Origin of the sequence: Massilia sp. IC2-476 (genome assembly GCF_020707295.1) — a bacterium.
In the GTDB taxonomy this organism is placed as follows: Bacteria; Pseudomonadota; Gammaproteobacteria; order Burkholderiales; family Burkholderiaceae_D; genus Telluria.
The window spans coordinates 1-55,220 of the sequence record NZ_JAJFER010000014.1 but is presented as its reverse complement, the minus strand read 5'-3'; the positions used below and the strand labels follow the sequence as shown (position 1 = coordinate 55,220).

The 55,220-nt window shown below is 67.0% G+C and carries 52 protein-coding genes; 22 read left to right on the top strand and 30 right to left on the bottom strand.

What is annotated here, in order from left to right; translation table 11 throughout:
- Positions 1-569 precede the first annotated feature (569 nt).
- The gene (locus LK539_RS23835) at positions 570-1,778 is read right to left on the bottom strand and encodes a hypothetical protein (protein ID WP_227803560.1); all 1,209 of its coding nucleotides are present in this window, start codon (positions 1,776-1,778) and stop codon (positions 570-572) included.
- Between the two features lie 108 nt (positions 1,779-1,886).
- On the opposite strand from LK539_RS23835, the gene LK539_RS23830 reads away from it, so the two are divergent.
- Positions 1,887-3,179 (top strand): NCS2 family permease, encoded by a 1,293-nt coding sequence (locus tag LK539_RS23830; protein WP_227803559.1) that lies wholly within the window; start codon positions 1,887-1,889, stop codon positions 3,177-3,179.
- 151 nt (positions 3,180-3,330) lie between these two features.
- Positions 3,331-4,137, top strand: a complete 807-nt coding sequence (locus LK539_RS23825; protein ID WP_227803558.1) for a YdiY family protein — start codon at positions 3,331-3,333, stop codon at positions 4,135-4,137.
- Positions 4,138-4,150: 13 nt separating this feature from the next.
- Here LK539_RS23825 and LK539_RS23820 read toward each other — a convergent pair whose 3' ends face one another.
- The 3 genes from LK539_RS23820 to LK539_RS23810 all read right to left on the bottom strand — a co-directional run bounded on the left by LK539_RS23820 (position 4,151) and on the right by LK539_RS23810 (position 7,127).
- Complete coding sequence (locus tag LK539_RS23820) at positions 4,151-5,452, bottom strand: aspartyl/asparaginyl beta-hydroxylase domain-containing protein (RefSeq protein ID WP_227803557.1); 1,302 nt, start codon at positions 5,450-5,452, stop codon at positions 4,151-4,153.
- 65 nt (positions 5,453-5,517) lie between these two features.
- The gene (locus LK539_RS23815) at positions 5,518-6,807 is read right to left on the bottom strand and encodes an MFS transporter (protein WP_227803556.1); all 1,290 of its coding nucleotides are present in this window, start codon (positions 6,805-6,807) and stop codon (positions 5,518-5,520) included.
- On the bottom strand, positions 6,804-7,127 hold the full coding sequence (locus LK539_RS23810; RefSeq protein ID WP_227803555.1) for a thioredoxin family protein: 324 nt from the start codon (positions 7,125-7,127) through the stop codon (positions 6,804-6,806). Before LK539_RS23810 ends, LK539_RS23815 begins: the two co-directional genes overlap by 4 nt.
- Before the next feature lie 186 nt (positions 7,128-7,313).
- Between LK539_RS23810 and LK539_RS23805 the strand changes: the two genes are divergently transcribed.
- From LK539_RS23805 to LK539_RS23785, 5 genes are all read left to right on the top strand, one after another.
- The gene (locus tag LK539_RS23805; RefSeq protein WP_227803554.1) at positions 7,314-7,493 is read left to right on the top strand and encodes a DUF3606 domain-containing protein; all 180 of its coding nucleotides are present in this window, start codon (positions 7,314-7,316) and stop codon (positions 7,491-7,493) included.
- A 212-nt stretch (positions 7,494-7,705) separates the two neighbouring features.
- Positions 7,706-8,872, top strand: coding sequence for a mechanosensitive ion channel family protein (locus tag LK539_RS23800; RefSeq protein ID WP_227803553.1), 1,167 nt, complete (start codon positions 7,706-7,708; stop codon positions 8,870-8,872).
- Between the two features lie 16 nt (positions 8,873-8,888).
- Entirely contained in the window at positions 8,889-9,728 is an 840-nt protein-coding gene (locus LK539_RS23795) for an SDR family oxidoreductase (protein ID WP_227803552.1), read from the top strand.
- Positions 9,729-9,839: 111 nt separating this feature from the next.
- Entirely contained in the window at positions 9,840-11,687 is a 1,848-nt protein-coding gene (locus LK539_RS23790) for a sensor histidine kinase (protein ID WP_227803551.1), read from the top strand.
- An 82-nt stretch (positions 11,688-11,769) separates the two neighbouring features.
- Positions 11,770-12,300 (top strand): M23 family metallopeptidase, encoded by a 531-nt coding sequence (locus tag LK539_RS23785; protein ID WP_227803550.1) that lies wholly within the window; start codon positions 11,770-11,772, stop codon positions 12,298-12,300.
- Positions 12,301-12,357: 57 nt separating this feature from the next.
- On the opposite strand, the gene LK539_RS23780 is transcribed toward LK539_RS23785, so the two are convergent.
- Entirely contained in the window at positions 12,358-14,847 is a 2,490-nt protein-coding gene (locus LK539_RS23780; protein WP_227803549.1) for a PBP1A family penicillin-binding protein, read from the bottom strand.
- A 112-nt stretch (positions 14,848-14,959) separates the two neighbouring features.
- The gene (locus LK539_RS23775; RefSeq protein WP_227803548.1) at positions 14,960-17,773 is read right to left on the bottom strand and encodes an EAL domain-containing protein; all 2,814 of its coding nucleotides are present in this window, start codon (positions 17,771-17,773) and stop codon (positions 14,960-14,962) included.
- Positions 17,774-17,885: 112 nt separating this feature from the next.
- Between LK539_RS23775 and LK539_RS23770 the strand changes: the two genes are divergently transcribed.
- Positions 17,886-18,395, top strand: coding sequence for a MarR family winged helix-turn-helix transcriptional regulator (locus LK539_RS23770; protein WP_227803547.1), 510 nt, complete (start codon positions 17,886-17,888; stop codon positions 18,393-18,395).
- Positions 18,396-18,398: 3 nt separating this feature from the next.
- Here the strand turns inward: LK539_RS23770 and LK539_RS23765 are convergent, their stop codons facing one another.
- From LK539_RS23765 to LK539_RS23750, 4 genes are all read right to left on the bottom strand, one after another.
- Positions 18,399-19,577 carry a YbdK family carboxylate-amine ligase gene (locus LK539_RS23765; RefSeq protein WP_227803546.1) on the bottom strand — a complete coding sequence of 393 codons (1,179 nt, stop codon included), beginning with the start codon at positions 19,575-19,577 and terminating at the stop codon, positions 18,399-18,401.
- On the bottom strand, positions 19,574-20,797 hold the full coding sequence (locus LK539_RS23760) for a cation:proton antiporter (RefSeq protein WP_227803545.1): 1,224 nt from the start codon (positions 20,795-20,797) through the stop codon (positions 19,574-19,576). The genes LK539_RS23765 and LK539_RS23760 overlap by 4 nt, the downstream gene beginning before the upstream one ends.
- The gene (locus LK539_RS23755; RefSeq protein WP_227803544.1) at positions 20,790-21,851 is read right to left on the bottom strand and encodes a hypothetical protein; all 1,062 of its coding nucleotides are present in this window, start codon (positions 21,849-21,851) and stop codon (positions 20,790-20,792) included. The genes LK539_RS23760 and LK539_RS23755 overlap by 8 nt, the downstream gene beginning before the upstream one ends.
- A gap of 196 nt (positions 21,852-22,047) precedes the next feature.
- Complete coding sequence (locus tag LK539_RS23750) at positions 22,048-22,485, bottom strand: acetyltransferase (RefSeq protein WP_227803543.1); 438 nt, start codon at positions 22,483-22,485, stop codon at positions 22,048-22,050.
- Between the two features lie 88 nt (positions 22,486-22,573).
- Here LK539_RS23750 and LK539_RS23745 point away from each other — a divergent pair, with 88 nt between their 5' ends.
- The gene (locus LK539_RS23745; protein ID WP_227803542.1) at positions 22,574-23,335 is read left to right on the top strand and encodes a ZIP family metal transporter; all 762 of its coding nucleotides are present in this window, start codon (positions 22,574-22,576) and stop codon (positions 23,333-23,335) included.
- A 1-nt stretch (position 23,336) separates the two neighbouring features.
- On the opposite strand, the gene LK539_RS23740 is transcribed toward LK539_RS23745, so the two are convergent.
- From LK539_RS23740 to cyoA, 9 genes are read right to left on the bottom strand one after another with little or no spacing between them, the layout of a single operon-like run.
- On the bottom strand, positions 23,337-23,990 hold the full coding sequence (locus LK539_RS23740) for an MOSC domain-containing protein (RefSeq protein ID WP_227803541.1): 654 nt from the start codon (positions 23,988-23,990) through the stop codon (positions 23,337-23,339).
- 8 nt (positions 23,991-23,998) lie between these two features.
- Positions 23,999-24,388: a cytochrome c family protein gene (locus tag LK539_RS23735; protein ID WP_227803540.1), complete on the bottom strand. Its 390-nt coding sequence runs from the start codon at positions 24,386-24,388 to the stop codon at positions 23,999-24,001.
- A 6-nt stretch (positions 24,389-24,394) separates the two neighbouring features.
- The gene (locus LK539_RS23730) at positions 24,395-24,937 is read right to left on the bottom strand and encodes a response regulator transcription factor (protein WP_227803539.1); all 543 of its coding nucleotides are present in this window, start codon (positions 24,935-24,937) and stop codon (positions 24,395-24,397) included.
- Complete coding sequence (locus LK539_RS23725; RefSeq protein ID WP_229520951.1) at positions 24,921-26,273, bottom strand: ATP-binding protein; 1,353 nt, start codon at positions 26,271-26,273, stop codon at positions 24,921-24,923. The genes LK539_RS23730 and LK539_RS23725 overlap by 17 nt, the downstream gene beginning before the upstream one ends.
- Positions 26,274-26,287: 14 nt before the next feature.
- Positions 26,288-27,088: an SURF1 family protein gene (locus LK539_RS23720; RefSeq protein WP_227803538.1), complete on the bottom strand. Its 801-nt coding sequence runs from the start codon at positions 27,086-27,088 to the stop codon at positions 26,288-26,290.
- Complete coding sequence (gene cyoD, locus LK539_RS23715) at positions 27,089-27,490, bottom strand: cytochrome o ubiquinol oxidase subunit IV (RefSeq protein WP_227803537.1); 402 nt, start codon at positions 27,488-27,490, stop codon at positions 27,089-27,091.
- Positions 27,487-28,125, bottom strand: coding sequence for a cytochrome o ubiquinol oxidase subunit III (gene cyoC, locus LK539_RS23710; RefSeq protein WP_227803536.1), 639 nt, complete (start codon positions 28,123-28,125; stop codon positions 27,487-27,489). Before cyoC ends, cyoD begins: the two co-directional genes overlap by 4 nt.
- Positions 28,118-30,121: a cytochrome o ubiquinol oxidase subunit I gene (cyoB, locus tag LK539_RS23705; protein WP_227803535.1), complete on the bottom strand. Its 2,004-nt coding sequence runs from the start codon at positions 30,119-30,121 to the stop codon at positions 28,118-28,120. Before cyoB ends, cyoC begins: the two co-directional genes overlap by 8 nt.
- Positions 30,122-30,123: 2 nt before the next feature.
- Positions 30,124-31,164 carry a ubiquinol oxidase subunit II gene (gene cyoA / locus LK539_RS23700; protein WP_227803534.1) on the bottom strand — a complete coding sequence of 347 codons (1,041 nt, stop codon included), beginning with the start codon at positions 31,162-31,164 and terminating at the stop codon, positions 30,124-30,126.
- A 180-nt stretch (positions 31,165-31,344) separates the two neighbouring features.
- Here cyoA and LK539_RS23695 point away from each other — a divergent pair, with 180 nt between their 5' ends.
- Positions 31,345-32,688, top strand: a complete 1,344-nt coding sequence (locus LK539_RS23695; RefSeq protein ID WP_227803533.1) for an MFS transporter — start codon at positions 31,345-31,347, stop codon at positions 32,686-32,688.
- A gap of 61 nt (positions 32,689-32,749) precedes the next feature.
- On the opposite strand, the gene LK539_RS23690 is transcribed toward LK539_RS23695, so the two are convergent.
- The 4 genes from LK539_RS23690 to LK539_RS23675 all read right to left on the bottom strand — a co-directional run bounded on the left by LK539_RS23690 (position 32,750) and on the right by LK539_RS23675 (position 36,224).
- A complete protein-coding gene (locus tag LK539_RS23690) occupies positions 32,750-33,451 on the bottom strand; it encodes an SDR family oxidoreductase (RefSeq protein ID WP_227803532.1) in 702 nt (233 codons plus the stop codon).
- Positions 33,452-33,552: 101 nt separating this feature from the next.
- Positions 33,553-34,143 carry a TetR/AcrR family transcriptional regulator gene (locus tag LK539_RS23685; RefSeq protein WP_227803531.1) on the bottom strand — a complete coding sequence of 197 codons (591 nt, stop codon included), beginning with the start codon at positions 34,141-34,143 and terminating at the stop codon, positions 33,553-33,555.
- A 71-nt stretch (positions 34,144-34,214) separates the two neighbouring features.
- Entirely contained in the window at positions 34,215-35,138 is a 924-nt protein-coding gene (locus tag LK539_RS23680; protein ID WP_227803530.1) for a ZIP family metal transporter, read from the bottom strand.
- A gap of 54 nt (positions 35,139-35,192) precedes the next feature.
- Positions 35,193-36,224, bottom strand: coding sequence for a manganese catalase family protein (locus LK539_RS23675; protein ID WP_227803529.1), 1,032 nt, complete (start codon positions 36,222-36,224; stop codon positions 35,193-35,195).
- Between the two features lie 352 nt (positions 36,225-36,576).
- On the opposite strand from LK539_RS23675, the gene LK539_RS23670 reads away from it, so the two are divergent.
- Positions 36,577-37,173 carry a hemerythrin domain-containing protein gene (locus LK539_RS23670; protein WP_227803528.1) on the top strand — a complete coding sequence of 199 codons (597 nt, stop codon included), beginning with the start codon at positions 36,577-36,579 and terminating at the stop codon, positions 37,171-37,173.
- 50 nt (positions 37,174-37,223) lie between these two features.
- Here LK539_RS23670 and LK539_RS23665 read toward each other — a convergent pair whose 3' ends face one another.
- From LK539_RS23665 to LK539_RS23645, 5 genes are all read right to left on the bottom strand, one after another.
- Positions 37,224-38,252: a patatin-like phospholipase family protein gene (locus LK539_RS23665; RefSeq protein WP_227803527.1), complete on the bottom strand. Its 1,029-nt coding sequence runs from the start codon at positions 38,250-38,252 to the stop codon at positions 37,224-37,226.
- A gap of 77 nt (positions 38,253-38,329) precedes the next feature.
- Complete coding sequence (locus LK539_RS23660) at positions 38,330-39,067, bottom strand: LrgB family protein (protein WP_227803526.1); 738 nt, start codon at positions 39,065-39,067, stop codon at positions 38,330-38,332.
- The gene (locus LK539_RS23655; RefSeq protein ID WP_227803525.1) at positions 39,060-39,407 is read right to left on the bottom strand and encodes a CidA/LrgA family protein; all 348 of its coding nucleotides are present in this window, start codon (positions 39,405-39,407) and stop codon (positions 39,060-39,062) included. Before LK539_RS23655 ends, LK539_RS23660 begins: the two co-directional genes overlap by 8 nt.
- 218 nt (positions 39,408-39,625) lie before the next feature.
- Positions 39,626-40,708 (bottom strand): 4-hydroxyphenylpyruvate dioxygenase, encoded by a 1,083-nt coding sequence (gene hppD, locus LK539_RS23650; RefSeq protein ID WP_227803524.1) that lies wholly within the window; start codon positions 40,706-40,708, stop codon positions 39,626-39,628.
- A gap of 69 nt (positions 40,709-40,777) precedes the next feature.
- Entirely contained in the window at positions 40,778-41,683 is a 906-nt protein-coding gene (locus LK539_RS23645; protein WP_227803523.1) for a LysR family transcriptional regulator, read from the bottom strand.
- A gap of 155 nt (positions 41,684-41,838) precedes the next feature.
- Here LK539_RS23645 and hmgA point away from each other — a divergent pair, with 155 nt between their 5' ends.
- From hmgA to LK539_RS23615, 6 genes are all read left to right on the top strand, one after another.
- Positions 41,839-43,146, top strand: a complete 1,308-nt coding sequence (gene hmgA, locus LK539_RS23640) for a homogentisate 1,2-dioxygenase (RefSeq protein WP_227803522.1) — start codon at positions 41,839-41,841, stop codon at positions 43,144-43,146.
- Between the two features lie 129 nt (positions 43,147-43,275).
- Entirely contained in the window at positions 43,276-44,604 is a 1,329-nt protein-coding gene (locus tag LK539_RS23635) for a hemolysin family protein (protein WP_373889592.1), read from the top strand.
- 13 nt (positions 44,605-44,617) lie between these two features.
- Entirely contained in the window at positions 44,618-45,424 is an 807-nt protein-coding gene (locus LK539_RS23630) for a TlpA disulfide reductase family protein (protein WP_227803521.1), read from the top strand.
- A 74-nt stretch (positions 45,425-45,498) separates the two neighbouring features.
- Positions 45,499-46,200, top strand: a complete 702-nt coding sequence (locus LK539_RS23625) for an MBL fold metallo-hydrolase (protein WP_227803520.1) — start codon at positions 45,499-45,501, stop codon at positions 46,198-46,200.
- A gap of 111 nt (positions 46,201-46,311) precedes the next feature.
- A complete protein-coding gene (locus tag LK539_RS23620; protein WP_227803519.1) occupies positions 46,312-48,615 on the top strand; it encodes a bifunctional diguanylate cyclase/phosphodiesterase in 2,304 nt (767 codons plus the stop codon).
- A 13-nt stretch (positions 48,616-48,628) separates the two neighbouring features.
- Positions 48,629-49,039, top strand: coding sequence for a secondary thiamine-phosphate synthase enzyme YjbQ (locus LK539_RS23615; RefSeq protein WP_227803518.1), 411 nt, complete (start codon positions 48,629-48,631; stop codon positions 49,037-49,039).
- On the opposite strand, the gene LK539_RS23610 is transcribed toward LK539_RS23615, so the two are convergent.
- A complete protein-coding gene (locus LK539_RS23610) occupies positions 49,036-49,683 on the bottom strand; it encodes a glutathione S-transferase family protein (RefSeq protein ID WP_227803517.1) in 648 nt (215 codons plus the stop codon). The genes LK539_RS23615 and LK539_RS23610 overlap by 4 nt on opposite strands.
- Positions 49,684-49,794: 111 nt before the next feature.
- Here LK539_RS23610 and LK539_RS23605 point away from each other — a divergent pair, with 111 nt between their 5' ends.
- On the top strand, positions 49,795-50,757 hold the full coding sequence (locus LK539_RS23605; RefSeq protein WP_227803516.1) for a YafY family protein: 963 nt from the start codon (positions 49,795-49,797) through the stop codon (positions 50,755-50,757).
- Between the two features lie 152 nt (positions 50,758-50,909).
- Complete coding sequence (locus LK539_RS23600) at positions 50,910-51,614, top strand: hypothetical protein (protein WP_227803515.1); 705 nt, start codon at positions 50,910-50,912, stop codon at positions 51,612-51,614.
- Here LK539_RS23600 and LK539_RS23595 read toward each other — a convergent pair whose 3' ends face one another.
- On the bottom strand, positions 51,615-52,613 hold the full coding sequence (locus LK539_RS23595; protein WP_227803514.1) for an amidohydrolase family protein: 999 nt from the start codon (positions 52,611-52,613) through the stop codon (positions 51,615-51,617).
- 37 nt (positions 52,614-52,650) lie between these two features.
- Between LK539_RS23595 and LK539_RS23590 the strand changes: the two genes are divergently transcribed.
- The 3 genes from LK539_RS23590 (at position 52,651) to LK539_RS23580 (ending at position 55,097) form a co-directional block, all read left to right on the top strand.
- Positions 52,651-53,247: a hypothetical protein gene (locus tag LK539_RS23590; protein WP_227803513.1), complete on the top strand. Its 597-nt coding sequence runs from the start codon at positions 52,651-52,653 to the stop codon at positions 53,245-53,247.
- A gap of 94 nt (positions 53,248-53,341) precedes the next feature.
- Positions 53,342-53,665 (top strand): hypothetical protein, encoded by a 324-nt coding sequence (locus tag LK539_RS23585; protein ID WP_227803512.1) that lies wholly within the window; start codon positions 53,342-53,344, stop codon positions 53,663-53,665.
- A 10-nt stretch (positions 53,666-53,675) separates the two neighbouring features.
- The gene (locus LK539_RS23580) at positions 53,676-55,097 is read left to right on the top strand and encodes a TolC family protein (protein WP_373889591.1); all 1,422 of its coding nucleotides are present in this window, start codon (positions 53,676-53,678) and stop codon (positions 55,095-55,097) included.
- The last annotated feature ends 123 nt before the right edge of the window (positions 55,098-55,220 follow it).

The following is a 55,220-nucleotide window of genomic DNA, read 5'->3' as shown; positions in this document are numbered from 1 at the left end:
ACACCGGTTCCTCGACAAACAGGATATCGTAGTGTTCCGCCAGACGGGTCATCAGGTGCTGTGGGCGCTGGAAAACGAAGTCCCAACGGAGGTGGCAAAACACGATCAAGGTCGGCATATTCAATTCATTTCGCCTTCGGGGCGCTATAGTTGTTGGCAAAGCCTGGCAGGTTTTTCTCTCAGTGCCAGTCCCCGGAAACGCGTATCAGCGCACCGGACCCCCGAATCGTAACATGCAAATTTCCCAATATTTTCATTTATGCATTGCAATATTTTTAATGGGAAATATTGCAACCAGATGTTACACGGCGCTCTCATAGAGGAGCGCTGACGGTCGGGTGAACTTGTGTAGGGCGCTTCCTACATCCATACAAGAAGAACCACTACGAAAAGTCAACGCGTTTTTTACCGTCCTCGAGCATGAAAATGCCCCGGAAACGACCCGAGGCAATCCACGCAATGCGCGGTTTTCATTCTGGGAAGCGTGCGCCGGACAGGGCAGCCCGCGGCCCTGCGGCTACTGTCGAGGTAGTAGGAAAGCGGCCCATACCCAACCCATCCGCCCCGCCCTACTCCGGCTGGTAGGGTTCGGCGCCTTCCGGGTGGCCGTCCTCGCTGAAGCCCTCGGCGATGGATACGCCTTCCAGGCCGAGCGAGAGCAGCGCGTCGCACAGGTTGTCGATCTCGGCCCCGAGGTCGGCGGCGAGGTCGACCGGACTGTCGACACTGCCCCAGGGGCTGCCGCCGTCGAGCGCGTAGAGGTTGATGCGCAGGGTGATGTGTTCGCCGCCGTCGAGCGGCGCCACCGCGGCGTGCACGCGGTCGGGCGCCAGGTCCTTCTCGCTCAGGGTGCGCGCCACGTCCGACAGGATGCCCAGCGTCGTCAGCTCGCTCACCCCCTGCTCCTTGGCGCCGTAGAACAGGTCCTGGTACAGGAAGTCGACGTGGATCGCGTCCGGGTCGGCAGCCAGCAGGCGGCGCACCAGGGGCGCCGCGCCCCGGGTCCAGGCACGGTAGCGCTCCTCGCGTGCGGCGTACCAGGCATCGGCGCCGGCTTCGTCGCCCGGCACCGCATAGAAGGGGTCGTCCGTGCGCTTGAGCGAGAAGCCCAGCAGGAAGCGCAGTTCCAGCGCCGACTCGTCGGGCGCGAAGCGTTCGCCGGTCCAGCCGCGGATGCTGGCTTCGATGGTCGGCGCCGGCTGCAGTTTCTTCTCTAACAGCGAAGCCGCCGCTTCGCGCAGCATCTCCTGCAGGGTCGAGTACGAGATGTGGTCGATCTCGGCCAGGTCGTAGGCGTGCTGCAGCAGCACCAGCTTGCCGCCGGCGCTCTCCAGCCCGGCCGGATGGAAGCTGTTGGCGAGCAGCTCGAAGGCCTCGGCGTCCTGGAAGCCCTGCCCCTCCTGCAGGCCGCCCGGGCTGCGCACGAACAGCGGGATCAGGAAGGCGTCGATCTCGTATTCGCTGCCGTCGTCGCGGCGCAGGCGCAGGTTGGCGGCTTCTTCCTCGATGCGCCCGCGCAGCAGGCGGCAGGCTTCCGGATCGGTGTAGCGCGCCAGCTCGATCGCCTCGTACAGCGCTTCGTCGCGCTTCTTGCGCAGCAGCTTGCGCACGGAGACCAGCAGTTCTTCCTCGCGTTCGTCGGCACTGCCAAAGCCGGGCGCTTCCTCGCGCTCGGCAATGGCCAGGGCCAGGTCGGCCAGTTCCTGGGCCAGGTGTGCAGTGTCCGGCTCGCGCGGGTTGTTCGAGGTACGGGGCAGCGGGCGCTTATTCTTGGGCATGAACGTGTTTCTGTAATGTTGGAGATGCCATGTTAGCGCATTGTCATGGGGGCGCGCGCACCCTGTTCCCAGTGTTATGCTTCAGCCAAGACAACCTGGGAGCCCCCGATGCTCGACCGATTCTTCAAGCTCACCCAAAGCGGCACGGACGTGCGCACCGAACTGCTGGCCGGCCTGACCACCTTCCTGACGATGGTGTACATCATCTTCGTCAATCCCTCGATCCTGGGGGATGCGGGCATGCCCAAGGAGTCGGTGTTCGTCGCCACCTGCCTGGTGGCCGCCCTCGGCACCGCGGTGATGGGCCTGTACGCCAACTACCCGATCGCGATGGCGCCCGGGATGGGCCTGAACGCCTACTTCGCCTATGCGGTGGTGCTGGGCATGGGCGTGGCCTGGCCGGCGGCGCTGGGCGCGGTGTTCATCTCGGGCTGCCTGTTCATCCTGGTCTCCCTGCTCGGCCTGCGCGGCATGATCGTCAACGGCATCCCGAAATCGATGCGGGTCGCGATCACGGTCGGCCTGGGCATGTTCCTGGCCCTGATCGCGCTGAAGAACGCCGGCATCGTGGTGGCCAGCGAACCGACCCTGGTCAAGGCCGGCGACCTGCACAAGCCGGAAGCGGTCATGGCCATCGTCGGCTTCTTCGCCATCGTCGCGCTCGACCGCCTGCGGGTAAAGGGCGCGATCCTGATCGGGATCGTGCTGGTGACAGTGCTGTCCTTCTTCTTCGGCGGGAATACCTACAAGGGCGTGTTCTCGGCCCCGCCCTCGATCTCCCCCACCCTGCTGCAGCTCGACATCCAGGGTGCGTTATCAGTCGGCATCCTGAACGTGGTGCTGGTGTTCTTCCTGGTCGAGCTGTTCGACGCCACCGGCACCCTGATGGGCGTGGCGCGCCGCGCCGGCCTGCTGGTCGAGGGCAAGATGGATCGCCTCAACAAGGCCCTGCTGGCCGACAGCGGCGCCATCGTGGCCGGCAGCGTGCTGGGCACCTCGAGCACCACCGCCTACCTGGAGAGCGCTTCCGGGGTGCAGGCGGGCGGGCGCACCGGCCTCACCGCGCTGACGGTGGCGGTGCTGTTCCTGGCCTGCCTGTTCATCGCGCCGCTGGCCGGCGTGGTCCCGGCCTATGCCACCGCGCCAGCGCTACTGTTCGTGGCCTGCCTGATGCTGTCCGACCTGGGCGAAGTCGAATGGGGCGATTCGACGGAGAGCATCCCGGCCGCCGTGACGGCCCTGGTGATGCCCTTCACCTTCTCGATCGCGGAAGGCATCGCTTTCGGCTTCATCAGCTACGCCGTGCTCAAGCTGCTCACCGGCCGCGCGCGCGAGGTGGCGCCGGTGGTGTGGGTGATTGCCGCGCTGTTCACATTCAAGATCGTCTATATCGGCACGTAGGGTGGGCGGGTTCCCCGCCCACGCCGTGACAGGCAGCAGCTCGCCGCGTGGGTGGCAAAGCCGCCCACCCTACGATAAATGTGTCGGAAAGCATCGTTTCCTGCCGTCTTTGCGTTACAATGTCGCGCATCTTGTCGGCAACACGATGCTTATGAAACCTCTCCGCTTCCTGGCACTCTGCGCGCCCCTCAGTCTGAGCTTCCCCGGCCTGGCCCTGGCCGAGATCGACATGCCGCCCGTCGGCGACGTGCATGCACCACTTTCCGTGAGCCGGCCCCAGCTTGCCGAAGGCGCCTGGTTCACCTCGGCGGAACTGGGCGCCATCACGACCTCGGGCAACACCACCGGCACCTCGGTCACGGGCAAGATCGACGCCCGCCATGAGACGGCGCACTGGAGCCACGAATTCATCGTGAGCGGCTTCTTCAAGGAAGACGAATACGAGGACGACGAGGGCAACATCGAGCGCAGTAAATCAGCCGAGCGCTTCGCCGCCTCGGCCAAGGCCTCGCTCAAGCTGCTGGGCGAAGGCCGACGCGCCTTCGTGATCGGCTCGCACGTCATCGACCGCTTCGGCGCCTACACCCGCTATTCCTCCTTCGCGGTCGGTCATGGATCGCAGTGGCTCAACAACGGCACCCAGACCCTCGACGTCGAGATCGGCCCGGGCTATTTCGCGGGCGAGCGCGCCACCGGTGAAGAAGAAAGCGGCCTGACGGTGCGCGGCGCGGCCCAGTTCCGCTGGCGCGTCAGCCCTTCGGCATTCTTTGCTCAGACCGTCAGCGTCGAGAAAGGCACCTCGAATACCCGCTCGGTCGCCGAGGCCTCGCTCAGCACCAAGATCAATTCGACGATGCAGATGAAGGCCGGCTTCAGCGCCCGCAACGACACCAGCGTCACGCCCGGCAAGAAGAACACGGATACCCAGACCTCGCTGACGATGGTCTATTCGTTCTGAGCCCGCGCCGCGCTCACAGGCCGTAGCCGCCGCCGGTCTTCGTGAAGGCATTGATCCCGGCCGCCATGGCCGTGATCATCGCCCGCTCGGCGGCGGACAAGTGCGGGTGCCAGATATCGAAGATCAGCACCGCGCGCAGTTCCCCGCTGTCGTTCCAGGCTTCGTGTTCGATCGTGTCGTCGAACACCCAGGCCTTCCCCACTTCCCATTCGCGAACTTCGTTCCCGACCCGGAACCCGCATCCCGGCGGCACCACCAGCGGCAGGTGCGTCACCAGGCGCACGTTGCTCACGCCCGTATGCGGCGGAATCCGGGTGCGCGGCTTCAGGATCGAGAACATCGCGCTCGGGGTGCGGCCGGGCTGGTCGGGCTGGGGCGCGCGCGCCAAGAGATCCATCGTGCGCGGGCAGCGCGCTGCGTTCTCCTCCACCGGCCCACCGTTGTCGATCAGGCGGAAGGCGCTCCAGTCCAGGTTGCGGTTCAGCTGGGCCCATTGGGCCAGCGGCTGGTCGTCCGAATAGTTGATATAGGGCGTGAAGCCATCCTGCCCGGTCATCACGCCCAGCAGCTCGTCGCGGATCGCGCCGGTCGCCGCCTCGAACTCGTCGAGCCAGGGAAAGTCTTCGCGCTCGAAGAAGGCCGTGGGCGCCAGGCCCAGGTAATGGAACAGCTGCGGCTGGGGATCGTAGCGGCGCTTGCGGCCGGTCATCACGTCCACCGATTCGCGGAAACGGCGCAGTTCGCGGCTGCCGTGCTCGCCACCGAGTTCGCGGTAGAACGGTGTCAGGTAATCGTCGAGGAAGGCGCCGAACTCGCGCTGGTAGGCCTCATGCCAGTCGAGCGCTTCGCGCACCGCCGGCTGCAGGTCGGGCGCAATCGTGTGCAGCGGCGGCGCCACCGCCGCCACCGCGGCGCAGGCGCCGGCCGCCTCCTGGCGCCGCCCCTGGCGGATGCACAGGCGGCTGCGCAGCACCAGGGCCACCAAGTCATACGGGTCGATCGTCAGGGCGCCGCGAATCGCCGCTTCTTCCGAAGCTTCGTCGCCCATCGCCAGGCAGACCACGGACAGGTTCAGCCACTGCTGCACCTCGCGTCCGTCGACCGTGACCAGACGATCGAGCAGCTTGCGGGCCTGCGCCAGGTCGCCACCCTGGAAAGCCAGGTGCGAAAGCGAGCGCAGTGCGCGCGGGTGGTCGGGGGCGCGCCCCAGGATGCTTTGCCATAACTGGCCGGCGCGGCGCGCGTCGCCCCGGGAGGAAGCCTGCTGCGCTTCGCGTTCGAGCGCTGCGATCTGCTGGAGGTCTGCCTGCTGCATGATTTCCCAAATGCATATGTATCGAAGCATTTTGGTACAAGCATATGCATTCCCGCAAGCAGTATTTACACCTCCGCGCGCGTTGGTTTGCCGCCGACCGCCAGCAAGGCCAGCAGACTGAGCAGCGCAGCCGCCGTCAGGTAGTAGCCGACCCAGGCGAGGCCATGGTTGGTGGCCAACCACATCGCGATATACGGGGCCAGCGACGCGCCCAGGATCCCGGCGAAATTGAAGGTCAGCGACGCCCCCGTATAGCGGACCTCGGCCGGGAACAGCTCGGCCAGCAGGGTGCCCAGCGGGCCATAGGTGAAGCCGACCAGGCACATGCCGAGCACCATGAAGCTGCCCACCGCCACCAGGGTGCCGGCGCCGAAGAGCGGCCCGAACAGCAGCCCGAACAGGGCGATCGCGCCGCTGACCAGGATCATCGCCGTGCGCCGCCCGTGGCGGTCGGCCAGCAGGGCCGAGGGCGGGATGGTCAGGCCGAAGAACACCACGGCGACCAGCTGCAGGGTCAGGAACTGCTGGCGCGAGAAACCGAGCTTGGTCGTGCCCCAGCTCAGCGCGAACACCGTCATCAGGTAGAACACCACGAAGGTGGCCAGCGCAATGATGGTGCCGAGCACCAGGGCGCGCCGGTGCTCGCGCAGCACCGCCAGCACCGGCACCTTGACCCGGTGGCCGCGGTCCAGCACCTTCTGGAAGTCCGGCGTTTCGGTGATTTTCAGGCGCACATACAGGCCCACCAGCACCAGCAGTGCGCTGGCAAGGAAGGGAATGCGCCAGCCGTAGCTGAAGAAATCCTCGTCCGGCATCAGCTGGCCCAGCAGCAGGAATGTGCCGCCCGACAGGAAGAAGCCGATCGGGGCGCCCAGCTGCGGGAACATGCCGTACCAGGCGCGCTTGCCCGGCGGCGCGTTCTCGGTCGCCAGCAGCACCGCCCCGCCCCACTCGCCGCCCAGGCCCAGGCCCTGGCCGAAGCGGCACAGGGCCAGCAGCAGCGGCGCCAAGGTGCCGATCGAGGCGTAGGTCGGCAGCAGGCCGATCAGGACGGTGGAGATGCCCATCGTGAGCAGGGCTGCCACCAGGGTGGCTTTGCGGCCGATGCGGTCGCCGAAGTGGCCGAACACGGCCGAGCCCACCGGGCGCGCGAAGAAGGCGATGGCAAAGGTGGCCAGCGACTGCAGCGTGGCGGCGGCCGGGTCGGCGGCCGGGAAGAACAGCCGCGGAAACACCAGCACCGCGGCGGTGGCATAGATATAAAAGTCGTAGAACTCGATGGTGGTGCCGATCAGGCTCGCGAACAGGACGGTGCGCGGCTTGTTGGCGGGTACGTGGCTTGCTGGACCGGTCATGCTGCACCGGCCTGGGCCAGCGCCACGCGCACTTCGTCGCTCGACACCGGGCGCACCACGCGCGCCACTTCCTGGCCGTCCTTCAGTACGACCACGGTCGGCCACAGCTTGATGCGGAAGGAGCGTCCGAGCGGCCGGCCCGGGCCGTCTTCCACCTTCAGGTGGCGCACAGCCCCGTTGCCGGATACGGCCTCGTCGATCAGGGGCTCGGCGGCGCGGCAGTAGCCGCACCAGTTGGCGCCGAAATCGAGCATCACGGTGCCCGGCATGGCGTCGACGGCGCTGCGCTCGGGCTGGGCGGTTTCATAGGGTGCGGACATGCGGGTCTCCTCCTCTTGTTGCCGGTATGGTGTTGATATTGCAAGCGTACCTCAAAAAGTTGCCACTGGCACGGCCCTGCGGGTCGATTCCTGGTCGATAAGCGCCTCTTACGTGAAACACCGTACGGAACACTTCGGTCGGGGCTGGCACTCTGGCCTCAGGTAAATGTGAACAAGGAGACAATCATGTCTGACAACCTGCAAAACCGTGGCTCGCAAGACCGTGCCCGCATCAATGTCAACGAGGAATGGGAAGTGCGCCACTGGACCGAAGCCCTGGGCGTGAGCAAGGAAGAGCTGGAACGCGCCGTCAAGCAGGTCGGCCCGAGCGCTGAAGCCGTGCGCGAGCACCTGAAGCGTCACTGATCCACGGGCCGCATGGCCCGCGCCGGGGCCTGCACTGCAGGTCCCGGTCCGCAGCACCCGCTTCGCCCGTCTTTCCGCGAACCTGCTCAACCCAGGTCCGCGTCATTGCAGCACCGCCACCGGTGCGGCTGCACCCGTGCGCCGCCTGCCGCATGCCCCACCCGTCTTTTCCGGCACGCGCGGCCGGCGCCGGCCCGTTACAGGAGTCCGGTTTGAATAATTTCTACGCAAACATCCACAATTTCTTCGCCTCGCTCGACATCACGCTGGCGAACGCCTTGTTCGCGCTCGGCGCGGCCCTGGCCAGCTATACGCTCATGCACGGCGGCCTGATCCTGTTCCGGCGCCGCCTGGGACGCCTGAGCGAAGACCGCCGGCACGGCACCCTGGCCCAGATCCTGAGCAAGACCCTGGCGCGCACCGGCACCCTGGCCATCATCGCCACTGCCATCCTGATCGGCCTGTCGGTGCTGGACCTGCCCGAACCCTGGAATACGCGCCTGAGCCACTTGTGGTTCTTCACGCTCGGCATCCAGATCGCCATGTTCCTGCACCGCGCCGTGAAAATCGGCTCGCGCCGCTATTTCCTCACCCACGGCCGCAAGCCGGGTGGCGTCGACCAGCAGGTCACCGTCGCGCATACGGTCGTGATCTGGCTGCTGCAGACCACGGTCTGGGTGGTGTTCGTGCTGGCCATGCTGTCCAACCTCGGCATCAATGTCACCACCTTCATCGCCAGCCTCGGCATCGGCGGCGTGGCGATCGCGCTGGCGGTGCAAAACATCCTGGGCGACCTGTTCGCCTCGATGTCGATCGCGGTCGACAAGCCCTTCGAGGTGGGCGACTCGATCACGGTCGACGACTTTTCAGGCACGGTCGAGCACGTGGGCCTGAAGACGACTCGCGTGCGCGCCTTGGGCGGCGAACAGATCATCATCGCGAATGCGGAACTGCTGCGCCAAACCGTCTACAACTACCGCCGCATGACGACGCGTCGGATCCAGTTCACACTGCGCGCCAGCCCGACCACCCCGCGCGAGCTGGCCGCGCGCGTGCCGCAATTGCTGGGCGAGATCATCGGCAAGCGTGACAAGGTGCGCTTCGACCGCGCCCACCTCAAGACGGTGGACCAGAACTGGATCGAGTACGAGATTGTCTACACCATGCTCGACGTCGACTACAACCTGTACATGGACACCCAGCAGGCAATCAACCTCGACGCCATGCAGATGTTCGAGGAGCTCGGCATCTCGACGGCGCCGCGCGCCCAGCACGTGCTGCTGCAGGAAGCGCCGGACGGGCGCGGGGTGCGCAGCACCGAGTCGGCCGCGAACGAAGACGCGCGCGGCGACACCCAGCCACGCTACGTGAAACACTGACACGGAAGGAAACACGATGAACCAGCCGAAGCAGCAACAGCAACCGCCGGGTCTTGAATCGCAGCTGAACCCGAAGGCCGACCATGGCGAAACCAGCTATGTCGGCTCGGGCAAGCTGAAGGACAAGGCAACGGTCATCACGGGCGGCGACAGCGGCATCGGTCGCGCCGTCGCCCTCGCCTTTGCACGCGAAGGCGCGGACGTCCTGATCGCCTACCTCAACGAGCACGAGGATGCAAAGGAGACCGCGCGCCTGGTCGAGGAAGCGGGACGCAAGGCGGTGCTGGTGCCGGGCGACCTGGCCGACGCCGCCCACTGCCGCGCCATCGTGGAACGCGCGGTGCAGGAATTCGGCCGCATCGACGTGCTGGTCAACAATGCCGCGTTCCAGATGACCCACGACTCGATCGAGGAAATCCCGGACGAGGAATGGGACTACACCTTCAAGGTGAACATCACAGCCATGTTCCACATCTGCAAGGCGGCGGTGCGGCACATGCCGCCGGGTTCGTCGATCATCAACACCACCTCGATCAATTCGGACAACCCGAGGCCGACCCTGCTGGCCTACGCCACCACCAAGGGCGCGATCGCCAACTTCACCGCCGGCCTGGCCCAGCTGCTGGCGGAGAAAGGTATCCGCGTCAATTCCGTGGCGCCAGGGCCGATCTGGACGCCCCTGATTCCGGCCACCATGCCGCCCGACCAGGTGGAAAGCTTCGGCCAGCAGGTGCCGATGAAGCGGCCCGGCCAGCCAGCGGAAGTGGCCCCGGTCTACGTGCTGCTGGCCTCGAACCAGGCCAGCTACATCTCGGGTGCGCGCATCGCCGTTACCGGAGGCACGCCGATCCTGTAGTTCCACGGGCGTGGATGAAGAAAGCCAAGCGCAGGGGTGGCGCTTCTGATAAGCTTGCCCCCATTGCCATTTCACAATGGCGGCCCTTGAGTTTGCCGATCCAATGCCCGCATGAAAACCCGCACCTACCTGTTTCTGATGGCGGCCGCCATCCTGGTTCCGGTGGCGCTCGCGTTCTGGATCGGCGTGTCCATGCTGCTCGACTGGGAGCGCGAGTCGCGCATCCACCGGGTGCAGGAAACGGCCCGAGCCACCGCCCTGCTCGTTGACCGCGAGATCGCCGTCAAGGAAGCGCTGCTGCGCGTCATCGCCAATTCCGAAGCGCTGTCTGAACAAAATTATCCGCGCGTGTACCGGCTGGCGACCCGCCTGAACGAAGGCGAAGCGCTGTCCTGGACCACGCTGGTCGACGAAAACAAACAGGTCATCTTCAATACCTTGCGCCCCTTCGGCACGCCGCTGAAAGGCTCCAACCTCGGCTTCGTGGACCAGGTGCTCGGCGACGGGAAGCCCCGCGTCACCAACTACTTCGTCGGCTCCACTTCGCAGCGCGGCGTGGTGTCGGTCGACATGCCGTCCGCCCCCGGCGCAGGTACGCGCCACGTGGTAAGCCAGATCTTCGACGCCCGCTACTTCGAGCGCGTGTTCGCCAGCAGCGCGCTCGACCCGAGCTGGCTGGTCGGGGTCTTCGACGCCAAGGGCATTGCCATCGCACGCAACCATGGCGCCCAGGCGGCCGGCAAGCCCATGCATCCTGACATGCGCACCGCGGCCCTGCATGCCGGCAGCGGCGTGCTGCGCCACACCACCCACGAAGGTACCGAGGTCTACGGCGTGTACACGCGCGCGGCGGTGAGCGGCTGGACCGTCGTGATCGGCGTGCCGGTGGCCGACATCGAAGCGGCCGCTCGTACCGCCGCCACCTATGCCACCGTGGCCCTGGTCCTCCTGATGGGCATGGCGGTCCTGATCGCCACCTTCTTCGGCAACAAGCTCTCGGCCGCCCTGCAGCAGGCCGGCAGCGTCGCCAATTCGCTGGCGCGCGGCGCCATCGCGCGGCCGCGTCCGACCAAGGTTGACGAAGTCGACGCCCTGCTCGACGGCCTGCACTTCACCAGCGAAGCCCTGGTGCGCGAGAGCACGGCTCGGCAGGCCCTGCAGCACGAGCGCGAACAGCTCCTGCTGAGCGAGCAGCGCGCCCGGCGCAGCGCCGAGGCCCAGAGCCGCGCCAAGGACAATTTTCTGGCCATGCTGGGCCACGAGCTGCGCAATCCGCTGGCCGCAATCTCCGGCGCCATGAGCGTGCTCGAGATGCCGAACGTCAAGCCGGAACTGGCCGCCAATGCGCGCGAGATCAGCCGGCGCCAGATGCGCCACCTGACCCGCATCGTGGACGACCTGCTCGACGTCCAGCGCATCCTGTCCGGCAAGATCGTGCTGCAGCGCGCCCCGGTCGACCTGGCCGAGGTCCTGCGCGCCTGCGTCGAAGCCAAGCGCCTGGTCGACGCCGGCAACCACCAGTGGGAAGTCGCGCTGGCCCCAAGCTGGGTCGACGGCGACCGGACCCGCCTCGAACAGATCGTCGACAACCTGCTGCACAACGCCATCAAGTACACCCCGGTCGGCGGCAGCATCGCGGTCCGCTGCAGCGTCGTGGACGGCAGGCAGGTCATGGTGGAAGTCAGCGACACCGGCGTCGGCCTCGCGCCCGAACTGCTGCCGGTGATCTTCGACGTGCTGGTGCAGGGCCCGACCAGCATCGACCGCGCCCAGGGCGGTCTCGGCCTCGGCCTGGCTCTCGTCAAGGAACTCAGCGCGCTGCACGGCGGCAAGGTCGCCGTCCACAGCGCCGGCCATGGCAAGGGCTGTACCTTCACCGTGGTGTTTCCGCTGCGCGAGGCAGCGGGCGCCGGCGGCCCCCATCCCGTTACTGCCCAGCCGACGCTCGACCCGGCCTGAAGCGCGCGCCAAGCGCGCGGGCTGGGAATCCGTGTACCCGCCCATATCTGTACGGTATTCGGGCACATAGGGACCAGGCACCATGCGAAGCCTTCTGCGCAGTCTATTGCTGGCCGTCATACTCCTCGCCGCCTGGGGCCTGCTCGGCCCCTGGCTGCGTCACGCCGTGTATGCGATGCGTCTCACCGCGATGCCGGCGCCCAGCGTGCTGGCCATGCCGGTCTCCGGCGTGCGTCCCAGGCAGCTGCGCGACACCTGGCATGCGAGTCGCAGCGAGGGGCGCCGTCACGAAGGGATCGACATCTTTGCGAAGCGCGGCACCGCGGTGCAGGCCGCCACCGAAGGCATTGTGCTGCGGGTGGGATCGAACCGCCTCGGCGGCCAGGTGGTATGGGTGCTGGGACCGGGCGGGCAACGCCACTACTACGCCCACCTCGACCGCTACTCCGACGTGGCGCCCGGCATGCGGGTGGAGAAGGGTCGGGTGCTGGGCTATGTCGGCAATACCGGCAACGCCAGGACCACGCCGCCGCACCTGCACTATGGCGTCTACGGCATGGATGGCGCGGTCAATCCCTACCCCTTGCTCAAGGACGGACCGGCGCAACACTGATAGACGCGAGAACTCGGCTTTCAGCGATCACCGCGTGGGCGGGAAAACCCGCCCACCCTACAACACTTCCTCGCCATTGGTCGGCGGAGGCGGCGGCACCTCAGGCAATGAAGGAGGCGGCGCGGTCTGGACCGGCGCCGGCGGCGGCTCGCTCGGGGCCGGCTCGTCCTCGATCGGGGCCGGGTCGGGCACTTCGGACTCGGGCGACATGCCTTCGATCTCGAGTTCGCCCGGGCCTTCCTCGATATACTCTTCCGGCTCCTCGACGCGGCGCGGCGGCGGCGGACGGCCGCCCGGCAGCAGCGCGTTCGGGTCCAGCCTGCCCGTTTCGAAGGCCGACTTCATGAAGTCGCCCACCAGCAGCAGCGCATTATGGCCGCCCTGCCCCCAGTAGCTGCTGCGCATGCTGACGCGGTTGTCGTTGAAGCCGACCCAGGCGCCCGCCACCAGGTTCGGGTGCATCAGGATGAACCAGCCGTCGGTATTGTTCTGGGTGGTGCCGGTCTTGCCGGCCACGTCGCCGTAGATGCCGAAGCGGTAGCGCACCCCGCCGCCGGTGCCGCGGTTGACCACCCCGCGCAGCATGTCGATCAGGGTGGTCGCGGCATCCTGCGACAGCGCGCGCTGCGGCGCCTCCGGCGCGAAACCGGCGATGGTCTTGCCCTCGCGGTCGGTGATCCGGCGCACGAATACCGGCTTGCGGTAGTCGCCCTGGGCCGCGATGGTGCTATAGGTGCTGACCATTTCCAGCAGGGTCACCGGGCTGGTGCCCAGGGCAAGCGAAGGCACGGCCGACAGCTTGCTCTGGCGGATGCCCATGCCCTGGGCCAGGCGCACGATCGGGTCCACGCCGACCTGCTGCATCACCTGGGCGGTGATGGTGTTCTTGGAATACACCAGGCCGTCGCGCATGCTCATCATGCCGCCGCTCGAGCCCGACATGTCGGTCGGACGCCAGACGGTGCCGCCGACCCGGATGTCCTGCACCACGTCGCGGTAGGTCTGTTCGGGCGGGATGCCCGCTTCCAGCGCGGCGGCGTAGACGATCGGCTTGAAGGTCGAGCCGGGCTGGCGCAGGGCCTGGGCCACGTGGTCGAACTGGTCGCGCTCGAAGCTGCGGCTGCCGACCCAGGCGCGTACCTCGCCGGTGTGCGGATCCATCGCCACGAAGCCCGCTTCCAGGCGCGACTTGGCCGCCTTCAGCTCACGCATGAAGCTGCGGTCGCCCTTGAAGCGCTTGAGGGCCTCGGCCGGGGCTTCGCCGTCTTCCACCGCGCGCCGGTATTCGGCGCTTTCGCGCACAAAGGCGTCCAGTTCGCGCGCGTGCGAGCTCCAGTAATACGCAAAGGGATCGACCTCGTCGCGCATCGAGGTGTACATGCCGCTCGATGTCGAGCGCGGCATGCCCTGGTAGGCCCATTCGACGTCGGCGATCGCCTGCAGCGTGTTGGACTGGCGTTCCACCGCCTTCACCGCCGCCGCCTGCAGTTCCATGTCGAGCGTGGTGTGCACCACCAGGCCGTCGAGCTGCAGGTCGTAGTCGTTTTCTTCGGCCCAGTCGAGCAGCCACTTGCGCACGTAGGCGGTGAAGTGGTCGTCCTTCCCGCTCCGGTCGTTCAGGCGCGCAAAACGCACCCGCAGCGGGCGCTTGGCCAGCTGGCGGAAGCGCTCTTCGCTGAAGGCGCCGTGTCTGGCCATCTGGGACAGCACCACGTTGCGGCGCGCCTTCGAGCGCTCGGGATTGGCGACCGGGTTGTAGTAGTGGGTGCCCTTGAGCATGCCCACCAGGGTGGCCGCTTCCAGCACGTCCAGGCGCGCGGCCGGCTTGCCGAAATAGGTGCGCGCCGCCATCTCGATGCCGTAGGCGTTGTAGAGGAAAGGCACCGTGTTCAGGTAGGCTTCCAGGATCTCGGTCTTGCTGTAGGTGTTCTCGATCTTGATCGCGGTGATCAGTTCCTTCATCTTGCGGTTCAGGCTGCGCGCGCGGCCGATCTCTTCCGGGAACATATTGCGCGCCAGCTGCTGGGTGATGGTCGAGCCGCCCTGGGCGTCGCCCTTCAGCGTCGCCACCAGCGCGCCGGCCACGCGCCGGAAGTCGACCCCGTGGTGGTCATAGAAGCGGTGGTCTTCGGTCGAGATCAGGGCCTTGATCACGTGCGGCGAGATCTGCGACAGCTTGACCCGCTCCTGCAGGCCTTTTTCGAAGGTGCCGAGCTCCTTGCCGTCGGCGGACAGGATGACGCTGGGGCGCGCCGTGCTGGCCTGGCGCAGGTCGTCGATGCCAGGGGTGAGCGGAACCAGGAGCACCAGGTAGAGAAAGAACGCCATCAGGCCGGCCGCCGCCGTCCACAGGCCGATGAGCAGCACCTGTTCGGCGCGCGACCGGTCGCGCAGGCGCGCCTGCGCCATCGAATACCCGGCCTGGGCGCGGCCGCGGGCGCCTTCGAACAGGCGCCGGCCGTGCTGTCCGAGCGCGGCGCGGCGCGAAGCATCCTGGGCGCTTCCCTCCGGGCGCGGCTGGGTATCGGTCTTTTCTTCCTGGTCCACTATAGAAATCCTTGCTGCGAATGCGGGTGCGGCGCCCTTGCGTGTGCGCCTTGACTTTGGAGCAAGTATAGCTGACCGGCGCCGCCACCACGGTCCGGCTTGCGCGGCGTGCTCAAGCCTGGACCGGGCTGGGCTCCACCCTGCCCTGGCGCAACAGCGGCTCGACCATCTGCACCGGCTCCGGGCGCGCGTAGATGTGGCCCTGGACCTCGTCGCAGCCGCAGCCGCGCAGGTAGTCGAGCTGTTCCAGGGTTTCGACGCCCTCGGCGATCACCTGCATGCGCAGCCCGTGCGCCAGCGAAATGATGGCGTCCACCATGGCCGCCCCGTCGCGGCTGAGCACGCTGTCGTGCACGAAGGAGCGGTCGATCTTCAGCACGTCGACCGGGAAGCGCTTCAGGTAGGCCAGGCTCGAGTAGCCGGTGCCGAAATCGTCGATCGAGAGCTTGACCCCCATCGCCTTCAGGCAGTGCATGGTCTCGATGGCCGATTCGACGTCGGCCATCATCATGCTCTCGGTGAGCTCGATTTCGAGTGAATCGGCCTGCAGGCCGGTCTCGTCGAGTACGCTGCGCACGGTCTGCACCAGGTCGGGCTCGGCGAACTGGCGCGCCGACAGGTTGACGCCGATGCGCAGCGGCCCGAGGCCCGCGCGCTGCCAGCGAACGTTCTGGCGGCAGGCGGTGTGCAGCACCCAGGCGCCGATCGGCACGATCAGCCCGGTCTCCTCGGCCAGCGCGATGAAGCGCTCGGGCCGGACGGTGCCGAAGTGCGGATGGCGCCAGCGGATCAGGGCCTCGGTGCCCACCACCCTGCCGCTGCCGAGGTCCACCTGGGGCTGGAAATACAGCTCGAACTGGTCCTCGCGCAAGGCCCCGCGCAGGGCGCCTTCCAGGGCCAGGCGGTCGCTGGCATGCGCATTCATGTGCGGCGCGTAGAAGTGCACGGCATTGCGGCCGAGCTGCTTGGTGCGGTACATTGCCAGCTCGGCGTGCTTGACCAAAGTTTCCGGATCGCGGCCGTCGGCCGGATAGCCGGCCACCCCGGCGCTGGAACCGAACACCAGGGTGTGCTCCTCGATCTGCAAGGCTTCGCCGATGGCGTCGCGCACCGCCTGCACCCGCGCCGCCGCCTGGCGTTCGTCGGCATAGCCGACCAGGACCAGCATGAAGTTGTCGCCGCCGGTGCGCGCCGCCGTGTCGGCCTGGCGGATCGACGCGGCCACGCGGGCCGCGATCGCGCGCAGCGCCTCGTCGCCGATGCGGCGGCCGAGCGTGTCGTTGACCAGCTTGAAGTGGTCGATGTCGAGTGCGACCAGCCACACGGGGGCGTTGCCCGCGGTCGCGAGAGCGCGCTCGATGCGGTCGAGCAGCAGCGCCCCGTTGGCCAGGCCGGTCAGGCTGTCGTAGCGCGCCCGGTGCGCCAGTTCGGCTTCGTAGCGCTTGGCGACAGTGACGTCGTAGGTGGTCACCACGAAATGCTCGGTCGCCCCCTGGGCGTTGTTGACCGGCGCGATATACACCTCGCTGACCAGTTCGCGGCCGTCGCGGGTAGCCTGGCGCACCAGCGCATGGGCCTTGCGGCATTCGTAGAGCGCCTGGCGCAGCTCTTCCAGTCCGGGCTCTTCGCTGTCGGCGCGCGCCAGGGCCGCGAGCGGCCTGCCGGCCAGTTCGCCCGGGCCATAGCCGAGAATGCGCTCGCAGGCCGGGTTGGCGTACTCGATCGGGTAGCCCGGGCGGGTCGCGCTGATCAGGAGGATCGGATTGGCGGCCGATTCGATGGCGCGCTGGTGCAGGCGCAGCGCCCCGGCGGTCAGGGCCAGGTCGGCCGTGCGGCGCTCGACCAGCGACTCGATGCGCCGCGTGCGCGCGCTGCGCTGCTGCACCAGGAAGGCGACTGCCAGGCTTAACACGCTGCCGTAGCCGAGGATCGACAGCGAGCCGACCTGGCTGTCGAGTCCACGCGCCAGGCGGACCGCGCGCATTTCCCACTGCGATCCGGCGACGTCGAAGCGGGTCGTGATGGCGTCCGGCCCTTCGCCGAGCCAGCGCTCGAGGCCGGACTGCGCGGGCGGCGCCCCAGGATGGTGGAACACCGCGACGCGCTCGCCGGCGCTGCTCCGACCGTACAGCGTCAGCGCAAAGTCGTCGACCGCCAGCAGGTGCGCGGCATGCAGGCTGCCGCCCACCAGCAGCCCGGTGTCGATGACGACGGCGGCCTGGCCGAGCACGGCCGCGCGACGCGCCGCCACGCTCGACAGGTCGGCACCGGGCCGGTACACCGGCATCACCACCAGCATGCCGCGCAGCGCGCCGTCGCCCTGTACCAGGCGCAGCAGCGGGCTGGCGGTCGGCGTCCCGGCATCGATGGCGCGCTGGCTGTAGGCGCGTTCCTCAAGGCTGGACCAGAGGTCGTAGCCGAACACGCTGGCATTGGACGCGATCGGAACCACGTAATCGTTGACGAGATAGCGCTGGCGCGGCGGGGCCACCACCAGGCGCCCGTCGGCAGTGCGCTCGCGGATGGCGAAACCAGGCCAGAAGCGTGCACGTTCGGCCTCGAAGGCAGCGCGTGCGGCGCCGTCGACAAAGCGCTGGTACTCGAGCGCGACCAGGTAGCCGTTACCGGCGGCGAGCGGTTGGGCAAACGCATCGAAGGCGTCGCGCGAGACCTCGCCCTTGCCGGCCACGAACAGCAGGTTCAGCGCGCGCAGATCGTGGACGGCTTCGCCGAAGGCGCGCGTGACGGCCGCCGTGCGCACCGCGGCGCGGCGCTCGAAATCGACGCGCGCACTCTCCGCCTCCAGCTCGCGCGCCACGCCGAACAGCGCAGCCGTCAGCGTGAAGCCGGCCAGGGAGGTCGCCAGGGCGGCGCGCGACACGATGCGCCGCCGCCGGAACAGCGGATGGGCGAACAGCCGTTTCATTTCCCTATCCTAGCCCAAGGCGCTTGGGGCCGCGCCACGTTACGGGTGCGCAAAGGCCGGGCCCGGCAGTACCCCGGCTGCCGGCAAAGCGGATTTCCGCTATGATCGCGGCATGCCCGAAAATCCCGTCCCCGCATCGCCAGCCCAGCCGCCATCCGCGCTGGATGCCCAGCCAATGCGCGTCCTGCGCCAGTTCCGTATCGTGTTCAACGCCGTCAAGACCCACTTCCGCCAGGTCGAGCGCGAAGCGGGCGTCGGCGGCGCGCAATTATGGGCGCTGTCGGTGATCCAGCAGTACCCGGGCATCGGCGCCACCGGCCTCGCGCGCGAACTCGACATCCACCAGTCGACCGCCAGCAACCTGGTGCGCGGCCTGGTCGAGCGCGGCTACGTCAGCGGCAGCCGCGAAGGCGCCGACCGCCGCACGGTCGCGCTGCACGTGCTCCCGCCCGGACAGGAAGTGCTGCAGCGCGCCCCCATGCCCTTCGCCGGCGTGCTGCCGGACGCCCTCGCCAGCCTGGATGGCGCGACCCTGTGCCAGCTGGAACGCAACCTCGATCTCCTGATCGCCGAGCTCGGCGCTGACGACGAGGCCGGCAAGGTCCCTCTGTCCCAGCTTTAAACGTCAGGGCGCCTCGAAAATTTCGCTGGCAAAGCGCGCCAGGTCGTTCATGCCGCCGCCGGACGCGAGGTGGCGCCGCAGCAGCCCGGCCTGGCCGCCGTCGCGCATCAGGTCTTCGATCAGTTCCTTCGCCTTGGCGAAACCCGGGTCGCGCGAGCGCCGGCCAAGGCGTTCCAGGTCGCTACGGATGACCTCCGCCACCGGCCGCGCTATGCCCGTTTCGGGGTCGATCCAGCCCGCGTCGACGCCGTCGCGCGCGGCGTTGAAGCGATTCCAGGTGTACAGCTCGCGGCTGCCGTTCGCGGGCCAGGCGCCGGGCTGGTCGGCGAACTCGAGGCACAGCTCGCGTGCATAGCAGGCCAGCGCGGCCGCATGGACGGGCTTGAGCGGGGTGTCCAGCACGCGCAGCTCGATGGTGCCGTACTCGGGCTTGGGCCGCACGTCCCAATAGAAGTCCTTGATGCTGTTGACGATCCCGAAACCGGCCAGGCGCGCGAAATAGTCGCGGAAATCCTGCCAGCAGCGGAAATCGTGCGGCTGGATGCCGCTCATCGGGAAGGCGCCGACGACGTTGCTGCGTGAGCTGCAAAAGCCTGACACTTCACCCTGCCAGCAGACCGAGTTGCTTGAGAGCGCGATGAACAGCGGCGCGCGCTGGGTCAGCCAGGCGCACAGGCGCACCGCTTCGTCGGCGCTGCCGGCGCCGATGTGCACGTGCATGCCGAACACCGTGAACAGCTTGGCCAGGTAGCCGTACTTGCGCTCGGACTCGAAGTAGCGCTCCTTGGGGTAGATGCGCTGCTCGTTCCAGCGCTGGAACGGGTGCGCCCCGCCGCCGGAGACGGACGCTCCGACCTCGAAGGCGGCGCGCTGGACCGTGGCGCGGATGTGCTCGAGCTGCTCGGCGGCCTCGCCATAGGAGCTCAGGATCGAGGTCGCCACCTCCAGCATCGAGGTCGTGATCTCGGGCGTGTGCACCCAGGGCTTGTCGTGCTTGTCGAGCACGCGCAGGATGTCCGGCGCGGCCGGGAACAGGTCGAAGCTCAGGCGGTCGAGCACCATCAGTTCCAGCTCGATGCCCATGGTGCCCACGGTCGAGGGCTTGAAGTCGGGCAGGAAGGCCGGCCCCTTGCCGGACACCGCCAGCGCCTGCGCCGCATCGTTCATCAGGTTCGTGCTCATTCTCGTCCTCCTTCCGGGTTCACGCGCTGGTAGGTTTCGCCGGCCATGCGCAGCCCGAGCCAGGTCAGGCCCGGGGCCAGCAGCACGTTCAGCGCCAGCAGCGCGCCCATCAGCTCCGTCGACGTGGTGTCCAGGCCCGTGTAGGCGTTGAGCGTGGTGTCGACCACCAGGCCGCCATAGCTCACCAGCGAGCACATGCTCAGGGCCATCGCATGCTTCTTGTTCCGGTCCCAGGCCGTGGCCGGGACCAGGGCCGCGCGGGTCGCAAGGATGCGCACGGCGAACACCGCCAGGGCTGCCAGCAGCGTCGTGCCGCTGGCCAGCTGCTGCAGGTCGACCAGCGCCGCCGACATCAGGAACAGCAGCACGTAGCCGATGTCCTGGGCGGTTGCGAGCTGGGCCTGGAACACGTTGTCGCGCTGCTCGGCGTTGCGCAGCAGGAGGCCCATCAGCAGCAGCGACAGCAGCGCGCTGGCGGCCGAGATCGAGCACAGGCCCAGGTCGATGAGCAGGGCCGCCAGCAGCATGCCGGGGCGCATCCGCGCCGGCACCTTGCACAGCCGGGTGGCCAGCGCATACAGGCCATAGGACAGCAGCGCGATCGCCGCGCCCAGCACCAGCTTGCCGCCCTGGCGCAACAGCTCCTCCCCGAAACCGCCGACCGCGTCGACGCCATGGCTGCGGGTCCAGGCCAGCGTCACCGCCAGCATCAGGAGGGCGACCAGGCTGCTCAGGCCCACCATGTTGGCGGTGGCGAAGGTGCTGGTGCCGCTGGCGTTCTCATCGGCCACCATGGAGTTGACGATCACCGGGTTCACCGCGATCAGGATCGAAGCGATGAAGATGGCCGCGCCCCACGGCAGGCCGAGCAGGCCGAGGGTAAGGGCCACCGCTAACAGCCGCGCCAGCGTCGCCAGCAGCAGGCTGGCGCCCTGGCGTCCGCTGCGCAGCAGCCAGGCCAGGTCCATCTTGCGGCCGACCTCGAACAGCACCAGGGCCGAGGCGGCATTCAGCAGTTCCTGGAACTGCGCCAGCAGTGCACGGTCGATCAGGTTGCCGCCGGTGGCGCCCAGCAGCAGCCCGGCGATCACGGCGCCGTACAGCTTGGGCACCTTGAAGCGCTGCAGCAGCATGCCGAGCACCAGGGCCAGCATCAGGCCGGCCCCTAGCACCGCGAGCGGCGACAGCAGCCACAGGGGCGTACTCAAGTCTTCATTCATGGCGTGCCTCCCAGGCGTGGGCCAGCCGGCCGAGCTCGCGCTCGATCAGGCTGGCACGCGATCTGGCCAGTTCCTGGGTTCTAGCGGCCTCAAGCGGCGGCAAGTCACTGGCCACGCGGGCGCGCACGATGCCGCCCTCTCCCTTCAGCGGAATCCACAGCTGCCCCTGCATCAGGCTGCCCTCCTTCCACACGGCGAGGAACTTGGCGCCGGTGCGGTCGCCCGAGATGGCCGGCTCGACCAGGGTAAAGGGACGCAGCCACTCGGCGGCCGGGAAACGCCGCGCCAGCAGCACCTGCATCGCGCTGCGCTGCTCCAGGCGCGCATCGTCGCGCGAATACGGCAGGTGCAGCTGGGCCTGTCCGAGGCCCGCGCTGCGCAGGCCCAGGCAGGCGCCCTCGCTGACCCAGCGCCAGCTGTCGCCGTCGAAGGCGCGCGGCTTGCCGTTGGTGGCGTCCATCCAGACCGTCATCAAAGGGGTACGGGCGGGCGCCGGGTTAGCGGCGTCGATCGCGCGCACGGCGGCAAGCACCTCCTTCCAGTGCCCGAGTTGCCACTGGCGGGTGGGCAACCGGTCCGAGGGACGCCAGCGCCACAGCACGGCCGACCACCGGCCATCCGCCTGGCGCCACACCATGCCGGCCTGCTCCACGCCGTTGTACTGGACCTGCAGCGACTGCCCGCTCCAGCCGCCGCTCCAGGGCCGCAGCACGGCGTGGGCGCCGGCACCGAGGCGGTGCCAGGCGATGGCGGCGGTGCTCAGGCAGGTGTTCGGGGCGTCCGGGATGTCCTCCCAGTACACCATGTCGACGCGCTGGCTCCAGGCGCACTGGCGCAGGGCCGGGGCGCCGAGCGCGGCGAGCGGGGCATCAAGCGGTGCCTGGCAAGCACCCGCGCGTGAGCCGCTGAGCCGTTCGAAGTCGGCCACGGCGGGAAGCGCTGGCGTTGCCGGCTTGCCGGCGGCGCGGGCTGGTTGCGCGGTCGCGGCAAGCGCGATGGCAGCGCCCAGGACGATACGGGACACGGTAATTGTTGGCGGGAAGAGCTGGTTCAAGGTTCCTCCGGTGGGCCGGCAGGCTAGACCGCGGCGCCGAAAAAAGTCCCCCGGCAGGCTGCGGGGGACAAAAAGAAACGGATTCAACCGCCTCATCGCTGATCGGGTGCCGACTGTCGAGCTCGACACCACGCGGCTATGATGGACTAAAAATGTATTGAATGCAACCCTATTTGTCCGAATGTATTTATCGGTTTCACTCCTGGCGCATGTGCAGCAGCGGATACGGACGGCCCGCATCGTCCGTCGGCGAGCGGCCCGTGACGGTGAATCCCAGGTGCCGGTAGAAGCCGACTGCCTGCGCGTTCTGCTCGTTGACGTCCACCGTCAGCCGCCCGTGCAGCGCCATCGCATGCGCGAGCAGCCGGCGGCCGACGCCCTGCCCTCGACAGGCCGGATCGATGAAGAGCGCGTCCACGTGGGCGCCGGTCAGGCCCATGAATCCGCTGGGTTGGCCCTGGGCGTCGAGCGCGACCCAGACCGGGGTGGCAGGCAGGTAGTGTTCGGAGACCAGGGTGTCAATCTCCCGGAAATCGCTGTCGGAGAGAAAATCGTGGGTGGCGCGCACGCTGGCGCGCCAGATCGCGGCAAGTGCGACGCTATCGTCAGGAGTGGAAAGGCGAATGGTGTCCATATGCGCTCGGATGTACAAAAGCGCAATTGTGCCTCATCGCATCACTTCTGACCCTATCATGAAGGCAATAGACGATAAAGGAGAACGCATGGACGGCTTGCCCCTGTGGCTGCAGGCGGGCCTGTGGGGCTTGCTGGCAGGCGGCGCCCTGCTGCTCGGCGCGGCGGTCGGCTACGCGGTGAAGGTGCCGCAAAGACTGATTGCGGCCATCATGGCATTCGGCAGCGGCGTCCTGATTTCCGCCCTGTCCTTCGAACTGATGGAGCACGCCTTCCATACCGGTGGCTTCGCCTCCACCGCGACAGGCTTCCTGGGCGGCGCCGCCGTCTACACGGCCGCGAACTGGTGGCTGTCGCACCGCGGGGCGCGCCACCGCAAGCGCTCGGCGAAGCAGCCGACGGCCGCCGACAATGGCGGCAGCGGCATGGCGATCGCGGTTGGCGCGCTGCTCGACGGCATCCCGGAGTCGATCGTGATCGGCCTGTCGATGCTGGGCGGGCGCGGCGTCAGCGTGGTGGCGGTGGCGGCCATCTTCCTGTCGAACATTCCGGAAGGCCTGTCGAGTGCCGCCGGCATGAAGCAGGCCGGCCGTTCGCGCGGCTACATTTTCGGTATCTGGGGCGGGATCGCGCTCGCTTCCGGTGTCGCGGCCCTGGTCGGCTATGCCGTGTTTCGCGATTTTTCGCCGCAGATCGTGGCCGCCACCACGGCGGTGGCAGCCGGCGCCGTGCTGGCCATGCTGGTCGATACCATGATTCCCGAAGCCTTCGAACAAACCCATGATTTTGCCGGCCTGATCACGGTGGCCGGCTTCCTGGCCGCTTTTGCGCTGAGCAAGCTGGGCGGCTGAGCTAGTCGAACAGCCCGGCGCCGTCCCAGCGCGGCGCGGCCGAATTCGAGCGCGCCGGCACCGCCCTGCCCTGCAGGCCGCGGCTGGCGAGCAGGCGCGGAAAGGCGCGGCAGTAGCTCGACTGGATGCCGGCGAAGCGCGCCAGCTCGGCATACTCGACCACCATGCCGGGCGGCAGGCTGGCCAGCACCTGCACAACCCGCTCGCGCCAGTCCTCCGGCAGCGCCGGCAAGCGCCGGTCCAGCACCACGACGGGGTCGCCGACCCGGATCGCGCCGCCCTGCACAACTCGCGCCAGCACGCCACGCCGTCCAAGGATCGCGCGCGCCAGGCCCGGCCGCTGCAGGTCGAGGGCGCCGCAGGCCTCGCACTGGAAGCTCAGGCACAGGACGGCATCGGCGCCGATGCGCAGCAGCATGCCTGATTCGAGTTCCTGCGTGTCCAGCGCGAGCAGCAGGTTTTCGCGCAGCGCGAACGGGGGCAATCCCAGCTCTTCATAGGCGGCGGCGCTGGCAATCAGCACCTGGCGCGGCGAGCGCGGGTCGGCGTGGCGGTCGCCCGCCAAACCTTCTCCCGCCAGGGCCTGCAGTGCATCTTGCGGGATCGGCGCGGGAGAACCCGGCGGGCGCACCGACAGCGCGACGACCTTCCCCATCGCCCGGGTCAGCGCCTCGCCGGCGCCGCGGCCGGCGGGAAGGAGCGCAGGTAGGCGACGATGTCGCCCACCTGGCGCTCGCTCAGGAAGCCCCAGAAGCGCATGCGGGTGCCGGGAACGACGGCGTCCGGATCGCGGATGAATGCCGCCAGGCGCCGCTCGTCCCAGGCGAAGCCGGACTTCTTCATGGCGGGCGAATAGGCATAATCGGGCAGGCTGCCGACGCGGCGGCCGAGGACGCCGTTGAGCTGGGGCCCGAAATTGCTCTGCGCGTTGGGGCCGACCTGGTGGCAGTTGGCGCAGCGTTTGAAGGCGCTGCGGCCGGCTGCGAGCGGATCGGCTGCCTGCGCCGTGCTTGCCGCGCCCAGCAGGAGAATGGCGAGGATAAGTCTAGGCATGCTGCCCTACTTCACCCGCTGCTTTTCCAGCTTGCGCGCCAGCGTGCGCCGGTGCAGCCCGAGGCGGCGCGCCGCTTCCGAGATGTTGAAGTCGGTCTCGGCCAGCACCGCGTGGATGCGTTCCCATTCGAGGGTCTTGATCGAGGTCGAGCGGTTGGTGATGTCGACCTCGGTGTTGCCGGCCACGTGGCCGAAGGCGGCCTCGATGTCGTCGGTATTCGAGGGCTTGGCCAGGTACTGGACCGCGCCCAGCTTGATCGCTTCCACCGCGGTGGCAATACTGGCGAAGCCGGTCAGCACGACGATCAGCATGTCCGGATCGTGCTCGTGCAGCAGCTGCACGCAGGCCAGGCCCGAGGAATTCCCCTTGAGTTTCAGGTCGACCACGGCGTAGCCGGGGTGATGATCGGCCAGCAGCGCAGCCGCTTCGTCCTGTCCGTGTGCGACCAGGACCCGGTAGCCGCGCCGTTCGAAGGAACGGCTCAGGGTGCGCGCGAACGCCTCGTCGTCTTCGATGATCAGCAGCAGGCGCTCAATGTTTTCCGTCAATGCGTTCCTCTTCCAGTTCGATGCTCGACAGCGGCAGGCTCAATGTCACCTGTGCGCCGCCCTCCTCCCGGTTGACCGCGTTTACCGAGCCGCCCAGCTTGCGCACCACGTTCACCGCCAGGAACAGCCCCAGGCCCCGTCCCGGCTTGATCTTGGTGGACTGGTAGGGCTTGCCGATCTGGCCCAGCATGCCTGGCGCAAAGCCGGGGCCGCGGTCGACCACGGCGACGTACAGGGTGCCGTCCTCGATCCAGGCATCCAGGCCAACCCAGTCGGGCGAGGCCTCGAGCGCATTGTCGAGCAGGTTGTCGATGGTCTGCTTGAGCGCCGAATCGGAGGCCACCGGCAAGTCGTGCGCGATACGGTTATTGTACTGGAAGGCGGCCACTTGCCGGCTCGCACGCCAGCCTTTGACTACGCCGTCCAAGAAGGCGCGCACGGTGGTGCGCACCGCCGATTCGCCGCGCGCTTCGCCGGCCGACAGCAGGATGCCGCTGACGATGGTCTTGCAGCGCTGGAGCTGGGTCTGCATCTCGGTGATCTCTTCCAGCAGGCTAGGGTCGTCGCGGAACTGCGGCATGCGCTTCCAGTCGCCGAGGATCACGGAGACCGTGGCCAGCGGCGTGCCCAGCTCGTGGGCGGCGCCCGAGGCCAGCAGGCCCATGCGCACGATGTGCTCCTCTTCCACCGCATGCTGGCGCAGTGAGGCCAGCTGCGCCGCTTTCTGGCGCAGCGTATCCGAGATGCGCGAGATGAACATGACCAGCAGCGCCGCATTGAGCGCGAAGCAGACCAGCAGCCCCTGGATGTACAGGCTCGAGATCCCGCGCGCATGGTCGAAAGGCAGCGCGAGCGGCTGGGCGTACATCGCCAGGCCGGCCAGGCAGGCGATCGTGATCAGGACGATGGTCCAGGTCCACAGCGCCTCCAACAGCACGGCCGACAGGATCACTTGCAGCAGGTAGAGGAACGAGAAGGGATTGTTGATGCCGCCCGAGAGGTAGAGCAGCACGGTCAGGCTGGCGACGTCCACCAGCAGGGCCATGAACATTTCGCTGTTGGAGACCGGCCGCCGCTCGTGCCAACGCAGGTGGCTGGCGACGTTGAAGGCGATCAGGCAGGCCAGCACCTGCAGCATGTGCACCAGCGGCAGCTGGATGTTAAAGATCAGGATGGCCGAGGCGATGGTCGTGATCTGTCCGATCACGGCGATCCAGCGCAGCTCGATCAGCTGCAGCATGTTCTTGTGGCCCGCGGCGAATTCGACGTTGGCGGCGGCCGCCTGCGGCGAGCTGCGCCCGGCCTTGGCGAAGAAATCGAGGGGGTTCTGGATCATGCGGGTCGATGTTGTCAGTCGTCGTCGCGGATTTTACCGCCATGACGGCTGACCCACCACCAGGCGGCGCCGACCATCAGGGCCAGCGCGTACCAGGTCAGGGCATAGACCAGATGATTGTTCTGGAAGGAGATGACGGTCAGGCCACCAACGGCGCGCTCGGGTGCGTCGGCCGGGTCCTGGTTCTTGCCGGCGTCGATGAAGTACGGAGCAACGTTGGTCAGCCGGCGCGCCGCCGCCAGTGCGGCGACGTCGCGTGAAAACCAGCGGTTCGTTACCGGGTCGTTATCGCGCAGGAAGCCGCCCTTCGGCTCGCTGATGCGCAGCAGGCCGGTGACGTCGACGCGCTCGCCCGCGCCGGCGCAGGGGTCGGCGCCGGCCTGCTTGCCGGGGTAACGCCCCGGCTTGTTCCCGGTCGCCGGAATGAAACCGCGATTGATGAAGACGATGTGGCCCTCCGCCGTACACAGCGGCGTGAGCAGCCAGAAGCCCGCGCCAAGCTCGGAGACGGCCTGCACGGGGGTGGTGAATTCGTAGAGGTAGTGCCCGGCAAGACGTACGCGCCGGTATTCGTCGGATTCTCTGGAGACTTGCGCCCAGCGCGCAGCGGGAGGCGGCGCGACCGGGTTCGCATGCACGCGTGCGTCGACGCGTGCGATCAGGTCCAGCTTCCATTGCAGGCGAACGACCTGCCAGGTTCCCAGACCCAGGAACAATACGACCAGCAGCAGGGCCACCACCGCCAGCACCCGCCGCGCAAGCAGGCTGCGCGGGGGATGGGCGGCGGGTCCTGCCTGCTGGCCGCGGTCCTGCATTTACTGCATGTCGTGCATGCCGTGGGTGGTGTCGCTTGCGCCACCCATGGCCGGCATCATGTTGGCGTTCATGTGGTGCATGACCCAGATCGAGCCGGCCAGCACGATGACCAGCAGGACGACGGTCAGGATCAGCGCCATCATGTTCCAGCCGCCTTCCGACTTCGAGTTCATGTGCAGGAAGTAGATTATCTGCACGACGAACTGCACGGCGGCGAAGCCCATGATCACGTACTTCGTCGTTTCCGGCGGCAGCACGTTGCCCATGACGAGCCAGAACGGGATCGCGGTCAGGATCAGCGACAGCACGAAGCCGATGGCGTAATCCTTGATGCTGTAATGCGTGACGAAGCTGGTGTGACCGTCGTGGTCGTGCTCGTGGTGGTGGATGTGATCGCTCATGGCAGCACTCCCATCAGGTAGACAAAGGTGAACACGCCGATCCAGACGACGTCCAGGAAGTGCCAGAACAGCGACAGGCACTGCAGGCGACGGAAGTTCTCGGTGGTCAGGCCGTGTTTCGACAGCTGCACCATCAGGGTGATCAGCCAGATCGCGCCGAACAGCACGTGCAGGCCGTGGGTACCGACCAGCGAGAAGAACGCGGTCAGGAAGCCGCTGCGGCTCGGACCCGCGCCTTCATGGATCAGGTGCAGGAACTCGTAGATCTCGAGCGACAGGAAGGCCGCGCCCAGCAGGCCGGTGACGCCCATCCACAGCAGGGTCGCGCCCAGCTTCTTGGCCTGAGCCGACACCATTGCGAAGCCGAAGGTGATCGACGACAGCAGCAGGAAGCCGGTGTTAATGGCGATCAGCGTCAGGTCGAACAGCTCGGCGCCGGTCGGACCGCCGGCGTAGTTACGGCCCAGCACCGCATAGGTGGCGAACAGGGACGCGAAGATGAGGCAGTCGCTCATCAGGTAAATCCAGAAACCGAGCAGGGTGCCCTGTTCCGGATGGTGCTCGCGCACCAGGTAGCGCGCGGTCACCTCGTCGGCGGTCAGGCCGCCGGGAATAGTAGCTTTAATTTCAGACATGGCTCTTCAGCAGCATAGTGTGCGCTTCTTCAGTGCGGGCAACTTCTTCTGCCGGAATGTAGTAATCGCGCTTGTAGTTGAACGTGTGGATGATGATCGCGGCCATCATGGCAACAAAGGACACGGCGACGAGCAGCCACATGTGCCAGATGATGCCGAAGCCGACCACGGCCGACAGTGCCGAGATGCCGAAACCGGCCCAGGTGTTCTTGGGCATGTGGATCGCCACATAGTCTTTCAGCGGACGCTGGTAGCCGTTCTTCTTCATGTCGGCGAAGGTGTCGTTGTCGTGCACCACCGGGGTGAAGGCGAAGTTGTAGTCCGGCGGCGGCGACGAGGTCGCCCACTCCAGGGTACGGCCATCCCACGGGTCACCGGTGACGTCGCGCAGCTTGGCGCGGTCTTTCCAGGTGAAGAAGATCTGCAGGATCAGCGCAGCGATGCCGCCAGCGATCATCAGGGTACCGAACAGCGAGATCTGGAACAGCGGCTGCAGTTCCGGGTCTTCGAAGTGGCTGGTACGACGGGTCACGCCCATGAAGCCCAGGATGTAGGGCGGCAGGAAGGCGAACCAGAAGCCGATCGACCACAGCCAGAAGGAGACCTTGCCCCAGAACTGGTTCAGCTTCACGCCGGTCATCTTCGGCGCCCAGTAGTTGAAGCCGGCGAAAATGCCGAACACGACGCCGCCGATGATCACGTTGTGGAAGTGGGCGATCAGGAACAGCGAGTTGTGCAGCACGAAGTCGGCCGCCGGGATCGCCAGCATCACGCCGGTCATGCCGCCGATGACGAAGGTCAGCATGAAGGACACGGTCCACATCATCGGCAGTTCAAAGCGGATACGGCCGCGGTACATCGTGAACAGCCAGTTGAAGATCTTCGCGCCCGTCGGGATCGAGATGATCATCGTGGTGATGCCGAAGAACGAGTTGACGCTCGCGCCGCTGCCCATGGTGAAGAAGTGGTGCAGCCAAACAAGGTAAGACAACACCATGATGACGCAGGTCGCGTAGACCATGGAGGTATAGCCGAACAGGCGCTTGCCGCAGAAGGTCGAGACGACTTCCGAGAAGATGCCGAAGGCTGGCAGGATCAGGATGTAGACCTCAGGGTGGCCCCAGATCCAGATCAGGTTCACGTACATCATCGCGTTGCCGCCACGGTCGTTCGTGAAGAACGCGGTGTCGAACAGGCGGTCCATGCCCAGCATGGCCAGCACGGCGGTCAGGATCGGGAAGGTGATCACGATCAGGATGTTGGTGCACAGCGAGGTCCAGACGAAGACAGGCATCTTCATCAGGCCCATGCCCGGTGCGCGCATCTTGACGATGGTGACGATCAGGTTGACGCCCGAGAGCAGCGTACCGACGCCCGCGATCTGCAATGACCAGATGTAGTAGTCGACGCCCACCCCAGGACTTGCCAGGATGCCCGACAGCGGCGGATAGGCCAGCCAGCCGGTGCGTGCGAATTCACCCACGAACAGCGAGGCCATGACCAGCACGGCGCCCATGGTGGTCATCCAGAACGAGAAGTTGTTCAGGAACGGGAATGCCACGTCGCGCGCGCCGATCTGCAGCGGCACGACATAGTTCATCAGGCCCGTCACGAACGGCATCGCCACGAAGAAGATCATGATCACGCCGTGGGCGGTGAAGATCTGGTCGTAGTGGTCCGGCGGCAGGAAGCCGTGGTTGGAGCCGAAGGCGAACGCCTGCTGCGCACGCATCATGAGGGCGTCGGCGAAGCCGCGCAGGAACATGATGAGGCCGAGGATCATGTACATGATGCCGATTTTCTTGTGGTCGATACTGGTGAACCAGTTGTTCCACAAGTTGCCCCACTGGCGGAAGTAGGTGATCAGGGCCGCCAGGCCCAGGCCACCGACGATCACGCCGGCGAAGGTTGCGATCAGGATCGGCTCGTGGAACGGAATCGCGTCCCAGCTGAGCCGACCGAAGATAAGCTTCGTCAAGTCGAGAGAGTCTTGCATGGTTACTTCTTCACAGGATTGTTATTGGTGCCCGGAACCGGACCACCGGCTGCAGGCGTCACACACATTTCCAGTTCCGCCAGTTGGGCATCGCTGCCCTGCTTCGGCAGGCGCTTGGCCGCCGCGGCGATCTGGTTGCGCTTGTGGTCGTCCGCCATCTGCTGGTTCATGCAGACGCTGCCTTCGGCCACGCAGCGGTTCAGGACACGGTTGAACAGCGCGGTTTCCACCTGGCCGTAATGGCGCACCGGCTCACGCACGGACGGCTTTTCCAGGGTCAGGTAACCGGCACGGTTCAGCTGTTCGGGATTGCTCTTCATCTGCTGGACCCAGGCGTCGAACTCGCCCGTGCTCACGCCCTTGTAGGCGAAGTGCATGTGCGAGAAGCCTTCGCCGCTGAAGTTGGCGGACAGGCCCTTGTAGTCGCCCGGCTTGTTCAGCACGGCGTTCAGGGTCGTCTCCATGCCCGGCATCGCGTAGATCATGCCGGCCAGCGTCGGGATGTAGAAGGTGTTCATCACGGTCGACGAGGTGATCTTGAAGCGGATCGGCACGTCCACCGGGGTGACCAGTTCGTTGACCGAAGCGATGCCCTGCTCCGGATAGATGAACAGCCACTTCCAGTCGAGCGCCACGACCTGCACCTCGAGCGGCTTGGTCGATGCCGGGATCGGACGGTGCTCGTCGATGCGGTCGAGCGGACGGTACGGGTCCAGCTTGTGGGTCGAGACCCAGGTGATCAGGCCCAGCACGATGATGATCAGGAGCGGCGCGCCCCAGATCACGAGTTCGAGCTTGGTCGAGTGGTCCCAGTCGGGTTCGTATTTGGCGCTGGTGTTGCTCTTGCGGTAGCGCCAGGCGAACAGGACAGTCAGGATCATCACCGGGACGATGATGATCAACATGAGCAGGACCGAGATCGTGATCAGGTCTGCCTGCTGCTTTGCAATATCGCCGGTGGGATTCATCACCACCGTGTTGCAGCCGGACAGCAGTGCAAGCAGGAGTAATGGGAGTCCGCGGCGGACAATTTTAGGAATCATGCTAGGTATCTAACGTTACATGGGAATAAGAACATGCTACTGTAACGCCAACGGCCTACGGCAACCATTGGACACTTTGTCCCACCCTTGCTATATTGCAATTACGGCATCGCCGCAATCACAACAAGCAGAGGCGCGATTTCAGGCTGTCGAGGCCAGCTGACCTCAGGAGACGAAGATATGCAAAGCACGACGACGTACGGCGCTGCAGGTAGCGCTCCCATCACCCACCCGACCAGCGGGGCCCGCAACATCAACGCCAGGGATGGCGAAATCCACCCGGGTGAAATAGCCGTCGGCGTGGTCATTGGCCGCGCCTCGGAATATTTCGAATTCTTCGTCTATGCCATTGCTTCCGTGCTCGTGTTCCCGGCGATCTTTTTCCCGTGGGCTGACCGGCTGGAAGCGACACTCTACTCGTTTATCATTTTTTCGTTCGCATTCATCGTGCGCCCCATCGGCACGGTGATCTTCATGTGGCTGCAAACCCGTTTCAGCCGCGAAATCAAGCTGACCATCGCCCTGCTCCTGATGGGCACCAGCACCGTCGTGATTTCCTTCCTGCCGTCCTATGACCGGATCGGCATGGCGGCCATCGTGATCCTGTCGCTGATGCGCATCGGCCAGGGCATCGCCCAGGGCGGTTCCTGGGACGGCCTGCCCTCGCTGCTGGCCCTGTCGGCGCCGGAGCACAAGCGCGGCTTCTACGCGATGCTGGGCCAGCTGGCGGCGCCGATCGGCTTCCTGATCGCCGCCGGCCTGTTCGCCTACCTGCTGAGCAACCTGTCGCAGGACGATTTCCTGGTCTGGGGCTGGCGCTTCCCGTTCTTCTGCGCCTTCGCGATCAACATCGTGGCCCTGTTCGCGCGCCTGCGCCTGGTCTCGACCAGCGAATATTCGCGCCTGCTGGACGCCCACGAACTCGACCCGGCCCCGGTCGGCGAGCTGGTGAAGTCGCAGGGCAGCAACATTGCGATCGGCGCCCTGGCCGCGCTGGCCAGCTACGCCCTGTTCCACCTGGTGACGGTGTTCCCGCTGTCCTGGATCCAGCTCTACGATACCCGCCCGATGGACGAGTTCCTGCACGTCCAGATGTGGGGCGCTGCGCTGGCCGTGCTGGCGGTGCTGGCTTCGGGCCTGATCGCCGACAAGGTCGGCCGCCGCACCACCCTCGGCACCCTGGCCGCCCTGATCGCCCTGTTCTCGGGCTTCGTGCCGACCCTGATGGATGGCGGCGAAACCGGCCAGAACATCTTCATCCTGGTCGGCTTCGTCCTGCTCGGCCTGTCGTACGGCCAGGCCGCCGGCGCCGTGACCGCGAACTTCAAGCAGCAGTACCGCTATACCGGCGCGGCCCTGACCTCGGACCTGGCCTGGCTGGTCGGCGCGGCCTTTGCCCCGCTGGTCGCGCTCGGCCTGTCGGCGAATTTCGGCCTCGGCTACGTCAGCCTCTACCTGCTGTCGGGCGCGGTCGGCTCGCTGGCGGCGCTGAGCCTGAACCGGGCGCTGGAAATCCGCGACTGAGCGAAACGCGTTCTCATAGTAAAACGGCCCCATCCGGGGCCGTTTTTCATTGCCGGCGCACTCAGCGCGGCAGCGTGTAGATGCCGGGCTCGGCAGACAGGCCGCGCTTGACGGCCTGGGTCAACTCGTCGACGGCGACCTCGGCCCGCCCCTCCTCCAGCGCGGCAAAGCCGCTGTCGACCACGGTAGCAACGCCGAGCTTGGGTACCCCGAGGCCCTTGGTCAGGTCGGTATCGATGAAGCCGACGTGCAGGGCCAGCACCTGGGTGCCCTGGCCCGCCAGTTCGTTGCGCAAGCCATTGGTCAGGCCCCAGGCGGCCGACTTGCTGACCGCATACGCCGCCAAAACCGGGCTGCTGATCCAGCTTGCCACCGACAGCACGTTCAGGAATGCGCCGCCCCCATTGCGCGCCAGCACGGGAGCGAAAGCGCGCGACACATTCAGGATGCCGAACACGTTGGTTTCGAGCATGCGCCGCAGGCTGGCATCCGCATCCTGATCGAGGACGCCCTTCATGTCGGCAATGCCCGCATTGTTGATGACGAGATCGACATCACCGAGGTCGGCCGCCAGCGCACCGACCGCAGCGGCGTCGGTCACGTCGAGTTTGACGGGGACAACGCCGGCAAGGCCGACGGTGGACGGATCGCGGGCCGCGGCATAGACCTTGCTGGCGCCGCGGGCGAGCGCCTGGCGGGCGAATTCTGCGCCCAGGCCGCGGTTGGCGCCGGTCACGAGTACGGTGGCATTCTGGATATTCATCGCTTTCCTTTCAGGAGTCATACGAAAAATATGATGTACCTCATATGATGGTCGTCATATTCATGCATCAAAAAAAGCCGGCAGTGCCGGCGGCGGGTAGGTCAGGCCTTGCGTGGTGCGGCAAACAGGGAAACGAGCAACTGGCGCGCGCTGGCCAGCGCCGCCCTGCCATCGGCATTGTCACCGTGCACGCGCGCCAGCTGCAGATTGCCGACGAGGGCGCCCGCGATCACGCCAGGCAGCGCGGGATCCGCGCTTTCGGGAAGGGCGGCGGCGACGCGCCGCACGAGCCGGTCGACGCGCTGGGTCGACGCCAGCCGCACCGCCTCTTCCTGGCGCGGCATTTCGCCAGCCAGCGCCCCGACCACGCAGCCGTGTTCCGGATACGCCAGGTGCTCGTCGGACAGGTAGAGTTCGATCAGGGCCTGCAGCGGATTGCCGGTTTCGCGGGTGCGCTCGGCAACGCGCTCGTCCAGCACCGCGCTGCTGATGGCGCCCGCATGCTCGATTGCCTCGACCAGCAGCGCATCGCGCGAATCGAAATGCGCATAGAAGCCGCCATGGGTCAGCCCAGCCTCTTTCATGACCTCCGCGACGCCGACGCCGGCGTAGCCATGGCGCCGCACGGCACGGCTGGCTGCTTCAACGATGCGATGGTGGGACTGTTCGCGCTTGCTCGACTTGGCCGACATGATAAAGGTCCGCAAATAAATATGATGGGTGTCATATTATACCCATCATATTATTTGTCAAGGCCCGCCGGTTAGGACAGCGCCGTGTCGAGCACCGTCATCAGGATGAAGCCGAACACCATCACGATGCTGGCGAAAGTGCCGTGCCCGTTCTGACGCATTTCGGGAATGACATCGTTGACGATCACGAACAGCATGGCGCCGCCGGCCGCTGCCAGGGCGAAAGGCAGCATGCCCGCCGCGATGCCGATCAGGGCCACGCCAAAGGCCGCCGCCACCGGCTCGATCAGGCCGGACGCAATGCCCAGGCCCACCGCGGTAAGACGGCTGTAGCCGACGGTGCGCAGGGCCAGCGCCACCACCAGGCCTTCGGGCACGTCCTGGATCGAGATGCCGGTGGCCAGGGCATTCGCCTTTTCGACGTCGATGCCGGCGTAGCCGACCCCGATCGCCAGGCCTTCGGGCAGGTTGTGCAGGGCCACGGCCCAGACGAACAGCCAAGCGCGGCGCAGCGAGACGCCGGCATCGCCGCCGGCCAGGATGCCGTCCACGTGCACGGCGCGGCTGAGCAGCAGGATGGCGCCGGCGCCGGCCATGATGCCCGCGCCCGCCATCAGGCTCGCTTCCCAGTTGCCCGAGCCGGCCGACTTGGCGGCGGCAATGGCGGGAATCACGAGGGAAAATGCGGTCGCGCCCAGCATCACGCCGGCGCCGAAGCCGAGGAAGCAGTCGTAGGTACGCTTCGAGAAATTCTGTGCCAGCAAGACCGGCAAGGTGCCCAGCGCGGTCGCGGCCGCGGCGGTAGCGCCGCCCAGCAGCGCGCGGTGCATCCGGGGGTTGGCGTTCATCACCTGCTCGGCAAGGCTGCCCAGCAGGAGGATGCAGCCGACGCTGCAGATGAGCAGGCCGACCACGCGGCGGATGGTCAATGCCCGCAGCAGCGTGCGTAGTGCGAGCAGCCGGTTGTCATGCGCTTTGTCGATATGAAAATTCATGCAATACCCGGAGAAATGCCGCGCGGCGCCGGGAGTGGGCCGCGCGGCGCGTGCTTACTTCTTGGTCGGCTTCATTGCCTTCATCGACTTGGCCACGCCCTTGTCGACCGGGTGGGTCAGGCCGGTGTCGTCCAGCGGGCCGCCCTTGTTGCCGGTAACGGCCTGGCCCATCGAATTGCCCGAGGACCCAGCCATCGTAGCACCACTATCGGACTGCATGCTCATCCCGAGTTCGGCACCCGTGCGCGGGGTCGACATCGGGTCGGACATGGTGCGCATCGCCATCTGCTTGAGGATGTCGATGTCGCCGCTCGGCAGCGCCACTTCGGCTTCGCCCGAGCCGCCGTCCACCGCCTGCTGCTTCTCGCGGTCGGTGACGAAGTCCCAGTCGGCGCCCTGGTTCCACGGGCCGCGCATCTCGCCCGGACCTTGCGACATGTTGTAGTACACGCTCGCAAAGCGCGGATCGGCCGGCATTTTGCCCGGCGGGAAGTTCGGCTCGATGGCGTACAGCGCCTTTTCGAAGGACTTCTGGTGTGCCACTTCGCGCGTCATGAGGAAGCCCAGCGCTTCCTTCACGCCCGGGTCGTCGGTCAGCGCGATCAGGCGCTCGTAGACGATCTTGGCGCGCGCCTCGGCCGCGATGTTCGAGCGCAGGTCGGCAGTCGGTTCGGTGATCGAATCGATGTAGGCCGCGGTCCAGGGCACGCCGGCCGAGTTGATCAGCGGGGTGCCGGCGCCGTACAGCACCTGGGTGATGTGGCTGTCGTTACCGGGACCGGTAATGGCCCGGTACATGTCGGCTTCGCTGTCAACGGCTTCGGCCAGGCGGCCCTTGGCGCCCTTGTTCAGCATCGCGATGATGTGGCCAATGATTTCCAGGTGGCTCAGCTCTTCCGTTGCGATGTCGTAGAGCATGTCCTTGCGGCCCGGATCGTCTTCGGCGACGGCCTGGGTGAAGTAACGCATGGCCGCGGCCAGCTCGCCCTGCGGGCCGCCGAACTGCTCCAGCATGAGGTTGGCCAAGGCCGGATTTGGCTCGCTGACGCGGACCGTGTATTGCAGGCGTTTGTTATGTGCAAACATGAACAATCCCTCCGTTGATGAGTATTGGTGCGCCGGAGCGACACCGTCGGGAGCTGTGGCCGTGACCGCCAGCCCGTATATCTCATCTTGGCAGGATGACACGGCAGTGGGGATCGGGTGTTCGCGCGTCGAGTTGTAGGACTAGGGCGACAATTAATGAACTTGATGGAAATGTTGGAATTGATAAATAAGCGTATTTATCGGGCATTTAAGCGCAGTACGGACAGGCCGAGGGCCTGCGCCCGCCTCCCCATGCGATCCGTGCCGACACGGGCGCGGCGCGCACTCCTACAGTAAAGACGAGTCGCGCCGAACTACCATGTTAGCTATATGACCACAAAGGGGGTACACAATGTTTAACCTGAATAAGCTGAGCCCGACGATCACCAACATGATCCGCTTCGACCACTCGCACGTGATGGTGACCTTCCACCAGTACGAAAAGGACAAGCCGCCGCGCGTCAAGAAGGCGCTGGCCGACACCATCTGCGACGCGCTGGAAATCCACGCGACCCTCGAAGAGGAAATCTTCTACCCGGTGATGCGCCAGCGCGACTCCGGCGAGCCCTTCATGCACAAGGCCGAGCCTGAGCACATGGAGATGCGCCGCCTGATCGCCGAGCTGCGCCGCACCAGCGGTTCCGACCCGCGCCACGACAAGCTGGTGATGGAACTGATGCGCGACGTGATGCACCACGTGGCCGACGAGGAAACCACCCTGCTCCCGCATGCCGAGGCCAAGCTGAGCCGTGACGCACTGTCCGAACTGGGCGCGCAGATGACCAAGCGCCGCATGCAGCTGGTGGGCCCGAAGGCGGGCAAGCTGGCCAAGGAACACGCCGTCGGCTTCGGCGGCAGCGGCGCCGCCCTGGTGGTAGGCCTGGCCAGCGCGCTGTTCGCGGTCAAAGCCTTCGGTCCGAAGAAGACCTGGAAGTCGAACCCGGTCTGAGTTCCTGCGACAGCTGGATCGAGCCGGCCGCGATCGCGGCCGGTTCTCGTTTACGCCGCCATGGCCCGGAACACCGGCGTCGGATCCATGGTCGTGCGCTGGCCGATCTCATCCAGGTGCGCGGCCAGCCAGGCATCGGCCGCCGCCACGCCACGGTCATGCAGCATCTGCAGGAACACCGGCTCCGCGTTGAACTTGCTCGAAACGCTCAGGTCGCGCAGCATGTCCACTGCACTGATCAGGTGCAGGCGTACCGGCGCAAAGGTCACAGCCTCGCCGTTCTCTTCGTTCTGGATGGCGTGGTTGTGCAGCAAGGTGTTCACCTCGCGTACGAAGCTGATATTGAAGGCGACTTCATTGGCGCGGTTGCTGATGTCCGCCATGCTGCGCGGCGTTTCGGTGCGTGCCGGCGGGTTGATCTGCACCACGAGCAGGTCCTGGGCGTTGTTCGATTCCACCAGCGGCGCCAGCGGCGGGTTGGCGGTGTAGCTGCCGTCCCAGTACAGCTCGCCGTCGACCTCGACCGATGCGAACACGGTCGGCAGGCAGGCCGACGCCATCACTCTCTGCACGTCGAGTTCGGCGCGCTCCCAGACCTTGCCGGTGCCGGTGTTCAGATTGGTGGCGTTGATGAAGATCGCCAGCTCCTTGCAGGCGCGAACGCGCTCGAAATCGATGTTCGCCGTGAGAAAGTTGCGCAGCGGGTTCACCGTCAGCGGGAACTCGCGCACCGGGCCGGCCAGCGCACCTGCCATTTCCAGCAATTGGTAAAAGGGCGAAAAGCTCATCGTATAGCCGCCGGCCAAGTGGTCCATCGGGGTGCGCTGCATGGGGCTCAAGGCCGCAGTCAGTCCGAGTGCGCGCCAGAAGCGGTCGAGCGCGGCGCGCGCTCCTTCCCTTCCGCCGCCGTGGGCCCAGCCGTCGGCCACCACGGCCGCGTTGATGGCGCCGGCACTGGTGCCGCTGAGCGCGTTGATGTCGAGGCGTTCTTCCTGAAGCAGCCGGTCAAGCACGCCCCAGGTGAAGGCGCCGTAGGTGCCCCCGCCCTGCAGGCCGAGGCTGAGTTTCTTGTTCGTCATGGTCAAGCTCGACTCCGTATTCAAATCAAATGGTCCGAGTCTAGCAACCACGAGAAATGGGAGGCGCGACGGTGCCGTCAGGCAAACCAGCGCATGACGACCGGCACCAGCCAGGGTGCGAGCAGCGCGGTCATGGCGCCGTTCAGGCCCATGGCCAGGCCGGCAAAAGCGCCCATCTCGGCGCCGCCCTGGAAGGCGCGCGCCGTGCCGATCCCGTGCGAGGCAAGGCCGAGCGCAAAGCCGCGCGCCGCCGGCGAAGCGATGCGCAGGCGGTCGAACAGCCAGGGACCGACGATGGCGCCGACGATGCCGGTGCCGATCACCAGCGCGGCGGTGAGCGCCGGAATGCCGCCAAGGCGCTCCGAGACCGCCATCGCGATCGGCGAGGTGGCCGACTTCGGGCCGAGGGTGGCGGCCAGTTCGGGCGTGGCGCCGAGCAGCAGCGCCACCGCCACGCTGGAGACGATGGCCGTGACGCAGCCCAGCAGCAATGCCGCCGCCAGCGGTACGAATGCGCGCCGCAGGCGCGGCAGCTGGCGTACCAGGGGCAACGCGAGGGCTACCGTGGCCGGGCCGAGCAGGAAGTGGACGAACTGGGCGCCGGCGAAATAACGCTGGTAGGACATGCCGGAGACCCACAGCACCAGCGCCACCAGCGCGATCGAGATGGCGACCGGGTTGGCCAGCGGCGCCCCTTTGAAGAAGCGCGTGATGCGGTGCGCCGCCAGGTAGGCGCACAGGGTCATGGTCAGGCCCAGCAGGGGCGAAGCGGACAGGTAGACCCAGAATCGGGTCAATTCGTGCAGCTCAAGCATCGCCGTCCTTTCTCCCCATGCCCTTGAGCAGCAGGCCGGTCACGGCCAGTGCCAGCAGGGTGCTGCCGGCGAGCGAAGCGAGGATCGCGAGCCAGTGGCCGCTGCCGCTGGCGGCGGTGGCCACGATGCCAACGCCGGCCGGCACGAACAGCAATGACAGGTGCGACAGCAGCGTATTGGCGGCCTCTTCGACCAGCTTTTCCAGGCGCGGCCAGGCAATCAGCGCCGCCATCAGGAGCAGCATGCCGGCGACCGGGCCGGGGATCGGAAGCTTCAGGAGGAAGACGATGCCTTCGCCGAGGCATTGGAACAGCAGGAGGATGGTGAAGGCGGCGAGCATGAGGCTTTGGGGGCAAAGCGCTCAGGATAGCAAATTGGTCATGGCGGTGTGCGCCGCGTGGCGTTCGTGGTGCGCTGGGGACTTGGGTCCCGGCCTGCGCCGGGACGACGTTGGTTGATCTTCGCAAGACCGCTAAGGCTCGATTTCAAAGACAGCCTGAAACCGTCGCCCCGGCGCAGGCCGAGGCCCAATTTGACTTTTGCCTGAACAGCCGAGACTTACGCCTCGACTCCCGCAATCGCCCCACGCTTCAACTGATCCCGCTCGATCGACTCGAACAGCGCCTTGAAGTTGCCCTCGCCGAAGCCGTCGTCGCCCTTGCGCTGGATGAATTCGAAGAACACCGGTCCCAGTTGCGCCACGCCGAAGATCTGCACCAGCAGGCGTGGACGGCCGTCGGTCACGCTACCGTCCAGCAGCAGGCCGCGTTTCTTCAATTCCTCGGCGTTTTCGCCGTGGCCCGGGATGCGCTCGTCCAGCATCTCGTAATAGGTTTCCGGCGGCGCAGTCATGAGCGGCACGCCGGCGGCGCGCAGGCCGTCGACGGTCTTGATCAGGTCATCGGTGAGCAGCGCGATGTGCTGGATGCCTTCGCCGTTGAACTGCATGAGGAATTCCTCGATCTGCCCGCCGCCGGCCTTGCCCTCTTCGTTCAGCGGGATGCGGATCTTGCCGTCCGGCGCGGTCATCGCCTTCGAGGTCAGGCCGGTGTACTCGCCCTTGATGTCGAAGTAGCGGATCTCGCGGAAGTTGAACAGCTTCTCGTAGAAGCCGGCCCAGAAGGCCATGCGGCCGCGGTAGACGTTGTGGGTCAGGTGGTCGATGATCTGCAGGCCGTGGCCCGGCGGGTTGCGGTCCACGCCCTCGATCCATTCGAAGTCGATGTCATAGATCGACTTGCCTTCTTCGAAGCGGTCGATCAGGTACAGCGGCGCGCCGCCGATGCCCTTGATGGCCGGCAGGCGCAACTCCATCGGACCGGTCGGGATCTCGATCGCCTGGGCGCCCAGTTCCAGCGCGCGTGCGTAGGCCTTGTGCGCATCCTTCACGCGGAAGGCCATGCCGCAGGCCGACGGGCCGTGCTCGGCGGCGAAATAGGCGGCGTAGCTCTTCGGTTCGTTGTTGATGATGAAGTTGATGCCGCCCTGGCGGTACAGGGCCACCTGCTTCGAGCGGTGCACCGCCACCTTGGTGAAGCCCAGCTTGCCGAACACGTCTTCCAGCAAGCCCGGAGTCGGCGACGCGAACTCGACGAACTCGAAGCCATTCAAGCCCATGGGATTATCAAACAGGTCTGCCATTTTTCTTCCTCTATGTCGTGGGTCAATCGGCCGCGCAGGTCTCCTCTGCGCGGCGCTCTAAATCTTGCACTATTCCGCAAATACTTCCGCCAGCAGGCCGCGCAGCCACTGGTTGCCCGGGTCCTGGTTGTAGCGCCGGTGCCAGAACACATTCGTCTGCAGCGGCGGCAGGTCCAGCGGTGGCGCGATCCATTCCAGGCCGAAGGGCAGCGCGGCCCGTTCGGCCAGTTTCTGCGGTACCGTGACCACCAGGTCGCTGCTACTCACCATATAAGGCACCGCGGTGAAATGCGGCACCCGGAAACGCACCTGCGGCCCGATCCCCGCGCGCGCCAGCAGCACGTTGATGCGCTCGTACGGGCTCTCGTGCGAGTCGACCAGCATGTGCTCGGCCTGCACGAAGCGCGCCAAGCTCACCTCGCCCCTGCCCAGCGGATGGCCCTTGCGAAACATCGTCACGTAGGGCTGGCGGAACAGCTGCCGTTGGTACAGCGCTTCCGAGATATCCTCGAAGGGCCCCACCGCCAGGTCCACCCGCCCGCCTTCCATTTCCTCCTTCAGTTCGAGCGCGCCGGCGCGCACCGAACTGATCTCGACCTGCGGCGCGACTACCCTGCAGCGCTCGATCAGCGCCGGCATGAAGTAGATCTCGCCCACGTCCGTCATCGCCAGCACGAAGCGGCGGTGGCTGGTGGCCGGATCGAAACGGCTGCGTTGGTTCAGCGCCAGCGCCACTTGGGCCATCGCCACCCCGATCGGCTCGGCCATCTGGCTTGCCAGCGGGGTCGGCTGCATGCCGCTGGCCGTGCGCACGAACAGCTCGTCACCGAATGCACGGCGCAGGCGCGCCAGCGCATTGCTCACCGCCGACTGGCTCAGCCCCAGCTTGCGCGCGGCCGAGGAAATCTGGCGCTCCCGGTAGACTTCCTGGAACACCGACAGCAGGTTCAGGTCGATGGTGTGCGGTTCGATCATGGCGTGGGCTGCATTGTCGGCCCGGCTCGGGCACAGGAACAGCAATATTTAGATGATGAATAGTCTACATTTTTCTATTCATCTCGTAAAACATGCTGAATTCTTCTACAGTGGCGGCGATCCCCACCCGTGTATACACACCAGGAGAAAGACGCATGAGTCCCAACGTTGACACCAGATCCGGCTACATGAGCGGACTCGGCAACGAGTTCGCCACCGAAGCCCTGCCGGGCGCCCTGCCGCAGCACCGCAACTCGCCGCAACGCGTGGCCTATGGCCTGTACGCCGAGCAGATCTCCGGCACCGCCTTCACGGCGCCGCGCAGCCACAACCGCCGCTCCTGGCTGTACCGGATCCGACCGGCCGCCGTGCACGGGACCTTCACCCCGCTCGACGCCGGGCGCATCGTCAGCCGCTTCGACACCCCGGCGCCGCCCAACCAGCTGCGCTGGAGTCCCCTGCCCATGCCGGACGCGCCGACCGACTTCATCGACGGCTGGGTCACCATGGCGGGCAACGGCTCGCCCGAGTCGATGCAAGGCTGCGCGATCCACCTGTACGCGGCCAACCGCGACATGGCGGGCCGCTACTTCTACAGCGCCGACGGCGAGCTGCTGGTGGTGCCGCAGCAGGGCCGCCTTGCCATCCACACCGAACTGGGCCTGGTGGAAGTCGAACCGCAGGAGATCGCGGTGATCCCGCGCGGCGTGCGCTTTGCCGTCACCCTGCCCGACGGCCAGGCGCGCGGCTACATCTGCGAGAACTTCGGCGCCCTGCTGCAGCTGCCCGACATGGGCCCGATCGGCTCGAACGGCCTGGCCAATCCGCGCGACTTCCTCACGCCGGTGGCGCGCTACGAGGATGTGGAAGGCGACTTCGAACTGGTGGCCAAGTTCTGCGGCGGCCTGTGGCGGGCCTCGATCGGCCATTCTCCGCTCGACGTGGTGGCCTGGCACGGCAACTACGCGCCGTATAAATACGACCTGCGCCACTTCAACACCATCGGCTCGATCAGCTACGACCACCCGGACCCGTCGATCTTCCTGGTGCTGCAGGCGCCCAGCGATACCCCGGGCGTGGACACGCTCGACTTCGTGATCTTCCCGCCGCGCTGGCTGGTCGGCGAAGACACCTTCCGCCCGCCCTGGTTCCACCGCAACGTCGCCAGCGAGTTCATGGGCCTGATCCACGGCGCCTACGACGCCAAGGCCGAGGGCTTCGTGCCGGGCGGCGCCAGCCTGCACAACTGCATGAGCGGGCACGGGCCGGACGCCGCCACCTTCGACAAGGCCAGCAGCGCCGACACCGGTAAACCCCACAAGGTGCAGGACACCATGGCCTTCATGTTCGAGACCCGCCATGTGATCGTGCCGACCCCGTACGCGCTGTCTTCGCCCCAGCTGCAGCCCGACTACCAGCAGTGCTGGGCCGGCATCGGGAAGCACTTCCGGACCACGCCCTAAGCTCGTCAAGAATGCCAGGCTGACAATTCGTGTGGCGCGGATAGGGGCCGGCATGCGATGATGCAGGGGCGCGCCGCCTTTGGCGCGTCCGGTCGCGGCCCGGATCGTCCGACGAAAGGCCCCGCGCCAGTGCTGACCGACATATTGATCATCTCCTTCCTCATCCTGATGAACGGAGTGTTCGCCATGAGCGAGTTGGCACTGGTCTCGGCCAAGCGCGTGCGCCTGGAACGGCGCGCAGAAGAAGGCAGCCGCGGGGCGCGCGCCGCCCTCGATCTGGCGGACGATCCCAGCCACTTCCTCTCGACCGTGCAGGTCGGGATCACCCTGATCGGTATTTTCAACGGTGCATTCGGCGAGGCCTCCCTGGTCAGCCACCTCACGCCTCATCTCGAACCGATGCCCGTGGTCGGCCCGTATGCGCGCGAAGTGGCGCTTGGCGTGGTCGTCATCTCGATCACCATCCTGTCGATCATTTTCGGCGAACTGGTCCCGAAGCGCATCGCCATGGCCTTCCCTGATGCGACGGCCACCCTGATCTCGCAGCCTCTGCGCCTGCTCTCGGTGCTGATGGCGCCCTTCGTCAAGTTCCTGTCGCTGAGCACCAATGCCATCGTGCGCGTAATCGGCATCCGCGAAGCCAAGGAAGAAGCGCCGACCGAGGAAGACATCACCGGCATGATCAAGGAAGGCGCCGACACCGGCGTCTTCGAAAAGACCGAATACGACATCGTGCAGCGCGCCCTGCGCCTGGACGACCAGCACCTGAAGTCCCTGATGACGCCGCGCGTCGACCTGGTGATCCTCGACCTCGAAGAAGACCGCCAGCACAACCTGGAAACCATCGCCGCCAATCCCTACAGCCGCTTCCCGGTCTGCCGCGGCGACCGCTCGCACATCCTCGGCTACGTGATGGCGCGCGACCTGTTCGCGCAGGCCGTGCGCAGCGGCGCCGCCAACAACATCGATATCGACGGGGCGGTGCAGGAGCTTCTGTATGTGCCGGAAACCGTGAGCGCGATGGCCCTGCTGGAGATGTTCAAGAAGAACCGCGCCGAGCTGGCCCTGATCGTCGACGAGTACGGCGACATCCAGGGCATGGTCACACTGAGCGACGTGATGAGCGCCCTGGTAGGCGACGTCACCGTAGCCGGCGAAGAGCACGACGTCGACGCCGTCCAGCGCCCGGACGGCAGCTGGCTGCTGGATGGCGGCGTCTCGCTCGACCGCTTCCGCGACCTGCTCGACACCAAGCTCACCTTCCCTGGCGAAGACGAAGGCGCCTACCACACGCTGGCCGGCTTCATGCTCTACCAGCTGGGCTACATCCCGAAACCGGCCGAGCTGGTTGACTGGGAAGGCTTCCGTTTCGAAGTCATGGACATGGACGGCAACCGCATCGACCGCGTTTTGGTGACGCGCTACGTGCCGGTGGAGTCCGAGCCGGACCGCGACTGATCCCGTCCACCCGATGGACGTCCTGAAGCTGGGCCCTGTCGTGCTGCCCACCGCCACCTTAGTGGCCCTGGGCGCGATCCTGCTGGCCACCCTGCTTGCCGACTGGTTCAAGCGCCGCCGCGGCCTGGACGCCGGCCGGCTGCTGTGGAAGATGCTGCTGGCCGGCTTCCTTGCCGCGCGTGCGGTCTTCGTGCTGCGCCACCATGAGCTGTTCGCGGTCCGTCCCTGGACCGCGCTCGATATCCGCGACGGCGGCCTGGACGCCATGGCCGGCCTGCTGGTGGCCTGCGTGGTGGGCGCAGAACTCACGCGCCGCCACCCGCCCCTGCGCCGCCCGCTGCTGGCATCCAGCCTGGCCGGCGTCGCGCTCTGGCTGGGCGGCACCCTGCTGCTGCAAACCTTCGCGCCGCCGCAGGCGCCCCTGCCCGAACTGAGCGTGCGCCGGCTGGACGGCAGCGAGCTGGCGCTGCGTTCCTACCAGGGCAAGCCGCTGGTGGTGAACCTGTGGGCCACCTGGTGCCCGCCGTGCCGGCGCGAGATGCCAGCGCTGGGAGCGATGCAGGCCAGCCGGAGCGACGTTGCTTTCGTGTTCGTGAACCAGGGCGAATCGGCGGCCAAGGTCCAGGGCTTCCTGACGGCGCAGGGACTGCGGCTGCAGAACGTGCTGGTCGATCCGGCGGGCCAGCTGGCCGCGCGCACCGGTTCCGTGGGCTATCCCACCACCCTGTTCTACGACGCGCGAGGCGTGCTGCGCTCCCGCCATGTGGGCGAGCTGTCGGAGGCCACGCTGGCCGACAAGCTGCAAGCCATCGCCCGCTAAAGCCGGTCTTCTCTCCGCCTGCTTCCCCCGCAAGCGATCCTGTGGTACAACACGCACCGCACCCAGGAGGCCCCATGCAAGTCAACCCGATCCAGCTGTTCGACGCCGAATCTTCGACCTATACCTATATCCTGTCGGCCCCGGATAGCCGCGACGCGGTGATCATCGACCCGGTCGACCGCCACTGGCAGCGCGACCTCGCCCACGTCGAGCGCCTCGGACTGACGCTCACCCACGTACTGGAAACCCACGCCCACGCCGACCATGTCACCTCGGCCGGCAAGCTGCGCGCGCTGACCGGGGCCAAGGCCTGCGTGCCGAGCGGCTGCGGCATTCCGTCGGCGGAAGTGCAGCTGCAGGACGGCGACGTGATCGGCTTCGGCCTGCGCGAGCACATCGCCGTCATCCACACGCCCGGCCACACCGCCGGCAGCATGTGCTACCTGTGGCGCGGCAACCTGTTCACCGGCGACACCCTGCTGGTCGACGGCTGCGGGCGCACCGATTTCCAGGGCGGCAGCGCAGACGCCCTCTACGACAGCGTCACCCGCAAGCTGTTTACGCTGGATGACGCCACCCGGGTCTGGCCCGGCCATGACTACAAGGGCCAGTCGGTGTCGACCATCGGCTGGGAAAAGTCCCACAACGCGCGCCTGGCGAACCGTTCGCGTGCAGACTTCGTGGCCCTGATGGGCGCGCTGAACCTGCCGCGCCCGAAACTGATGGATGTGGCGGTGCCGGCCAACCGCCAGCTGGGGCTCATGCACAGCGTTTGAGCAACACCTCTAGCGCGCTCGGTGACAGCGCGGCCAAGTTCCGGTATCATGTTTCATTCAGACAATAAATAGTGCGCACATGCAACAATGGCTGCGTACCCGGGCAGCTGCATGAAACAGTTCTATGATATCGCCGACTGGCGACGCCGGATTTTCTCGACCCTGACGACGACCTCGCTCGTCCTCGGCACGCTCACGGCCATTCCCAGCGCGTTGTTCGCGATGGCCGACGGCCTCTGGGCGGTCGCCGTCCTCGACGTGGTGGCGCTGGCCTGGATCTTTGCGATCTGGCGCTTCGAACAAATTTCCTACACCGCAAGGGTGCTGAACTTCCTCGGTGTGATCTTCGTCGTCGGCGTCGGCTTGATGCTCACGGTCGGCTCGGTCAGCCAGATCTACCTGATCGGCCCGCCCGTGATGGCGGTGATCCTGCTCGGCACCCGCCAGGCGCTGGCAATCCTGTTCCTGACCGCGCTGACCATCCTCGGCCTCGGCCTCTCCGGCTACGCCCGGCTGGTCGTGATCGGCCTGGACAACCGCGAGGTCATCGCGTCGATCGCCGTCACCATCAATTACCTGTGCGTGGGCGCCGTCATCACCATCACCTGCGGCACCCTGCTCAAGGGCCTCACCCGCACGCTCGGCGAAGTCCAGGGCTTTGCCGAGTCGCTGGAAGCCAAGCAGGACAAGCTGCACGAGCTCAACGCCGAGCTGCGTCTGACCTCGGCCGCGGTATCGCGCCTGAACGACATGGTCCTGATCGCGCGCGCGGTCGACGCTCCCGGCGCCCAGCAGCCGATCATCTTTGCCAACGACGCCTTCGAGCGCCGCACCGGCTACGCGCGCGAGGAAATCATCGGCAACAGCATGCGCCTGCTGCACGGCCCCGACACCGACCCCGACGAAGTCGCGCGCATCCTGCGCGCGGTGGCCCGCAACGAGCCGGTGTCGGCCGAGCTGGTGAACTACACCAAGGCCGGCGACCCGTTCTGGGTCGAGATGGAGATGGTGCCTTTCGCCAGCGAGGGCGGGCGCAATACGCACTGGGTGGTGGTGGGACGCGACATCACCGAGCGCCGCAACTCGGCCAAGGCGATCCACCACCTGGCCTTTTACGACGTGCTGACCGGCCTACCCAACCGCCGCCTGCTCACCGAGCGCCTCGACGCCATGGTCGCCAGCCGCAACGTCGGCGGCAGCCTGGGCGCCCTGCTGTTCATCGACCTCGACAACTTCAAATACGTCAACGACGCGCGCGGCCATGCCACGGGCGACGCCCTGCTGCGCCACGTGGCCGAACGCCTGGTGTCGGTGGTGCGCTCGCGCGACACCGTGGCGCGCCTGGGCGGCGACGAATTCGTCATCCTGCTGCAGGACCTCGGATTCGACACCGAGACCGCCACCGCCAGCGCGATGAAGGTCGCGCACAAGGTGCTGGCCGCGGTCAGCGAGGAAGTCACGATCGGCGAGCACGTCTACCGCTCCTCGGGCAGCATCGGCGTGGCCCTGCCGCTGCGGCCGAGCCACAGCAGCCACGACCTGCTGCGCGAAGCCGACACCGCCATGTACGAGGCCAAGGGAGCCGGACGCAACGGCGTGGCGCTGTTCGAGACCACCATGCTGGCCGACGCCGAGCACAAGCTGACGCTGGAACGCGACCTCGGGATGGCGCTCGAGAACGGCGAGCTGGCCATGCACCTGCAGCTGCAGGTCGACCACGAGCAGCGGCCGGTGGGCGCCGAGCTGCTGATGCGCTGGCGCCGTGCGGACGGCATGCTGGTGCCGCCCGACGTGTTCATCCCGATCGCCGAATCGACCGGCCTGATCGTCCCGCTGGGGAACTGGGTGCTGCGCCAGGCATGCGAGGCCTGGCTGAGCCTGGCCGCAAGCGGCCACCCGCTGCCGTTGTCGATCAACGTCAGCCCAGCGCAGTTCCGCCAGCCGGACTTCGTCGATCAGGTGCGCGCCGTCCTCCTGGACACCGGCGCGCCGGCCAGCGAGTTGATCTTCGAAGTCACCGAGGGCCTCCTGGTGTCGGAACTGGACCAGACCATCGCCCGCATGCATGAGCTCGCGAGCCTGGGCATCCGTTTCTCGGTGGACGACTTCGGCACCGGCTACTCGAACCTGGCCTACCTGAAGAAGATGCCGCTGTACGAACTCAAAATCGACAAGAGCTTCATCCGCGACACCCCCAACGACGTCAACGGCACCGCGATCGTGCAGTCGATCCTGGCAATGGCCGACCACCTCGGCCTGCGCGTGGTGGCCGAGGGCATCGAGACCGCGCAGCAGGCCGATTACCTGGCCCGCCATGGCAGCCCCTGCATGCAGGGCTACCTGTTCTCGCGTCCGGCTCCGCTCGACGAGGTGCTGGCCGAACTGGCCAATCCCGAAGGGCGCGCCGCCGCGTGATACGATGCAGCGCATGGCGCACCAGAGCATCCTCGAGATTCCAACCAAGGGCCGCGGCACCCGCGACATCACGGACGCCGTGGCCGCCGTGGTGGGCGCCGCCGGCGTCGATTGCGGCCTGGCCCACGTCTTCGTGCAGCACACCAGCTGCTCGCTCCTGATTACCGAAAACGCCGACCACGACGTGCGGCGCGACCTCGAGACGGTGCTGGCGCGCCTGGCCCCGGACGGCGACCCGGCTTACCGCCACGACGCCGAAGGGCCGGACGACATGGCGGCCCACGTGCGCAACATGCTCACCGGTTCCGGCCTGTCGGTGCCGGTCGGCGGCGGCCGCCTGCTGCTCGGCACCTGGCAAGGCATCTACCTGTACGAGCACCGCAGCCACCCGCACCGTCGGAAGGTCGTCGTCACCGTGCTTTAAGCGGGTTCCGCCTGCGCCATATGCTCGGCCATGAGCGCATTGTCGCGCTCCCCCACCCGCTTGACCGCCGGCCGCGCGCCGATGCGGGCGACGTAGTCGACCAGCGCCGGCAGGCGCGGCACGCCGGCGTAGGCCATGCTCCAGTCGAGCGCCGTGCCCCACAGGATGTCGGCGGCGGAGATCGTGTCGCCGAGCAGCCAGGGCCCGCGCTGCAGTTGGGCCTCGAGGACGCCCAGCATGGTGTCGAAGTCGCCGTAGGGCGAGCTCATATAGGGGCCCGGATCGCGTCCCAGCGAGCGGTCCGCCAGCGCCGGCTCGAAGCAGGCCGCGTAATAGACCAGCCAGCGCAGGTAGGCGCCCCGTAGCGGGTCCTCCAGCACCGGCGCCAGGCCCGCCTGCGGAAAGCGGTCGGCCAGGTGGATGAAGATGGCGACCTGCTCGGTCACGACGGTGTCGCCGTCCACGATGGCCGGCACCTTGCCCAGCGGGTTGACGGCCAGGTAGGCCGGCAGGCGCTGTTCGCCCGCCTTCATGTTCAGGACCCGCAGTTCATAGGGGGCGCCCAGCTCTTCCAGCAGGGCGAGCGTGGCCGAGGCCCGGGTGTGCGGCGAGTGGTAGAAAGTGATGCTGCGCTGTGTGCTCATGCTGTGTCCTCGATTGGTTGGTGGTGTGGGTTGGCCGATCCGCGGTCGACGAACAGCATGGTAAAGAGGTCAAGCTGACATCTTTTGTCAGGTATGGATTAAACTCGCCACATGCGCGCCAGCCGACTCCTTTCCATCCTCACCACGCTGCAGGCGCGCGGCCAGGCTTCCGCGCGCGCCCTGGCCGAAGACTGCGGGGTATCGCTGCGCACCATCTACCGCGACGTCGAGGCACTGAGCGGCGCCGGCATTCCGATCTACAGCGAACGCGGCAACCAGGGCGGCTACCGCCTGCTGGACGGCTACCGCACCCGCCTGAACGGCATGTCGGCGCAGGAGGCCGAATCCCTGTTCCTCGGCGGCCTGTCCGGCCAGGCGGCCGAGCTCGGGCTGGATGGGGTCTGCGCCAGCGCGCGCGACAAGCTGCTGGCGGCGTTGCCCGCCGAGGTCCGCACCGGCGCCGGACGCCTGCGTTTCTACCTGGATGCGCCGGGCTGGTTCGAAGCCAGCGAGCGGCCGGACTGCCTGCCCCGACTGGCGCGCGCCGTCTGGGACGAACGGCCGGTCCGCGTCGTCTACCGTAGCTGGAGCGCCGAGAAGGAACGGGTGCTGGAACCGCTCGGCATCGTGCTCAAGGGCGCCGCCTGGTACCTGGTCGCCCGGACGGGCGGCAGTGTGCGCACCTACCGCGTGTCGCGCATCCGCGAGCTCGAGCTGCTCGACGGCCAGGTCGAACACGCCGCCGGCTTCGACCTGCAGGCCTGGTGGCTCGAGAGCGCGCGCCGCTTCGAGCAGGAGCAGCACCCGGAGCAAGCTATGCTGCGGCTCTCGCCCTGGGGCTTCAAGATGATGGAAGCCTTCCTGCCGCCCTATGCCGTGGCGCACGCCGCGATCGCCGAACCCGGGCCGGACGGCTGGCGCAGCGTCACCCTCCCCGTCGGCCCGCTGTGCCACGCCCCGTTCGACCTGCTGCGTTTCGGCGCCGAGCTCGAGGTGATCGGGCCGGGCTCCCTGCGCGCGGAGATGGCGCGCATCGCGGCGCAGCTGGCGAAGACCTACACCCTACCCGCCTAGCATGTTCCCCCCCGCGGTGGGGGCGGACGCGCGCCCGCCGTTTGCCTATACTGCCCACAGGTCGTCACGCTGCACCTGCGCGGCGCAGCGAAAACGGCCCCGAAATTCTGCATTTCCCGCATTGGCGAAGTAGACAAGGAACCGACCCGCCCATGGATTTCCTCGACGATCTGCTGGAGGAGCGCAAGGCGCGCCTCAGCCAGTCCGTGCTGTGCACCTACATGGCTGACGCCAGGGTCGAGCCCCACCAGCGGCTCTCCTTTATCCCGGCAATGATCTTCTTCACCATGGGCTTCCAGGACATCCTGTCGGCGCTGCGCGACAACAGCGACAAGTCGGCCCTGCAGCTGAGCGTGCACCGCCACTGCGACGAAGACGCCTTCCACTGGCAGTGGTACCTGGACGACCTGACGGTGATCGAGCACGGGCGCCGCCTGTTGCGCCTGCCGGCCGCCCAGGCCCTCAGCGACGTCTGGTCGCCCGTCAACCACGCCACCCGCGAAACCGTCTACCACGCGATCCACCTGGCCAAGACCTGGCAGACCCCGTTCTACCGCATGGTGATCCTGCGCGCCCTCGAATCCACGTTCGCCTGCTTCAACGAGCCCATGTACCGGCTGGTCGAGGAACTCGGCATGGCCGAACACCTGCACTACTTCGGCCGGCTGCACCAGCAGGCCGAGGCCAGTCACGCTTCGACCCAACTCGCGCTCCCGGCTCCCGTCTACAAGGCCACCGAAGACGAGCACACCACCGCCAGCTTCCTGGTGAACCAGGTGTTCGACGCCTTCAAGCGCATGTTCGACTGCTGGTATGCGGTCGGCCTGACCGGCCGGGTGCTGCGGCCGGCGGCCTGACTAGCGCAGATACGGCGCCAGATTGGCGGTGATCTGTGCGAACTCCGCCTGGGTCAGGGGCAGGCGCCGGAAGGCCTCCCAGGCCTGTGCCTGTTTTGTGGGCGTGTCGGAGCCGTACAGCAGCCGCGCCATGCCGATCTGCCGCATCCGCTTGACCAGCAGCGCCGTCGTGTCGGGCGAATTCTCGCCGTCGGCGTTGCTGGCGATATCGAACCACAGGTTCTTGGTGGCGGGATGCCCACGCTCGACAGCTTCGGCGAACACGGCGATCGCCTCCTGCGCCGGCGGATCCTCGAAGCCCGGCCCGGTCCCTGCGAGGTGCGCGATCTGCACCGGCACATCGGGTGCAAGCGGCAGCAGCTGGTCGAGGAAGACCCGCGCCTGGACGGCGCCGTAAGGCCGCTTCTTGCTGATGCTCGCGCGGAGGTGCACCACGATGGCCATCCTGGCACGATTGGCGGCCTTGAAGAATTCGCCCAGGCGGGCGACGTGGGCCGGGTCGTCGAACTGGATGTCGCTATTACCGATGTGCATCTTGACGCCACGGCGCAGTTCCGGATGCGCTGCGCAACGGGCCAGCTCTTTCAAGGCATACTCGCGCATCGGATTGATCCCGCAAAACGCCACCAGGCGGTCCGGATACTGCGCGGCCTGCTGTGCGGTCCAGTCGTTTTCCGCCCGGACGAGCTCGTACTCGTCGGGAAGATTGCGGTCAGGCCGGCCGAACATGTAGGCGGTCGACAGCACGGTGGCGCGCCGGATCCCGAGCTGATCCAGGTTGGCAACCAGCGCGGCGGCGGGCACCTCCTTGATGGCCGGCGAATTGATCAGGGCCACGATCCGCGGGCTGAACAGATGCTGGTGGTGATCCGCGCCGGGCACTGGCACGGTGGCGGGCGCCTTGCCGGAGGCGCTATCGGCGGGCGCCGCATCTACCGGCGGCGCGAACGCCAGCAGGGACATCGCGAGCAAGGGAGCGATCATTTTGTTCATCATCATGCCAATCCTTCGTTGTCGGGCGTGCGGTGCACGCCCCATGACAGGCAGCTTAGCGAAAGCGGCCCTGTCAAGGCTCGGCTTTCCGATGGAATGCACTATTCGCCGGACGAACGGCCTGCGGCTTGGCGTAGCCGGAAAGGTCAAGCGCTTTCCAGCCCGGCTGGTGTTGGCCATTCCTGGCCACGTCCAGGCCGAATTTTGTCGTGCTATACTCGCCGCACCTATGCTCCGCACACTCAAGACATTGATAGTCTGGCTACTGCTGGCCGTGCTTCCGCTCCAGGCGGTGGCGGCAGGCCGTCTGTCGTGCGCACCCGTGTCGCAGGAGTCGAACCAGCTCGCGCACCATGCCGCCCCGGCGCAGCATGAGGCCATGATGGATGCGCACGCCCATCACGGAAGCGAGCATGCATCCTCGGACGACGCATCCGCGGACGGTGACGGCGACAAGAAGCCGCATTCCACCTGCAGCGCCTGCTCCGCGTTCTGCCTTGGCGCCTGCGCCCCACCCTCCACCCAGCTTTCCGTCCCGGCTTTCGATGGCTCCGATGCGGTCGCCCTTGCGCCCGCGGCCTTTGCCGTCGGCTTCATCCAGGACGGCCCCCAACGCCCTCCCAGGCAGCAATCCCTCTGAATCCGGCGAGAGCTGAAGCGGCCACCCCTGCGGCGCCGGGCTCCCGCGTACACGCGTGCCGCTGCACGCCCTGTCACCGATCCGAGGATTGACCATGATTTCCAAGCTCCGGGCTGCCGCTATCGGCGCCCTGCTGGCCGTGCCGGTGTGCGCCCAGGCCCAGCCCACCCGTGCGCCGGCCGATCCGGCCGACCCCAAGGCACCCGTGCCGCCGCTCGTCTATGTGCCGCTCGCCACCGTCCCCTCGCAGATGCCGCAGGCGGACGACGCCACTCCCGACAAGGCCTGGCGCGCCGCCAACGCGGCCGTCGGCGCCCATGAGGCGCATGCAGGACATGGCGCCGCACCAGACAAGCCCGCCAACCCGCCCGCGCAGCCGGCCAAGCCTGCGCCTGTGGACCACAGCAAACATCATTGAGTCCAAACCCATGATGACAACACCCTTGCCCAAGCCAGCGCTGCGCGCCGTCGCGGCGGGCGCCATGCTGCTCCTGCTGGGCGGCTGCGCAAGCTTTTCCCGCGACGGCGGCATGGACGCCGTGTCCGACCTGACCGCACAGCGCACCGGCCAGGACCTTCGCCTGCCGAAGGCCAACGCCGACAACACCGCCGCAGAGGCGGCACTCAATCAGCTCCTCAAGGAGCCGCTCACAGCCGACAGCGCCGTCCGCGTCGCCCTGCTCAACAACCGCAGCCTGCGCGCCTCGCTGGCCGAACTCGGCGTGGCCGAGGCCGACCTGGTGCAGGCCGGCCGCATGGCCAATCCTGGCTTCAGCTTCAGCCGCATGTCCGGTGGCGGCGAGACCGAGATCGAGCGCAGCCTCATGTTCGACCTGGTGGGCCTCTTGACCATGCCGATCCGCCGCGACATCGAGTCGCGCCGTTTCGAGAGCGCCAAACTGGCCGCGGCGAATGAGGCGGTCCGGCTGGCTGCGGACACCCGCAAGGCCTGGTTCAGGGCCGTCGCGGCCGCCCAATCCGCCCAGTACGCCGGGCAGGTGCGCGAGGCGGCCGAAGCGAGCGCCGAGCTTGCGCAGCGCATGGCGAAAGTCGGTCACTTGAGCAGCCTCGACCAGGCGCGCGAACAGGCCTTTTCCGTCGAAGCCGCAGCCCAGCTGGCGCGCGCCCGCCACAACGCCACCGCTGCGCGCGAGCAACTGGCCAGGCTGATGGGCGTCTGGGGCGAGCACACCGCCTTCCGCCTGCCCGAGCGGCTGCCGGAGCTGCCGGCCACCGTGCGCGAGCCAGGCAATATCGAGTCGCTCGCCATGCAGCAGCGCCTCGACGTGCGCCTGGCAAAGCACGACACCGAGTCGACAGCGCGCGCCCTGGGCCTGACCCGCGCCACCGGAGTGATCAACGTGCTGGAAGCCGGCTACGCCAACACCAGCAAGTCCGGCGCGCCGCGTGAAAACGGCTACGAGATCGAGCTCGCGCTGCCGCTCTTCGACTGGGGCGGCGCGAAAGTAGCGAAGGCCGAGATGCTGTACATGGGGGCGGTCCACCGCACCGCCGCCACCGCCGTCAACGCCCGCTCGCAGGTGCGCGAAGCCTATTCGGCCTACCGCAGCAGCTACGACGTGGCCAGGCAGTACCGCGACGAGCTGGTCCCGCTGCGCAAGAAGATCTCGGAAGAGACCCTGCTGCGCTACAACGGCATGCTGATGAGCGTATTCGAGCTGCTGGCCGACGCCCGCGCCCAGATCGCCGGCGTGAATGCGGCGATCGAGGCCCAGCGCGACTTCTGGATCGCCGAAAGCGAGCTGCAGGCCGCGATCAGCGGCAGCGGCGGCGCGTCGATCTCCATGGTTTCCACCCCGGCGGCTGGCGAAGCCGGCGCGGGACACTGAACAAGGAATGCGTCAACAATGAGTTCCCGTCGAGATTTCTTTACCGGCGCAGCCGCCCTGGTCGGCGCCGGCCTGGTGAGCCGCGCCGGCGCGGCCACGCTGCCGGAAGCCCCTGTCATGAAC

What these genes read in the sequence shown, in the direction of transcription:
- LK539_RS23835 (WP_227803560.1), bottom strand. Translation starts at nt 1,778, where the DNA reads ATGCCCAAGAATAAGCGCCCGCTGCCCCGTACCTCGAACAACCCGCGC.
- LK539_RS23830 (WP_227803559.1), top strand. Translation starts at nt 1,887, where the DNA reads ATGCTCGACCGATTCTTCAAGCTCACCCAAAGCGGCACGGACGTGCGC.
- LK539_RS23825 (WP_227803558.1), top strand. Translation starts at nt 3,331, where the DNA reads ATGAAACCTCTCCGCTTCCTGGCACTCTGCGCGCCCCTCAGTCTGAGC.
- LK539_RS23820 (WP_227803557.1), bottom strand. Translation starts at nt 5,452, where the DNA reads ATGCAGCAGGCAGACCTCCAGCAGATCGCAGCGCTCGAACGCGAAGCG.
- LK539_RS23815 (WP_227803556.1), bottom strand. Translation starts at nt 6,807, where the DNA reads ATGACCGGTCCAGCAAGCCACGTACCCGCCAACAAGCCGCGCACCGTC.
- LK539_RS23810 (WP_227803555.1), bottom strand. Translation starts at nt 7,127, where the DNA reads ATGTCCGCACCCTATGAAACCGCCCAGCCCGAGCGCAGCGCCGTCGAC.
- LK539_RS23805 (WP_227803554.1), top strand. Translation starts at nt 7,314, where the DNA reads ATGTCTGACAACCTGCAAAACCGTGGCTCGCAAGACCGTGCCCGCATC.
- LK539_RS23795 (WP_227803552.1), top strand. Translation starts at nt 8,889, where the DNA reads ATGAACCAGCCGAAGCAGCAACAGCAACCGCCGGGTCTTGAATCGCAG.
- LK539_RS23790 (WP_227803551.1), top strand. Translation starts at nt 9,840, where the DNA reads ATGAAAACCCGCACCTACCTGTTTCTGATGGCGGCCGCCATCCTGGTT.
- LK539_RS23785 (WP_227803550.1), top strand. Translation starts at nt 11,770, where the DNA reads ATGCGAAGCCTTCTGCGCAGTCTATTGCTGGCCGTCATACTCCTCGCC.
- LK539_RS23775 (WP_227803548.1), bottom strand. Translation starts at nt 17,773, where the DNA reads ATGAAACGGCTGTTCGCCCATCCGCTGTTCCGGCGGCGGCGCATCGTG.
- LK539_RS23770 (WP_227803547.1), top strand. Translation starts at nt 17,886, where the DNA reads ATGCCCGAAAATCCCGTCCCCGCATCGCCAGCCCAGCCGCCATCCGCG.
- LK539_RS23765 (WP_227803546.1), bottom strand. Translation starts at nt 19,577, where the DNA reads ATGAGCACGAACCTGATGAACGATGCGGCGCAGGCGCTGGCGGTGTCC.
- LK539_RS23760 (WP_227803545.1), bottom strand. Translation starts at nt 20,797, where the DNA reads ATGAATGAAGACTTGAGTACGCCCCTGTGGCTGCTGTCGCCGCTCGCG.
- LK539_RS23750 (WP_227803543.1), bottom strand. Translation starts at nt 22,485, where the DNA reads ATGGACACCATTCGCCTTTCCACTCCTGACGATAGCGTCGCACTTGCC.
- LK539_RS23745 (WP_227803542.1), top strand. Translation starts at nt 22,574, where the DNA reads ATGGACGGCTTGCCCCTGTGGCTGCAGGCGGGCCTGTGGGGCTTGCTG.
- LK539_RS23740 (WP_227803541.1), bottom strand. Translation starts at nt 23,990, where the DNA reads ATGGGGAAGGTCGTCGCGCTGTCGGTGCGCCCGCCGGGTTCTCCCGCG.
- LK539_RS23735 (WP_227803540.1), bottom strand. Translation starts at nt 24,388, where the DNA reads ATGCCTAGACTTATCCTCGCCATTCTCCTGCTGGGCGCGGCAAGCACG.
- LK539_RS23725 (WP_229520951.1), bottom strand. Translation starts at nt 26,273, where the DNA reads ATGATCCAGAACCCCCTCGATTTCTTCGCCAAGGCCGGGCGCAGCTCG.
- LK539_RS23720 (WP_227803538.1), bottom strand. Translation starts at nt 27,088, where the DNA reads ATGCAGGACCGCGGCCAGCAGGCAGGACCCGCCGCCCATCCCCCGCGC.
- cyoD (WP_227803537.1), bottom strand. Translation starts at nt 27,490, where the DNA reads ATGAGCGATCACATCCACCACCACGAGCACGACCACGACGGTCACACC.
- cyoC (WP_227803536.1), bottom strand. Translation starts at nt 28,125, where the DNA reads ATGTCTGAAATTAAAGCTACTATTCCCGGCGGCCTGACCGCCGACGAG.
- cyoB (WP_227803535.1), bottom strand. Translation starts at nt 30,121, where the DNA reads ATGCAAGACTCTCTCGACTTGACGAAGCTTATCTTCGGTCGGCTCAGC.
- cyoA (WP_227803534.1), bottom strand. Translation starts at nt 31,164, where the DNA reads ATGATTCCTAAAATTGTCCGCCGCGGACTCCCATTACTCCTGCTTGCA.
- LK539_RS23695 (WP_227803533.1), top strand. Translation starts at nt 31,345, where the DNA reads ATGCAAAGCACGACGACGTACGGCGCTGCAGGTAGCGCTCCCATCACC.
- LK539_RS23690 (WP_227803532.1), bottom strand. Translation starts at nt 33,451, where the DNA reads ATGAATATCCAGAATGCCACCGTACTCGTGACCGGCGCCAACCGCGGC.
- LK539_RS23685 (WP_227803531.1), bottom strand. Translation starts at nt 34,143, where the DNA reads ATGTCGGCCAAGTCGAGCAAGCGCGAACAGTCCCACCATCGCATCGTT.
- LK539_RS23680 (WP_227803530.1), bottom strand. Translation starts at nt 35,138, where the DNA reads ATGAATTTTCATATCGACAAAGCGCATGACAACCGGCTGCTCGCACTA.
- LK539_RS23675 (WP_227803529.1), bottom strand. Translation starts at nt 36,224, where the DNA reads ATGTTTGCACATAACAAACGCCTGCAATACACGGTCCGCGTCAGCGAG.
- LK539_RS23670 (WP_227803528.1), top strand. Translation starts at nt 36,577, where the DNA reads ATGTTTAACCTGAATAAGCTGAGCCCGACGATCACCAACATGATCCGC.
- LK539_RS23665 (WP_227803527.1), bottom strand. Translation starts at nt 38,252, where the DNA reads ATGACGAACAAGAAACTCAGCCTCGGCCTGCAGGGCGGGGGCACCTAC.
- LK539_RS23660 (WP_227803526.1), bottom strand. Translation starts at nt 39,067, where the DNA reads ATGCTTGAGCTGCACGAATTGACCCGATTCTGGGTCTACCTGTCCGCT.
- LK539_RS23655 (WP_227803525.1), bottom strand. Translation starts at nt 39,407, where the DNA reads ATGCTCGCCGCCTTCACCATCCTCCTGCTGTTCCAATGCCTCGGCGAA.
- hppD (WP_227803524.1), bottom strand. Translation starts at nt 40,708, where the DNA reads ATGGCAGACCTGTTTGATAATCCCATGGGCTTGAATGGCTTCGAGTTC.
- LK539_RS23645 (WP_227803523.1), bottom strand. Translation starts at nt 41,683, where the DNA reads ATGATCGAACCGCACACCATCGACCTGAACCTGCTGTCGGTGTTCCAG.
- hmgA (WP_227803522.1), top strand. Translation starts at nt 41,839, where the DNA reads ATGAGTCCCAACGTTGACACCAGATCCGGCTACATGAGCGGACTCGGC.
- LK539_RS23630 (WP_227803521.1), top strand. Translation starts at nt 44,618, where the DNA reads ATGGACGTCCTGAAGCTGGGCCCTGTCGTGCTGCCCACCGCCACCTTA.
- LK539_RS23625 (WP_227803520.1), top strand. Translation starts at nt 45,499, where the DNA reads ATGCAAGTCAACCCGATCCAGCTGTTCGACGCCGAATCTTCGACCTAT.
- LK539_RS23620 (WP_227803519.1), top strand. Translation starts at nt 46,312, where the DNA reads ATGAAACAGTTCTATGATATCGCCGACTGGCGACGCCGGATTTTCTCG.
- LK539_RS23615 (WP_227803518.1), top strand. Translation starts at nt 48,629, where the DNA reads ATGGCGCACCAGAGCATCCTCGAGATTCCAACCAAGGGCCGCGGCACC.
- LK539_RS23610 (WP_227803517.1), bottom strand. Translation starts at nt 49,683, where the DNA reads ATGAGCACACAGCGCAGCATCACTTTCTACCACTCGCCGCACACCCGG.
- LK539_RS23605 (WP_227803516.1), top strand. Translation starts at nt 49,795, where the DNA reads ATGCGCGCCAGCCGACTCCTTTCCATCCTCACCACGCTGCAGGCGCGC.
- LK539_RS23600 (WP_227803515.1), top strand. Translation starts at nt 50,910, where the DNA reads ATGGATTTCCTCGACGATCTGCTGGAGGAGCGCAAGGCGCGCCTCAGC.
- LK539_RS23595 (WP_227803514.1), bottom strand. Translation starts at nt 52,613, where the DNA reads ATGATGATGAACAAAATGATCGCTCCCTTGCTCGCGATGTCCCTGCTG.
- LK539_RS23590 (WP_227803513.1), top strand. Translation starts at nt 52,651, where the DNA reads ATGACAGGCAGCTTAGCGAAAGCGGCCCTGTCAAGGCTCGGCTTTCCG.
- LK539_RS23585 (WP_227803512.1), top strand. Translation starts at nt 53,342, where the DNA reads ATGATTTCCAAGCTCCGGGCTGCCGCTATCGGCGCCCTGCTGGCCGTG.
- LK539_RS23580 (WP_373889591.1), top strand. Translation starts at nt 53,676, where the DNA reads ATGATGACAACACCCTTGCCCAAGCCAGCGCTGCGCGCCGTCGCGGCG.